This is a genomic window from Nonomuraea sp. ATR24, assembly GCF_041950485.1.
GTDB classification, from domain to species: domain Bacteria; phylum Actinomycetota; class Actinomycetes; order Streptosporangiales; family Streptosporangiaceae; genus Nonomuraea; species Nonomuraea ceibae.
Window position 1 is genome coordinate 1 of the sequence record NZ_JBGNUU010000026.1, and the last position, 57,032, is coordinate 57,032.

At 73.1% G+C, this 57,032-nt stretch carries 47 protein-coding genes and 1 pseudogene (1 of these 48 running past the window's edge); 17 read left to right on the plus strand and 31 right to left on the minus strand.

Annotated elements, in window-relative coordinates; genetic code table 11:
- From ACBI99_RS39565 to ACBI99_RS39575, 3 genes are all read right to left on the minus strand, one after another.
- Positions 1-1,006, minus strand: a 1,006-nt coding sequence (locus ACBI99_RS39565) for a branched-chain amino acid ABC transporter permease (RefSeq protein WP_375074801.1), incomplete at its 3' end; no start/stop codon positions are given.
- Positions 1,003-1,734, minus strand: coding sequence for an ABC transporter ATP-binding protein (locus ACBI99_RS39570; protein ID WP_219511084.1), 732 nt, complete (start codon positions 1,732-1,734; stop codon positions 1,003-1,005). The genes ACBI99_RS39570 and ACBI99_RS39565, both read right to left, overlap by 4 nt.
- Positions 1,734-2,624 (minus strand): alpha/beta hydrolase, encoded by an 891-nt coding sequence (locus ACBI99_RS39575; protein WP_246646272.1) that lies wholly within the window; start codon positions 2,622-2,624, stop codon positions 1,734-1,736. Before ACBI99_RS39575 ends, ACBI99_RS39570 begins: the two co-directional genes overlap by 1 nt.
- Positions 2,625-2,769: 145 nt before the next feature.
- On the opposite strand from ACBI99_RS39575, the gene ACBI99_RS39580 reads away from it, so the two are divergent.
- Positions 2,770-4,155, plus strand: a complete 1,386-nt coding sequence (locus tag ACBI99_RS39580; protein ID WP_375074802.1) for an amidohydrolase — start codon at positions 2,770-2,772, stop codon at positions 4,153-4,155.
- A gap of 52 nt (positions 4,156-4,207) precedes the next feature.
- Here ACBI99_RS39580 and ACBI99_RS39585 read toward each other — a convergent pair whose 3' ends face one another.
- Positions 4,208-5,188, minus strand: a complete 981-nt coding sequence (locus ACBI99_RS39585; protein ID WP_375074803.1) for an aldo/keto reductase — start codon at positions 5,186-5,188, stop codon at positions 4,208-4,210.
- Positions 5,189-5,285: 97 nt separating this feature from the next.
- Between ACBI99_RS39585 and ACBI99_RS39590 the strand changes: the two genes are divergently transcribed.
- Both ACBI99_RS39590 and ACBI99_RS39595 read left to right on the plus strand, forming a co-directional pair.
- Positions 5,286-6,269, plus strand: a complete 984-nt coding sequence (locus ACBI99_RS39590; protein WP_219511077.1) for a methyltransferase dimerization domain-containing protein — start codon at positions 5,286-5,288, stop codon at positions 6,267-6,269.
- A gap of 38 nt (positions 6,270-6,307) precedes the next feature.
- Positions 6,308-7,030: an SDR family NAD(P)-dependent oxidoreductase gene (locus tag ACBI99_RS39595; protein ID WP_308126049.1), complete on the plus strand. Its 723-nt coding sequence runs from the start codon at positions 6,308-6,310 to the stop codon at positions 7,028-7,030.
- A 72-nt stretch (positions 7,031-7,102) separates the two neighbouring features.
- Here the strand turns inward: ACBI99_RS39595 and ACBI99_RS39600 are convergent, their stop codons facing one another.
- The 3 genes from ACBI99_RS39600 to hpaD form a co-directional block, all read right to left on the minus strand.
- Positions 7,103-7,786, minus strand: a complete 684-nt coding sequence (locus ACBI99_RS39600; RefSeq protein WP_219511072.1) for a GntR family transcriptional regulator — start codon at positions 7,784-7,786, stop codon at positions 7,103-7,105.
- A gap of 100 nt (positions 7,787-7,886) precedes the next feature.
- Complete coding sequence (locus ACBI99_RS39605) at positions 7,887-8,657, minus strand: alpha/beta fold hydrolase (protein WP_357593184.1); 771 nt, start codon at positions 8,655-8,657, stop codon at positions 7,887-7,889.
- A 59-nt stretch (positions 8,658-8,716) separates the two neighbouring features.
- Entirely contained in the window at positions 8,717-9,574 is an 858-nt protein-coding gene (gene hpaD, locus ACBI99_RS39610; protein ID WP_219511068.1) for a 3,4-dihydroxyphenylacetate 2,3-dioxygenase, read from the minus strand.
- 175 nt (positions 9,575-9,749) lie between these two features.
- On the opposite strand from hpaD, the gene ACBI99_RS39615 reads away from it, so the two are divergent.
- Genes ACBI99_RS39615 through hpaE form a run of 3 tightly spaced genes read left to right on the plus strand, consistent with a single transcriptional unit; the run spans position 9,750 to position 13,592 of the window.
- A complete protein-coding gene (locus tag ACBI99_RS39615; protein WP_375074804.1) occupies positions 9,750-11,162 on the plus strand; it encodes a fumarylacetoacetate hydrolase family protein in 1,413 nt (470 codons plus the stop codon).
- 43 nt (positions 11,163-11,205) lie between these two features.
- Positions 11,206-12,120, plus strand: coding sequence for a 4-hydroxy-tetrahydrodipicolinate synthase (gene dapA / locus ACBI99_RS39620; RefSeq protein WP_375074805.1), 915 nt, complete (start codon positions 11,206-11,208; stop codon positions 12,118-12,120).
- Positions 12,117-13,592 carry a 5-carboxymethyl-2-hydroxymuconate semialdehyde dehydrogenase gene (hpaE, locus tag ACBI99_RS39625; RefSeq protein WP_375074806.1) on the plus strand — a complete coding sequence of 492 codons (1,476 nt, stop codon included), beginning with the start codon at positions 12,117-12,119 and terminating at the stop codon, positions 13,590-13,592. Before dapA ends, hpaE begins: the two co-directional genes overlap by 4 nt.
- Positions 13,593-13,695: 103 nt before the next feature.
- Here the strand turns inward: hpaE and ACBI99_RS39630 are convergent, their stop codons facing one another.
- Positions 13,696-14,067 carry a RidA family protein gene (locus tag ACBI99_RS39630; protein ID WP_375074807.1) on the minus strand — a complete coding sequence of 124 codons (372 nt, stop codon included), beginning with the start codon at positions 14,065-14,067 and terminating at the stop codon, positions 13,696-13,698.
- Positions 14,068-14,264: 197 nt separating this feature from the next.
- Here ACBI99_RS39630 and ACBI99_RS39635 point away from each other — a divergent pair, with 197 nt between their 5' ends.
- Positions 14,265-15,131 carry a hypothetical protein gene (locus ACBI99_RS39635; protein WP_375074808.1) on the plus strand — a complete coding sequence of 289 codons (867 nt, stop codon included), beginning with the start codon at positions 14,265-14,267 and terminating at the stop codon, positions 15,129-15,131.
- 2 nt (positions 15,132-15,133) lie between these two features.
- Here the strand turns inward: ACBI99_RS39635 and ACBI99_RS39640 are convergent, their stop codons facing one another.
- The 12 genes and pseudogenes from ACBI99_RS39640 to ACBI99_RS39695 all read right to left on the minus strand — a co-directional run bounded on the left by ACBI99_RS39640 (position 15,134) and on the right by ACBI99_RS39695 (position 26,842).
- A complete protein-coding gene (locus tag ACBI99_RS39640; RefSeq protein ID WP_219511056.1) occupies positions 15,134-15,883 on the minus strand; it encodes a crotonase/enoyl-CoA hydratase family protein in 750 nt (249 codons plus the stop codon).
- 117 nt (positions 15,884-16,000) lie between these two features.
- Positions 16,001-16,450: a hypothetical protein gene (locus ACBI99_RS39645; protein WP_375074809.1), complete on the minus strand. Its 450-nt coding sequence runs from the start codon at positions 16,448-16,450 to the stop codon at positions 16,001-16,003.
- Between the two features lie 101 nt (positions 16,451-16,551).
- A complete protein-coding gene (locus ACBI99_RS39650) occupies positions 16,552-18,609 on the minus strand; it encodes a hypothetical protein (protein ID WP_375074810.1) in 2,058 nt (685 codons plus the stop codon).
- 5 nt (positions 18,610-18,614) lie between these two features.
- Positions 18,615-18,863 carry a hypothetical protein gene (locus tag ACBI99_RS39655; RefSeq protein WP_219517961.1) on the minus strand — a complete coding sequence of 83 codons (249 nt, stop codon included), beginning with the start codon at positions 18,861-18,863 and terminating at the stop codon, positions 18,615-18,617.
- 186 nt (positions 18,864-19,049) lie between these two features.
- A pseudogene (locus tag ACBI99_RS39660) lies at positions 19,050-19,813 on the minus strand (transposase family protein).
- Between the two features lie 166 nt (positions 19,814-19,979).
- Positions 19,980-20,282, minus strand: coding sequence for a hypothetical protein (locus ACBI99_RS39665; protein WP_375074811.1), 303 nt, complete (start codon positions 20,280-20,282; stop codon positions 19,980-19,982).
- 3 nt (positions 20,283-20,285) lie between these two features.
- Positions 20,286-20,837, minus strand: coding sequence for a hypothetical protein (locus ACBI99_RS39670; RefSeq protein WP_375074812.1), 552 nt, complete (start codon positions 20,835-20,837; stop codon positions 20,286-20,288).
- Positions 20,838-20,878: 41 nt separating this feature from the next.
- Entirely contained in the window at positions 20,879-22,930 is a 2,052-nt protein-coding gene (locus tag ACBI99_RS39675; protein ID WP_375074813.1) for a hypothetical protein, read from the minus strand.
- Between the two features lie 148 nt (positions 22,931-23,078).
- On the minus strand, positions 23,079-24,635 hold the full coding sequence (locus ACBI99_RS39680) for a hypothetical protein (protein ID WP_375074814.1): 1,557 nt from the start codon (positions 24,633-24,635) through the stop codon (positions 23,079-23,081).
- Positions 24,636-24,716: 81 nt separating this feature from the next.
- Positions 24,717-25,793, minus strand: a complete 1,077-nt coding sequence (locus tag ACBI99_RS39685) for an ADP-ribosylglycohydrolase family protein (protein WP_375074815.1) — start codon at positions 25,791-25,793, stop codon at positions 24,717-24,719.
- Entirely contained in the window at positions 25,790-26,437 is a 648-nt protein-coding gene (locus tag ACBI99_RS39690; protein WP_375074816.1) for a hypothetical protein, read from the minus strand. The genes ACBI99_RS39685 and ACBI99_RS39690 overlap by 4 nt, the downstream gene beginning before the upstream one ends.
- 33 nt (positions 26,438-26,470) lie before the next feature.
- A complete protein-coding gene (locus ACBI99_RS39695; protein WP_219517953.1) occupies positions 26,471-26,842 on the minus strand; it encodes a DUF5997 family protein in 372 nt (123 codons plus the stop codon).
- Positions 26,843-26,897: 55 nt separating this feature from the next.
- On the opposite strand from ACBI99_RS39695, the gene ACBI99_RS39700 reads away from it, so the two are divergent.
- A complete protein-coding gene (locus tag ACBI99_RS39700) occupies positions 26,898-27,614 on the plus strand; it encodes a LysR family substrate-binding domain-containing protein (protein ID WP_375074817.1) in 717 nt (238 codons plus the stop codon).
- Positions 27,615-27,634: 20 nt separating this feature from the next.
- On the opposite strand, the gene ACBI99_RS39705 is transcribed toward ACBI99_RS39700, so the two are convergent.
- Positions 27,635-29,323 (minus strand): acyl-CoA dehydrogenase family protein, encoded by a 1,689-nt coding sequence (locus tag ACBI99_RS39705; RefSeq protein ID WP_375074818.1) that lies wholly within the window; start codon positions 29,321-29,323, stop codon positions 27,635-27,637.
- A gap of 31 nt (positions 29,324-29,354) precedes the next feature.
- Between ACBI99_RS39705 and ACBI99_RS39710 the strand changes: the two genes are divergently transcribed.
- Positions 29,355-30,071, plus strand: coding sequence for a PaaX family transcriptional regulator C-terminal domain-containing protein (locus ACBI99_RS39710; protein WP_357593150.1), 717 nt, complete (start codon positions 29,355-29,357; stop codon positions 30,069-30,071).
- On the opposite strand, the gene ACBI99_RS39715 is transcribed toward ACBI99_RS39710, so the two are convergent.
- A complete protein-coding gene (locus ACBI99_RS39715) occupies positions 30,061-31,062 on the minus strand; it encodes a hypothetical protein (protein ID WP_375074819.1) in 1,002 nt (333 codons plus the stop codon). The two genes, ACBI99_RS39710 and ACBI99_RS39715, sit on opposite strands and share 11 nt — an antisense overlap.
- A gap of 115 nt (positions 31,063-31,177) precedes the next feature.
- Between ACBI99_RS39715 and ACBI99_RS39720 the strand changes: the two genes are divergently transcribed.
- The 3 genes from ACBI99_RS39720 (at position 31,178) to ACBI99_RS39730 (ending at position 34,364) form a co-directional block, all read left to right on the plus strand.
- The gene (locus ACBI99_RS39720; RefSeq protein ID WP_375074820.1) at positions 31,178-32,575 is read left to right on the plus strand and encodes a glutamate--cysteine ligase; all 1,398 of its coding nucleotides are present in this window, start codon (positions 31,178-31,180) and stop codon (positions 32,573-32,575) included.
- A 65-nt stretch (positions 32,576-32,640) separates the two neighbouring features.
- Positions 32,641-33,678, plus strand: a complete 1,038-nt coding sequence (locus ACBI99_RS39725) for a zinc-dependent alcohol dehydrogenase family protein (protein ID WP_219517948.1) — start codon at positions 32,641-32,643, stop codon at positions 33,676-33,678.
- Between the two features lie 80 nt (positions 33,679-33,758).
- Positions 33,759-34,364: a response regulator transcription factor gene (locus ACBI99_RS39730; RefSeq protein WP_364168736.1), complete on the plus strand. Its 606-nt coding sequence runs from the start codon at positions 33,759-33,761 to the stop codon at positions 34,362-34,364.
- On the opposite strand, the gene ACBI99_RS39735 is transcribed toward ACBI99_RS39730, so the two are convergent.
- From ACBI99_RS39735 to ACBI99_RS39775, 9 genes are all read right to left on the minus strand, one after another.
- Entirely contained in the window at positions 34,248-36,317 is a 2,070-nt protein-coding gene (locus ACBI99_RS39735) for a prolyl oligopeptidase family protein (protein WP_375074821.1), read from the minus strand. The two genes, ACBI99_RS39730 and ACBI99_RS39735, sit on opposite strands and share 117 nt — an antisense overlap.
- Entirely contained in the window at positions 36,314-38,056 is a 1,743-nt protein-coding gene (locus ACBI99_RS39740) for an ABC transporter ATP-binding protein (protein ID WP_357593142.1), read from the minus strand. Before ACBI99_RS39740 ends, ACBI99_RS39735 begins: the two co-directional genes overlap by 4 nt.
- Positions 38,053-40,113: an ABC transporter transmembrane domain-containing protein gene (locus ACBI99_RS39745; protein WP_375074822.1), complete on the minus strand. Its 2,061-nt coding sequence runs from the start codon at positions 40,111-40,113 to the stop codon at positions 38,053-38,055. Before ACBI99_RS39745 ends, ACBI99_RS39740 begins: the two co-directional genes overlap by 4 nt.
- Before the next feature lie 79 nt (positions 40,114-40,192).
- On the minus strand, positions 40,193-40,324 hold the full coding sequence (locus tag ACBI99_RS39750) for a SapB/AmfS family lanthipeptide (protein ID WP_156325919.1): 132 nt from the start codon (positions 40,322-40,324) through the stop codon (positions 40,193-40,195).
- On the minus strand, positions 40,296-42,875 hold the full coding sequence (lanKC, locus tag ACBI99_RS39755) for a class III lanthionine synthetase LanKC (RefSeq protein WP_375074823.1): 2,580 nt from the start codon (positions 42,873-42,875) through the stop codon (positions 40,296-40,298). Before lanKC ends, ACBI99_RS39750 begins: the two co-directional genes overlap by 29 nt.
- Before the next feature lie 93 nt (positions 42,876-42,968).
- Positions 42,969-44,093, minus strand: a complete 1,125-nt coding sequence (locus ACBI99_RS39760) for a sensor histidine kinase (RefSeq protein WP_375074824.1) — start codon at positions 44,091-44,093, stop codon at positions 42,969-42,971.
- Positions 44,094-44,209: 116 nt separating this feature from the next.
- Entirely contained in the window at positions 44,210-45,904 is a 1,695-nt protein-coding gene (locus ACBI99_RS39765; protein ID WP_357593134.1) for an AMP-binding protein, read from the minus strand.
- 133 nt (positions 45,905-46,037) lie between these two features.
- On the minus strand, positions 46,038-46,472 hold the full coding sequence (locus tag ACBI99_RS39770; RefSeq protein WP_375074825.1) for a peptidase inhibitor family I36 protein: 435 nt from the start codon (positions 46,470-46,472) through the stop codon (positions 46,038-46,040).
- A gap of 44 nt (positions 46,473-46,516) precedes the next feature.
- Positions 46,517-47,374 carry a hypothetical protein gene (locus ACBI99_RS39775; protein ID WP_375074826.1) on the minus strand — a complete coding sequence of 286 codons (858 nt, stop codon included), beginning with the start codon at positions 47,372-47,374 and terminating at the stop codon, positions 46,517-46,519.
- Between the two features lie 155 nt (positions 47,375-47,529).
- Here ACBI99_RS39775 and ACBI99_RS39780 point away from each other — a divergent pair, with 155 nt between their 5' ends.
- The 5 genes from ACBI99_RS39780 to ACBI99_RS39800 all read left to right on the plus strand — a co-directional run.
- The gene (locus ACBI99_RS39780) at positions 47,530-51,186 is read left to right on the plus strand and encodes a hypothetical protein (protein ID WP_375074827.1); all 3,657 of its coding nucleotides are present in this window, start codon (positions 47,530-47,532) and stop codon (positions 51,184-51,186) included.
- A 10-nt stretch (positions 51,187-51,196) separates the two neighbouring features.
- Positions 51,197-52,165, plus strand: a complete 969-nt coding sequence (locus ACBI99_RS39785; protein ID WP_357590701.1) for an aldo/keto reductase — start codon at positions 51,197-51,199, stop codon at positions 52,163-52,165.
- 143 nt (positions 52,166-52,308) lie between these two features.
- Positions 52,309-54,873, plus strand: a complete 2,565-nt coding sequence (locus ACBI99_RS39790; RefSeq protein ID WP_375074828.1) for a hypothetical protein — start codon at positions 52,309-52,311, stop codon at positions 54,871-54,873.
- A 3-nt stretch (positions 54,874-54,876) separates the two neighbouring features.
- Positions 54,877-56,169 (plus strand): hypothetical protein, encoded by a 1,293-nt coding sequence (locus tag ACBI99_RS39795; protein WP_375074829.1) that lies wholly within the window; start codon positions 54,877-54,879, stop codon positions 56,167-56,169.
- A 61-nt stretch (positions 56,170-56,230) separates the two neighbouring features.
- A protein-coding gene (locus ACBI99_RS39800; RefSeq protein WP_357590707.1) for a hypothetical protein crosses the window boundary here: on the plus strand, positions 56,231-57,032 show its 5' portion. 95 nt of this gene lie beyond the right edge of the window; only the first 802 of its 897 coding nucleotides appear in the window; the start codon lies at positions 56,231-56,233; its stop codon lies off the right edge, out of view.

Genomic DNA, 57,032 nt, shown 5'->3' on the forward strand with positions numbered 1-57,032 from the left:
GGGCGGGGGCGGTGTCCGGGGTGGGGGCGGTGTCCGGGGTGGAGGGTTCCTTGGAGGCGAGGAGTTTGCGGGCGGCGGCTTCGCGTCTGCGGCCGCGGGTCAGGTCGGTCTGGCTGACGCCGCCGCGTAAGGCCAGGATGGCGAAGAGGCCGAAGAGCATCCCGCCGAGGTCCTGGGGCAGCTTGAGCTTCTCCATGACGGTCGCCATGGCCGCGCCGAAGACGCCGCCCATCACGGCCCCTTCGGGGTGGTGCGGCCCGATGAGGATCGCCACGGCGAACAGCGCCAGCGACTGGCCCATGGCGAAGTTGCTGGAGACGACGAGCCCGAGCTGTCCGGCCATCAGCCCGCCCCCGATGCCGGCGATGAAGGAGCTGATCGCGAACGCGGTGAGCTTGCTGCGGGCGACCGAGATGCCGTGGGAGGCGGCGGCGCGTTCGGAGTGGCGCAGTTCGAGCAGCGACATGCCGAGCCGGGTCCGGTTGAACAGGGCCAGCCCGACGGCCAGCAGGGTGAAGACGAGGACGGCGAGGACGAAGTAGGCGCCGTTGGTGGCGAACAGGGAGGGCCTGGTGAGCGTCTTCAGCTCGGTGGTGCCGGGGAACTGGTTGGCGTTGAGCACGATGTCGGCCGAGACGGCGAAGCCGAAGGTGACGATGGCCAGGTTGACGCCGCGGATGCGGAGGGCGGGCAGCCCGATGGCGACGCCGACGGGGACGGCGGCGAGTCCGCCGAGCAGCAGCCAGAGCAGGAAGCCGCCGGGCGCGTCGGCGAGGTTGAGCCGGAGCACGACCCACGCGCCGATGGCGGCGAACGACATCTGGCACAGGGACATGACGCCGGCCCGTCCGACGATCACGCCGTAGCTCTGCATGATCACGGCGCTGACCACGGCGGTGATCGCGAGGTAGATCCAGTAGGGCGGCAGCAGCGCGGGCACCGCGAGGCAGGCCACCAGGGCGGCGCCGAGGCCGAGGCCGAGTGCGCGCCTGTCGACGAGGGTCATCGCGTCTCGCTCTCCGCCGCGGCGGCGACCGGCGCCGGCGGCAGGCCGAAGTAGAACTCGTGCAGCCGTTCGCTCCGGCCGCGCAGCTCGGCGCAGGGCCCGTCGTGCACCACGCGGCCCTTGCGCAGCACGTAGGCGTGGGTGCCGATGTCCAGGGCGAGGTTGGCGAACTGCTCGATGAGGAGGACGGCGATGCCGAGGCCGACCAGGTCGCCGACGGCGTCCATGAGGCGGCGCACGACGACGGGGGCGAGGCCGAGGGACATCTCGTCGATGAGGACGACTTTCGGGCCGGAGACGAGGGTGCGGCCGAGCGCCAGCATCTGCTGCTCGCCGCCGGACAGGTGCCCGGCCTGCAGGCCGCGGCGGTTGCCCAGCTCGGGGAAGAGGTCGTACACCTTGCCGAGGTCGCCCCCGGCGACGAGCAGGTTCTGTTCGACGGTGAGGGTGCGGAAGACGGTGCGGGCCTGCTCGACGTAGCCGAGGCCGGCCTGGGCGCGCCGGTAGGTGGGCAGCTTGCCGATGGGCCGGCCGTCGAGTTGGACCGTTCCGGAGGTCACCGGGGCTAGCCCGGCGATGCCGTCCATGAGCGTGGTCTTGCCGGCGCCGTTGGCGCCGAGGACGACCGTGACGGCGCCGGGGGCGACGTCGAGCGAGACGTCGTGGACGACGGGGACCTCGCGGCGGTTGACGCCGACGCCGCGGAGGCTGAGGACGGGGGCGGTCATCAGAGCGCCCGCAGGGCGGCGATCACCCGGGCGTGCGCGTCGCGCGAGTCGGTCAGCTCGGTGGCGAGCAGGCCGAAGAAGCCGTGGATCAGCCCGTCGTAGCGGACGAGCTCGACGTCGACGCCGGCGTCGGCGAGGCGGCGGGCGTACTCCTCGCCCTCGTCGCGCAGCACGTCGCACTCGGCGCCCAGGACGAGGGCGCGGGGCAGCCGGGACAGGTCGGCGGCGCGCAGCGGCAGCAGGTAGGGGTCGTCGAGGTCCTTGACGTCGCGCGGGTAGGTGGTGAAGAACCACTCCATGCTGGCCCTGGACAGGAAGTAGCCGTCGGCGTAGGCGTCGTAGGAGGCGTAGCCGTCGCCGGGGTGGCCGACCACGGGCGAGACGAGGACCTGCAGGCGGATCGGGGGGCCGCCGAGGTCGCGGGCCTTGAGCGCGACGACGGCGGCCAGGTTGCCGCCGGCGCTCTCCCCGCCGACGGCCAGGCGCGCCGGGTCGGCGGCGAGGCGCTCGCCGTGCTCGTGGACCCAGCGCACGGCGGCGTAGCAGTCGTCGGCGGCGGCCGGATAGGGGTTTTCGGGGGCGAGGCGGTAGTCGACGGAGACGACGACGGCCTCCGCGCCGGCGCAGACGGCCCGGCAGGCGACCTCGTTCTCGTCGAGGCTGCCGATGGTCCAGCCGCCGCCGTGGAACCAGACGAGCGCGGGGAAGGGCCCGTCGCCCTCGGGGGTGTAGACGCGGACGGGGAGGTCGCCGGCCGGGCCCGGGATCACGGTGTCGGCGACGGCGCCCACGGGCTGCAGCCGCTCGGGCATCCGCCAGGCGCTCCGGAACCCCTCGCGCATGGCCTGAGCGTCGAACGCGACGACCGGGCCCTGGTCAGCGACGCTCATGCGGTCGATGATGGACTGCGCCTCGGGATGCAGCGGCATCGTTACCTCCGATCGCCCGGGTGCCTCGCTCAGGCACTCGAAAATCGTATCCGATTCCGTGTACGTTATTCGGAGCCGATCGGCGATGTCTAGAGCGAAGAGGAAGATGTTGCGCAACGAATCCCAGGACGAGGCCGACCTGGTGCTGACCGGAGGTCAGGTCCACACCGTCGACGCCGCCGACCGGGTCGCCGAGGCGATCGCGGTCCGGGGCGGCGCGATCGCCCGTGTCGGCACGGCCGGGGAGGTGGCCCCGCTGATCGGCCGCCGCACCCGCGTCGTCCCGCTGCGCGGCGCGTCGGTGCTGCCCGGCATCAACGACTCCCATCTGCACGGCGTGTGGCTCGGCACGATGTGGCCGTCCCTGCTCATGGACCAGCTCACCGGAGGCGGTCACGGCGACCCTCCGGCAGCGCCCGCGCGCTTGGAGACGAGCGCCGACCGGCGGGCCGCGATCCTGCGCACCGGCGCCCTGCTCGCGACGCTCGGGATCACCAGCTACACCGAGCCCGGCCTGGGCCCCGGCGAGGACGACGGGCCGAGCGGCTGCTTCGGCTCGGCGGCCCTGCGCGATTACGCGGACCTGGCCGCCGAGGGCCTGCTGACGGCGCGCGTCACCACGTTGACGCTGTTCGGCGAGCTCGACGGCGCGAGCTCGCCCGCCGCCCTGCTGGAGGGCCTGCGCGGCTTCGCGCCGCCCGCCGCCGTGCCCGGCTGGTTCCGGGTCGCGGGGGTGAAGGTCTTCGCCGACGGCATTCCGCCGATGCGCACCGCCTGGACGGACGAGCCGTACGAGGACGGCACGTACGGGAGTCTGCTGGTCGACGGCGGCACCGACGACGAACGCGAGGCCGGGCTGGTCGCGATGATCGACGCGGCGCACGCGGCCGGGCACCAGATCGGCGTGCACGCGACGGGCAGCCGGGCGACGCGGGTCGTCACGCGCGCCCTGGCCGCCGCCCTGGCGCGCGACGGCCGGGACGCCCGCCACTATCTGATCCACGGCGACCTGCTGCACCCGGCGACGCTGAAGGCGATGGCGGCCGCCGGGATCGGGCTCAACACCCAGGCGGGCATCCCGGTCGCCACCGAGGACCTGCTGGTGGCCGCGCTGGGCCGCGAGGCGGCGGCGTACGCCTGGCCGGTGGGTGACGCGCTGGCCACCGGGGTGCCGCTCTGCCTCAGCTCGGACGCGCCCGTGCTGACGCCGGACTGGCGGGCGGGCATCGCGGCGGCGGTCACCCGGCAGGGCCCCGACGGGCGGGTGCGCGGGGCGGCGCAGCGGGTGGCGCTCGCGCGGGCGCTGCGCGCGTACACGATCACGCCGGCGTGGCAGGACGGCGCGGAGGCGTGGAAGGGGTCGCTGGAGCCCGGCAAGGTCGCCGACCTGTGCGTGCTGGACGGCGACCTGCTGCGGACCGAGCCCGGGGCGTTGCCGCAGGTCCCGGTCCGCATGACGGTGGTGGACGGCCGCGTCGTCCACGAGGCGTAGGAGCGCCGCCGCGACGCCGCCTGCCACGCCCTCGCGCCCGGCCGCCGCCCGCTCAGCGGGCGTCGGCGCCCCAGGCGGCCTCCGGGTGTACGGCGTCGCGGTCGATCCAGAGCCCGGCCACGGCGGCGCGCAGCTCGTCGCCGTGCCGCTCCAGCAGGGCGAGCGCGCCGAGGTTGTCGTCGAGCTGGGCCCGCCCGCTGACCCCGACCAGCACGCTGGCCGCCGCCGGGTGGGCCAGGCAGAACGCGATGGCGAGCTGCGCGGGCGTGGCCCCGAAGGACTCGGCGATCCGGCGCAGCTCGGGGTAGGCGGCGCGTATCCGGTCACGGATGCCGCCCGGGTCGGCGCCGATCTTGCGTTCGGGATGGAGCTTGCCGGCCAGGATGCCGCCCTCGAAGACGTCGGAGGCCTGCAGCCCGAGCCCGTCGGCGAACAGCCGGCCGTAGGGCTCGCCATCGGGCACCGAGCGCCGGGCCACGCTGTACTTGAGCTGCGCGAACGCGGGCGGCGTCAGCCCTTCGGCCAGTGCGAAGTCGCGGGCGAGTCGCAGGTCGCGGGCCGACCAGTTGTTGACCCCCCAGCAGCCGAACCGCCCGGCCCGCACCAGCTCGGACACGTCGCTCACCACGGCGCGCAGGTCGAGCTCGCCGGCGAAGTCACCGAGGACGACGAGGTCGGCGCGGTCGGTGCCGATGCGGTCGAGCGCGACCTCCGCCTGCCCGGCGAAGGAGAGCGCCGGGTAGTCCCACAGCCAGAGCTTGCCGCACAGCAGGTAGTCCTTCCGGGCGACGCCCGCCTCTCTGACGGCCTGGCCGAAGATCACGTCGGTGACGGCGTTCTCGGCATGCGGGCCGAAGTCGTAATGGGCCACGTCGAACAGGTTGACGCCGCGCCCGACGGCCGTGCCGATCAGCTCGGCCACCTGCTCGCGCGGCATGCGGTCCCAGGTGTTCCACGAGCCGAGGCCGAGGACCGGGACCTCCGGGCCGCCGTCGCCGAGCCTGCGCCGGGGCACCTGACCTGAGAATTCCACGCCTGCCTCCCTTGGGGTGGGTGCGGCCCCTGGCCGCCGTCCGCTGAATCGTATAGCATTCCCCATATCCTTCTGCCGTACAAGGAGTGCACCCCCCATGTCATCTCTCAACGGCCCCGAGCGGATCGTGCAGGTGGCCACCGGCTACATGGCCGCCAAGCAGCTCTTCGCGGCGAGCGAGGCGGGCCTGTTCCGCGCCCTGGCCGCAGGGCCCGCGTCCGTCGCCGAGCTCTCGGCCGCGACCGGCCTGCCCGAGCGCACCGCCCGCGTCCTGGCCGACGCGATGGCGGGCCTCGGCCTGCTGGAGCGCGACCACGGCCGCTACTCCAACGGCCCCGCCGCCGCCCGCTACCTCGCCGGGTCGGGCGACGACGTCGACCTGGGCCCGTGGCTGACCTTCCTCGACACGATCAGCTACGGGCACTGGCTCGGCTTCGGCGAGAGCGCCCGCACCGCCAAGCCCGCCCAGCTCGACCTGGGCGGCGACCGGATGCGCGTGTTCCTGTCGGGCGTGATGACCTACAACGCGCTGCACGCCAGGATGCTCGCCGGGCACTACGACTTCTCCCGGCACGAGCGGGTGATCGACTTCGGCGGGCTGTCCGGGTCGTTCCTGGCCGAGGCGCTGCGCGCGGCCCCGGGGCTGCGGGGCGTGTTCTTCTCCGGCGGCGACCTGGCCGTGCACGCCGGCAACACGCTGGTCGCCGCCGGGGTGGGCGACCGGGCCGAGGTCGTCGACGGCGACCCGCTCGACGGCGACGTGCCCGAGGGCTTCGACCTGGTGCTGCTGGAGCACGTCGCGCATCGCTACGACGCCGCCCAGAACCTGCGCATCGCCGAGCGGGCCCGCCGGGCCGCCACGCCGGGGGCGACGCTCCTGCTGCTCGACTTCTTCCTCGACTCCGACGACCGGCAGCGGCCGCTCGACGCGCTGCACGCCGCCGAATACCTGGTCATCGACGGCACCGTCGTCTACCCGGACGACGAGGTGCGGGGCTGGCTGCGGGCTGCCGGCTGGGAGCCGGTCGAGACGCGGACCCTGCCGGGCAGCCCGCGCGTCATCGTGGCGGAGGCCCGATGAACGGCGCAGGCCCAGGGAGTGGCGCAGGTGGGGGGCGGGTGGTCGTCGTCACCGGGGCGGCCAGTGGCATCGGCCGGGCCGTCGCCGGGGCGTTCGCCGAGGCCGGGGAGCGGGTCGTGATCGCCGACGCCGACGGGGTGGCCGCCAAGGCGGCGGCCGGCGAGCTGGGCGCGCTCGCCGTGACGATGGACGTCACCGACGCCGCGTCGGTCGCCGGTGGCCTGGCCGTGGTGGCCGAGCGGCTCGGCCCGGTCGAGGTGCTCGTGAACAACGCGGGCGTGGTCGCGGGCGGCGGCCCGCTCACGGACCTGCCGCTGGAGGTGTTCGACCGGGTCGTGGCCGTCAACCTGCGCGGCACGTTCACCGTCACGCAGACCGCCGCCCGCCAGATGATCGCGGCCGGCCGGGGCGGCTGCGTCGTCAACATCAGCTCGATCGGCGCCCGCCAGCCCACGGCGGGCCTGGGCCACTACGAGGCCACCAAGGCTGGCGTCGACGCGCTGACCAGGACCGGCGCGCTGGAGCTGGCCGGGCACGGCATCCGGGTCAACGGCGTGGCCCCGGGCCCGGTGCACACGCCGATGACGGCCGGGCTGATGGCCGACCCGCAGGCCCGCGCGGCCTGGGAGGCGCGCATCCCGCTGGGCCGCATCGCCGAGACGGGCGACGTGACGCCGCTCGTGGTGTTCCTCGCCTCGCCCGCCGCCCGGCACATCACGGGCGTGGTGGTGCAGGTCGACGGCGGGCAGCTCCTGGTCTGAGAACACGCGTGCGGCGCACCGGGCCACGCGGGCCGGTGCGCCGTACGGGCGGGTCAGGGCCGCACGGGCGGGTCAGAGGGACTGCGGCGACAGGTGCGCGTTGTGCAGCGCGTCGGCGGTCGCGATCTTGTGCGCGCACGCCACCCGTTCGATCTCGGCCCCGGGGGCGCCCGCGGCGATCAGGTCGAGCAGGTGCTCGTGCTCCTCGACCGAGCGGCGGGCCCGCCCCGGCACGTGGCCGAAGGACGAGCGACGCATGTGGTCGAGCCGCGCCCACTCCGCCTCCAGCAGCGCCCGCAGGTGCTCGTCGGGGCAGTGCTGGTAGATCGAGAAGTGGAACTCGCGGTTGAGCGCGGTGAACGACGGCGGGTCGAACTCCTCCAGCGCCGCCACCATCCGCGCGTTGATCTCGCGTGACTGCTTGAGGTGGGACGCCTTCATGCGCGGCGCGGAGATCGCGGTGGCGTAGCCCTCCAGCCGCGCCAGGACCTGCAGCGAGTGCTCCACCTGGGCGGAGTCGAACATGGCGACCCGCGCGCCGATGTTGCGCACGATCTCGACCAGCCCGTCGGACTGCAGCCGCCGCACGGCCTCGCGCAGCGGGATGGTGCTGACCCCGGTCTCGCGGGCGAGCTGGTCCATGACGAGCCGGTAGCCCGGCCCGTACGTGCCGTCGATGATGCGCGAGCGGAGCAGCTCATAGCTCAGCTCGGCCTTGGAGGCCCTGGCCCGCGCGGACCCCTTCGCGGAACTCACCGATGTCCCCTCACTCTCGGCCGGACGCTGGGCCACCACGGACGACCGGCGGCAGGCGGCCGGACGCCGGCGCCTGCTCCGCCGGTCGTTCTCTGCTTGATCACTGTAGGAGCACCCTCAGGACGGCGTCGCGGAACCCGGCGCCGGCGAGGGCCTGGAAGTGGTCGCCGGGAACCGTGACCGGCTCCGTGGCGCCGGCCAACTCGACGATACGCCCGATCCCGTCGCTCATCACGTCGTCTTTTCCCACCACGAACACCGGCGGGCGCTCGCCGCCCCACGCGCGGGGCTCGAACGGGGTGTCGCGCAGCCCTTCGACGCAGAGCGCCAGCCCGGCGGCGCGTTCGCCGGCGGCGCGCGCCAGGCCGGCGATCGCCGAGGTGAGCGGGTCGGCGGGCTCGCCCTCACCGGCGACGGCCCGGCGCAGGGCGGCCACGTCGACGGCCGCGAACGGCTCCACGGGGCTGAGCCCGCCGAGCACGGCGCGGCGCACGCGGCCCGGGGCCACCTCGGGCAGCTCCCAGGCGAGCCGCGCCCCCAGCGAGTAGCCGACCACGTCAAACGCGTCGAACGCGCCCCCGGCCGGAGCCGGAACTCCGGCCAGGGCCTGGTCGAGGGCGGTCACCAGGGCCGCGGCGACGGCCTTGGCGCCGGCGCCGGCGGGCGAGGCGGGGGCCGGGCTGTCACCGTGGCCGGGCAGGTCGGGCGCCACCACGACGCGCCCGGCGGCGGTCAGCGCGCCGGCGATGCCCGTCTCGGCCCAGTCGCGCCCGCCGTCGGAGCCGAAGCCGTGCACGAGCAGCACGGGCGGCGCGTCCGCGGCCCGATCGGGAGTGAACACCCGCACGGCCAGGCCGGCACGGTCCCCCATCGCTTCACACCTTTCCCCGCCAACTTTCGCATACGATATCGGATCGTAGCTTAACGGTCTCAGTTCACGATTTCGGGCACCGGGAAGTCGACCACGACCTGACCGGTGCCGCTGCTGCCGAAGTACGGGCACAGCTGCTCGCCCTTGCCCGTGTAGCGGTCCCAGCCGAGCAGGCCGAAGAGCATCGCGGTGTCGGCCATCGCGCCCTCCCCCGTGCAGCGCTCGTTGTAGTCGGGCAGCATCCTGAGGAACTCGGCGATCCTGCCCTCGGTCCACATGTCGAGCACCGACAGGTCGACCTTCCGGTTGATCTCGCTGCTCACGTCGTTGAGCAGCGACTCGGCGATCTCGTTGGGCGGGAAGGCGTGCGACAGCGAGCCGCTGGCCAGGAAGGCCACCTTGCGGTCGCTGCGCCGCACGGCACGGGCCAGGGCCTCGCCGATGCGGCGGTTCTCCTCGATCGAGGAGTAGATGTTGCAGCCGATCGGCAGCACGCGGACGGCCGGGTCGCCGTTCATGAAGTACATCGGCACCAGCGTCGCGTACTCCAGGCCGAGGTCCTTGTAGGTGTGGACGCGGGCCTTCTGGCCGCCGGCGACGATCTCCTCGCGGATCAGCTCGGCCAGCTCGGGGTCGCCGGGATAGTCGTACTCCAGGTCGTGGATGAAGTGCGGCAGCTCGTGGCTGACGTAGGAGGCGCGGTGGCGCTCCTTGCCGTTGAGGTGGAAGCCGATGCTGTTCATCCAGTGGGTGTCGGCGACGAGGAAGGTGTCGGCGCCGCGCTCGCGGGCCCGCTCGCCGACCTCGGTCAGCGCCAGCTCGGCGGGCCTGCGGATGCCGAAGTGCTCACCCGGCTGGATGGACAGCCAGATCGACGGCACATGTGTGATCTTCGCCGCCAGGACGATCTCTCCCATCACGCCCCTCCAGGTGGTACGGGTCCCGTCTCCCGGCCCAGGTGGCGGCCTCGTGGCCGATCCGGGGCCCTGCCGGGCATGGCCAATCATGTACGAATTCAAATATCTTTGTCTATAGCTCTCCCTTGATCCCTCGGATATCATTCACGATGTCCTATATGATTTGGGAGCTGATGTGGCACACCCGCTCGGCCTGACACCATCCAAGATCATCGCGGTCCACCTCAACTACCGCAGCCGCGCGGCCGAACGTGGGCGCACCCCGGCCGTCCCCTCCTACTTTCTCAAGCCGCCGTCCTCGCTGTCCTGGTCCGGCCGGCCCGTCGTCCGGCCCGCCGGGTGCGACCTGCTCGCCTTCGAGGGCGAGATCGCGCTCGTCATCGGCGAGCGCGCCCACCGCGTCCCCCGCGAGCGGGCGCTCGGCTGCGTGGCGGGCTACACCGCGGCCAACGACTTCGGCGTCTACGACTTCAGGCACGCCGACCAGGGCTCCAACCTGCGGGCGAAGGGGCAGGACGGCTACACGCCGGTCGGCCCCGCGATCCTCACCGGCGCCGACCCCGCCGCGCTGCGGCTGCGCACGTACGTGAACGGCGAGCTCGTCCAGGACGCCGGCACGGACGAGCTGCTGTTCGGCTTCGACCTGCTGATCGCCGACCTGTCGCGGCTCATGACACTGGAGCCCGGCGACCTCGTCCTGACCGGCACCCCGGCCGGCTCCACGGTCGTGCGGCCCGGCGACGTGGTGGAGGTGGAGCTGGAGGGCGCGGGCCGGCTGCGCAACGAGATCGTCGCCGACCCGGAGCCGCTGCCCGCCTGGGGCGCGCAGCCCCGCGCCACCGGCGAGACCCGCGCCGCCGCCTTCGGATCCGCCGCGGCTCCCCGTACGGAAGCCCTCGACGAGGAGACCGCGGCGGCGCTGCGGTCGGTGTCGACCGCCACGCTGTCGTCGCAGCTGCGCAGGCGCGGCATCGACCACCACTTCGTCGAGGGCGTCCGCCCCACCCGGCCCGACCTGCGCATGGTCGGCGTGGCGCGGACGCTGCGGTACGTGCCGCTGCGCGAGGACGTGTTCGCCGAGATCGGCGGCGGCATGAACGCCCAGAAGCGCACCGTGGAGGAGATCCGCCCCGGCGAGGTCCTGGTGATCGAGGCGCGCGGCGACCACGGCGCGGGCACGCTGGGCGACATCCTCGCCCTGCGGGCGCTGCGCCGGGGCGCGGCCGGGGTGGTGACCGACGGCGGGCTGCGCGACAGCCCGTCGTTCGGGGCGCTGGACCTGCCCGCCTACTACGCCGTGCCGCACGCCGCGGTGCTGGGCCGCCGGCACGTGCCGATGGACTCGCAGGTCCCGGTGGCCTGCGGCGGCGTGCTGGTCATGCCCGGCGACGTGCTCGTGGGCGACGCCGAGGGCGTGGTCGTCATCCCGCCCGGCCTGGCGGCCGAGGTGGCGCGCGACGCCGCCCGGCAGGAGGACGAGGAGCGCTTCATCTACGAACGGGTGGCCGCGGGCGCGTCCGTCGACGGGCTCTACCCGATGAACCAAGCCTCGCGGGAGGCGTACCAGGCGTGGCGTGACGCCCGGTGACGACCGCGCGCGCAGGTCTGATCGTGCAGCAAGGAGTGATCACATGAAGTTCCGTTCGGATCCGGCGACCATCCGCGGGTCCATCGCCCCGGTGGTGACCCCGTTCACCGAGGACGGCGAGCTCGACGTCGACTCGCTGCAGGCGCTGGTGCGCTGGCAGCTCGACCGGGGCTCGCACGGCATCTCCACCGGCGGCTCCACCGGAGAGCCCGGGGCGCAGAGCGCCGAGGAGCGGATCGCCGCGATGACGGCGGTGGCCGAGGAGACCGCCGACCGCGTGCCGTTCCTGCCGGGCACCGGCTCGGCCAAGCTGGACGAGACGCTGCGCCTCACCGCCGAGGCCGAGCGGCTGGGCGCCGACGCGGCGCTCGTCATCACCCCCTACTACGCGCGCCCGACGCAGGAGGCGCTGTTCCGCTGGTACGCGACGGTGGCGGCGGAGTTCCCCGGGCTGCCGATCGTCATCTACAACGTGCCCTCGCGCACGGCGGTGGACATCGCGCCCGAGACCGTCGCCCGGCTGCGGCGCGCCCACGACAACATCGTGGGCATCAAGGAGACCACCAAGGACTTCGAGCACTTCTCCCAGGTGCTGCACCGGTGCGGGCGCGACTTCCTGATGTGGTCGGGCATCGAGCTGCTGTGCCTGCCGCTGCTGGCGATCGGCGGCGCCGGCTTCGTCAGCGCCGCGGCCAACCTCGCCCCGGCGGCCGTGGCCCGCATGTACACCGCCTACACCGAGGGCGACCACCGCACCGCCCTGGACCTGCACTACGCCCTGCATCCGCTGGTGGAGCTGCTGTTCGTGGAGACGAACCCGGCCCCGGCCAAGTGGGTGCTGGAGCGGCGCGGGCTGATCGCCTCCGGGCACGTCCGGCCGCCCCTGATCACGCCGACCGAGGCGGGCGCCGCCCGGATCGAGGAACTGCTGGCACAGAGCGAGGAAGTCGTCCGATGAACCTTGAGCACTACATCGACGGCGCGCACGTGCCGAGCGTGTCCGGCGCGACCTTCACCGCGCTGGAGCCGGCCACGAACCGGCCCTACCTGACGGTCGCCGCCGGCGGTCCCGAGGACGTGAGCGCCGCCGTGTCGGCCGCGCGCAAGGCGTTCACCGACGGGCCGTGGCCCCGGATGATGGGCGAGGAGCGGGCCGCCGTGCTGCGCGCGATCGCCGCCGCGATCGAGACCCGCGACGAGAGCATCGCCGCGCTGGAGTGCCGCGACACCGGCCTGCCGATCGCGCAGGCACGCGGCCAGGCCCGCCGGGCCGCGCAGAACTTCCGCTTCTTCGCCGACGTGATCACCACGCTCGGCGAGGACGTCTACCGGGTCGGCTCGGCCCAGCTCAACTACGTGGTGCGCAAGCCCGTCGGGGTGGCCGGGCTGATCACGCCGTGGAACACCCCGTTCATGCTGGAGACCTGGAAGCTCGCGCCCGCGCTCGCGGCAGGCTGCCCGGTCGTGCTCAAGCCCGCCGAGTGGTCCCCGCTGTCGGCCGGCCTGCTGCCGGAGATCATGGAGGAGGCCGGGCTGCCCACCGGGGTCTTCAACCTGGTGCACGGCATCGGCGAGGAGGCCGGCGCGGCGCTGGTCGCGCACCCCGACGTGCCGGTGATCTCCTTCACCGGCGAGACCGGGACCGGCCGCACCATCATGCGCGCGGCCGCCGACGGGCTGAAGACACTGTCAATGGAGCTCGGCGGCAAGTCGCCGCTGGTGGTGTTCGACGACGCCGACCTGGAGCGGGCGCTCGACGCCGCGGTCTTCGGCGTGTTCTCGCTCAACGGCGAGCGCTGTACGGCCAGCTCGCGCGTCCTGGTGCAGGACACGGTGTACGAGGAGTTCGTGACGCGGCTGGCGGCGCGGGCCACCCGCGTCCGGGTCGGATCGCCGGACGACCCCGCCACGGAGCTGGGCGCGCTCATCCACCCCGAGCACCACGCCCGGGTGATGGAGTACGTGCGGACCGGCGTGGAGGAGGGCGCCCGGCTCGTGGCGGGCGGCTCACGGCCCGAAGCGCTGCCCGACGGCAACTTCCTGGCCGCCACGGTGTTCGCCGACGTGACCCCCGGCATGCGGATCTTCCAGGAGGAGATCTTCGGGCCGGTGGTGTGCGTCACCCCGTTCGCCACCGAGACCGAGGCGCTGGAGCTGGCCAACGCCACCCGCTACGGGCTGGCCGCGTACCTGTGGACCAACGACCTGCGCCGCACGCACCGGCTCGCGCAGGGCATCGAGGCGGGGATGCTCTGGGTCAACTCGCAGAACGTGCGCGACCTGCGTACCCCGTTCGGCGGGGTGAAGGCCAGCGGGCTGGGCCGGGAGGGCGGGCGGCACAGCATCGACGTCTACACCGAGTCGCACATCGTGCACCTGGCGACCGAGGACCTGCCCATCCCCCGCTTCGGGATCGCGGAGCCGGCCTGAGCATCCTTCGGCCGGCGGGGAAGCGGTGCGGGCGGTGACGAGCGCCGTCCGGGTGAGGAGGGGGCGGGCTGGTCGCCCGCCCCCTCCCTGGCTTTCGACCGCGCTACGCCCGCACGTCCAGCCGGACCAGCGCGCCGATCTCGACGAGCTGGTCCGGCAGGGCGAGGTCGGCCACCCCCAGGACCGTGCTCGTCGGACGGTGCTCCCCGACGTACTCGGCGTGCAGCCGCGCGGTCGTGTCGAAGTTCTCCCGCAGGTTCCTGACCAGCACGGTCGTCTCCACGATCTGGCCGCGGGTGGCGCCGAAATGCGCCAGCACCAGGTCGAGGTTGGCCAACGTGGTCTTCATCTGCAGCTCGAAGTCACCGGCGCCGACGAACTCGCCGGCGGCGTCGTGCGAGAGCTGCCCCGAGACGTACAGCGTGTCGCCAGCCTGCAGCGCCTGGCTGTAGCCGTACGCGTCCTCCCACGGCACACCGAAACGGAACGTTCTGGGCGTGACGGTCACAACGTACCCCCTGCCTACCGTGTGATCCGCACCCGGCGCGGGAGCACCGGAGACGCTGCGGTGATCATCACGTGCCGCTGAACGCCGCCACCTCCCGGCGCATTCCTTCCGCTACGCCTTGGACCCTATGAATTGCCGTCACGTTACGTGTTCATCATGTAACAATGAGCTTCATGCCGTCCCCTCCACATGACGCGCTCGTCTCCATGTTCCGCGACCGGCCGCAACTGGCGGTGGAGATCCTGCGCGACCTCATCGGGAAACAGCTCCCCGAGACTCCTCTCGTGCGGGTGGAGCCCAACACGTTCAACACGCGGCCCTCCGACGACTTCGACGCCGACCTCGTCCTCTCCATGGGCCCGCCGCAGTCCCCGGCCCACGCCATCGTCGTCGAGATCCAGCAGGACACCTCCAAGGACCCCAGGAAGCTGGCCCGCTACGCCGCCTCGCTGTGGCTGATGATGCACTGCGACGCCACCGTCCTGGTCGTCTGCCCCAACCGGGCCACCGCCGCCCACTACATGCGTCCCGTCGACTCCGGGCTGACCGGCTACCGCCTGCACCCCTGCGTCCTCGGCCCCGACTCCATCCCCGCCATCACCGACGCCAAAGAAGCCACCGCCCACCTCGACCTCGCCACGATGTCCGTCATGGTCCACGGCCGCAACCGCAAGGTCATCGAAGCCTTCGCCACAGCCCTGACCGACACCGCCGACGATCACGCTCCGCAGTACTATGAATACGCCTACAGCATGTCCGCGCCGGAGATTCGCCAGCTCCTGGAGGAGATCATGACGTCCACCACCTGGCCCGTCTACAGCCCCTTCGCCCGCGAACACTTCGGCCGCGGCAAGGAGGAAGGCAAGGAGGAGGAAGCCGCCAAGCTGGTCATCCTCGTACTCACCGCCCGAGGCTTCACCCTCCCCGACCAAACGCACACCCAGATCACCACCTGCAAAGACCTCAACCAGCTGGAAACCTGGGCCACCAGAGCAGCCACCATCCAAACCCTCGACGACCTGTTCGCCTGAGGTCAGAAGTGGCCGAAGTCCCCGTGCCGCCCAGCCCCGGCCCGGAACCGGGCCGCGCCTCCGGCCGCACCCGGCAGGGAGACGAGCCCGCGGCGTACCTCGTTGCGCATCGCCTCCGCCGGGGGCAGCCCGTGCTGCTCCAGCACTGACATCCGGTCCCCCCGCAGGCATTCCTGCGGGAACCGGGCGATCTCTCCCGCCAGTTCCTCGGCGTGCCGCCGTGCGGTCCCGCCCGGCACCAACCGGTTGACCAGCCCCATCTCGTACGCCTCCCGCGCCGGGACGGGGCGGCCGGTGAGGATCAGGTCCATCGCCCGGCTCTGCCCGATGAGACGCGGCAGCCGTACGGTGCCGCCGTCGATGAGCGGCACGCCCCAGCGGCGGCAGAACACGCCGAACACCGCGTCCTCCTCCGCCACCCGCAGGTCGCACCAGAGGGCCAGCTCCAGCCCGCCGGCGACGGCGTGCCCGGCGACGGCGGCGATCACCGGCTTCGTCAGCCGCAGCCGCGTCGGCCCCATCGGCCCGTCGCCGTCCTCCCCGACGTGGTTGTCCAGCGCCTTGAGATCGGCGCCCGAGCAGAACGTGCCGCCCTCCCCCCACAGCACGGCCACGGCGGCGTCGGACGCGTCGAACTCCCGGAACGCGTCGGCCAGCGCGGCGGCGGTCTTGCCGTCGACGGCGTTGCGTACGCCGGGCCTGCTGAGCACGACGGTGGTGACGGGGCCGTCGCGCTCCACTCGTACGGTCATGGGTGCCTCCCTGGATCCCTCGCCACGCCTCACGCTACGGCGGAAGCCGACGCCATACCAGGCCGATTCGTCCCTATAGAAGGGCACCCAGTTGCCGAATCACGTGGCCGTGGCCGATCAGGCGGGCTTGTCCAGCAGGATTGGCTTGAGCTGGCGGAAGAATTCGGTCGCATCCGCCAGGGAGTCGCGACCCGGCGCACCTTCCATAATGTTGACGACAAGTAGGCGGGCGTAGTCCGGTGTCCACCCGTAGACGGAGGCGATGGTCTGATCCTTGGCATTCTTACGTCGTGCGGTGAAGCCCGGGCCCAATTCAGCAGGCAAATCAGCTCCTCCGCTGGTCGCCTTGGTGTTCTCCAGGTCTGCTGCGTCGTCTGTGGACGGGTCGAAGAGTTCGATCAGGAGCCCTCGATCGCCTCCAGGGGTTAGATCCTCCATCACCGTGCACGACTCGAAACGCCGGCCCATGTCCATCTTCGTACCGCGTGCCGTGTAGTCATTGAGGCCGGTGGCGAGCTTGATGGCGTTCGCCGAGATCAGGTCGCATTCTCTCGGTTCGGCGGTCACGTTACCCAGCGTTCGGGTGTCCTGTGGCGAAGGCGGAGGAGTTGAGCACCCCGCCGCAAGGCCGATGGCGACAAGCAGCGGGATCAACGACGATTTCATCCTCATGAGCCATTTTTGTTGTAGTAGTTTTTGGCCTTCTCGAACCCGAGCGCGATGGACTCGTCCGGGCGGCCGAAGACGCGGCCTGTCTCGTTCAGTCTCAGCCATTCGTCGTAGGCGTCGCGCTGATCGGCATTCATCTCGGCCCAGGGTTTGATTTCGCCGTCCACCATGAAGTGGCCTTTGGACCCCGGGGAGAAGTCCTCGTGACGGTAGGGATGCGTCTTGGCCGGCACGGACCCGTCTCCGAACAGGCCGTGGCGCATCATGACGGACGCCGTGAGGTCGGTGAACATGTGCTCGGCCGCTCCCATGGCGCTGTCCGCGTCCTGGCGGGCCCGGTCCTCGTTGTTGGACTTGATGTTTCCGAAAATCGCACTCTTGGCCTCGTCCACCAGAAATCCGACGAACTTCCCTTGCGGCCCCGGAGCCAGCCCCACGACCTTCTCCGTCATTTCCTTGAAGGCCGCGACGCGGGCATCGCTCTCCTTCGCTGCGCCGATCTTGGAGATGTTGGCCGCATCGGTGATCACCCAGGTGGTCATGCTGAGCCCGCGTGCCGCCCGGGCGAACTCCTCGCCCCCGCTACGGCTCATGCGCTCTTCGAGTATGTCCTGACGCGCTGCGTCGAGTTGTTGCTGTGTGGCTTCCGGGTGCTGCTGCCGCCATTTCGTGAAGTCGGCCTCAACTTCCTTCGCGGTCTTGGCGGCCAGTTCGTCCAGCATTTTGGCGGCGTACAAGCCGTGTGCGGCGGTCACGGCCTGGAAAGCGCCCTCGACGGCGAACGCCCACGTCATCGCCTGTTTGAGCTCCGTCGCGGTGAACTTGGCTCCGTACGGCCCGGTGCCCTGCAGGTTCTTGTCCGCATCCTGGTCCGTCACCACGCCGGGCATCTTGGTGGTGAAGGACTGTGTGTCGCGGTGTACGTCGCCGGTGTATTGGGCCAGGACGTTGCCGAGGTGGGTGCGGGTGTCGGGCAGGTTCGCCTGGACCTTGGGGTCCTTCCAGAAGTGGACCGCCCAGGAGGCGATGAGCGCGGACTTGTAGCCGCGCGAGCTGCCAGGAGGCAGGTCGTGATCGCGGAACTCGGTGCTGGCCGACTGGATGGCCCAGCCGAGGTCCGCGTTCGCGTCGCCGTCCCAGTGGTGTTTCCGCATCAGGTACGCCAGCGGTCTGCGCTGCGGGTCGGTGAAGAAGTCCTGGGCGACGGCGGGATGGTGTGCCAGCGCCACCAGGGCGGTGCCCATGGGGCTGAGGTCGCCGGGCGAGATGTCCTTGGGGCCCGGCATGGTCCAGACATCTCGCGGAAGGCTCGGGTCAGGCGGGTGGGCCACGTCCTTGTCGTACAGTTTCTGGACCACCGAGAGCAGGAATCCGTGGTCGAATTCGCCGTCCTGGAGCAGTCTTTTGACGGCGAACGCGTCCTGCGGGCTTTCGATGCCGTCGACCAGTTGGTCGGCGTAGTCGCCGGGGAGCTTCATCTGGCCGACCCCGCGCGAGGCCGTGCCCAGGATCTTGCTGAGCATGGTGGCGAGCCTGTCCTGGGTCGCGACGTCGCGCTGGGAGGGGCGTCCCGAGGGCGGGAGTCCTGCCCCGTACGCCCTGTTGATCAGGGCTTTGAGCTCGCGCGGCGGGATCTCCTTGGCGAAGGCCACGGCGAAGTACGGATCGCCCTTGTGCCGTTCGAGCTCCGCCACCGTCTTGGCGTCGAGGGAGTGGCTCTTGATCTGGTCGCGGAGCTTGGTGGCCAGGGTCTTGGCCGAGGCCGCGCCCTCAGCGGGCGACTTGGACAGCCAGGCTGATTCGTTGGCCCACAGGATGCCGCCCTTGCCGGACTTCCGGTCCGGCTCGGCGAGGATCAGGTCGAGGCGGCCCTGGAGCGAGGGGATCTGGTCGCTCAGCTGACGGCCGATGGCCTGCAGGGGGCCCGGTCCCCACAAGGGGATGTCCAGGGAGGTCAGGGCGCGTTCTACCTGGCGGCCGACGTCTGGCAGGGTGTCGCCGGCCCGCTTCATGCCGTTGATGAGCTGGGTCATCAACGTGGGGTTGATGCCGACCATGGGACTCATCCGGCAGGCGCTCCCCTGGTCGGATCGGACGGCTGGACGGAGTCGAGCAACGCCAGAGCCTTGGCGAAAAGGTCCTTGAACGCCCGGTCCCAGCCGCGCAGGTCGGTGATGAGCCGGTCCCCGGCTTCGCCTTTGAGCGCGCCACCGTCGACCAGGCGAACCAGCGCGATCAGGTCATTGGCATGCTCATCGCGTAGTCGCTCGATGTGCCGTCGAGCGGCTTCTATCTCTTCCTTCGTCGCCATTGCCGCCCGATCTCGGGAGATAACGGGGTCGAGGACATGGTAGCCGTCGGCATCGTGAGGATGAAGCGAAATGCTGTCAGCCCGACGCTATTGCTATGGCCGCCCCCTATGAGGGGATATCATTCACGCATTTTGCGGGCGCTTCTTTGGGAAGTCATGAAATCAGGTTTATGCACTGAACGCTTTTCATCCTGCTTCACGGAGTTGAAGAACGAGGATGGCTTTGACGAGCTGACCTGCGAGAAGAGGGCAACACCGTAGCTTGCGAAGGACGCGCCAGGTTTTCAGCTGCGCATTCGCGCGCTCTCCTGGTGCCCGAAGCTTGGCATGCGCAGAGTTCGCGCTCTTCTGCGAGGTCGGCTTGTCCTTGCCCCGGTACGGCACCCGCACGGGTTCACCAGCGCCGATGTAGCCCTTATCCGCCAGGGCGATCAGGCTGGCACTTTCCAGCCGACGAACGATGCCCCAGATCCGGGCCGCCTTCAGATCATGCACCGAGCCCGGGAGGGAGCCGGAGGTCCACAACGGCGTACCATCGGGCTGGCCAGGACCTGGATGTTCACGCCGTGCTTCTTATGCTTACCGGAGTAATACGGCCGGTCGGCAGCCACTCGGTCGATCGGGATCAGGGTGCCGTCAAGCACCACAAAGGCGTATCCAGCGCGTTGAGCCGCGCGTAACGCCTGGTCGAGACGAGGCGCACGGCTGGCCAGCAGTCCGATGGCCTCACGAATGTAGCGCCATGCCGTGGTGGCGCCCACGCCGAAGCCTTCCGCCAGTTCGGTGAGCGGCTCACCCTTGCGCAGGTGGACAAGTGCGAGCATGGCCTGCTGGCCGGGGTTGAGCCTGCGCCAGCGGGAGCCGATCTTCCTACGATGACGACGGATGAGGCCGGACAGGAACGTCAACGTCCGGCGTGACAACGGCAGCGCAGCACGATAGAACAGCACACGAAGCTCCTGGGGATGCTGTTGCTCTTGGTCGACAACGCATCTACCAGGGGCTTCTCTGCTTGTAGGTCAAGATCGAGAGCCTGCAACATGCTTGTGACCTGGCGCTTCAGGATGGAAATGGCTCACTGAGCCGAAGCAGCCGGGTCACGTTCCATCACCGGCGTCAGCCGAGGCGGTACTTTCGCTTGATCGAGGCGGCCTCCTCCTCCGTCACCTCGGTGGGCGTCCGGCTCAGGACCTGGCGCAGTTCGTCCATGACGGCCTGCCCTGAGCTGCGGGCCCGGGAGCTGAACTGGGCGAGCTGGGCGTCGAACTGCTTGGCGGCCGGTCCGGTCCACACCTTGCCCGTGCGGAACATCCGGGTGGGACGGTCGACGTCCGCGTCGATCTGTTCGAGCATCGGGCCGATCGTGCGGACGGCCTGCTGGAGCGCCTCGTGCAGCGGGTTGCGCACCATGGCGGCCATCGGTCAGTCCTTGGCCTGCTCGGGAGCGGGGGTCGCGTCGAGGATCAGCTTCGGGGCGATGAGTTTCATCATGGCGACCACGTCGGCGGCGTTGTCCCGGCCTTTGACGCCGTGGATCAGCTCCACGATGACCCGGTCGTAGCCGTGCACCAGCATCGCGGCGGCCCGAGCGTCATCGGCGGGGCCGTTCTGCCCGTAGGAGCCGATCGCGCCAGGGACTATTTCCGGCAGACGCCGGGCCCCTTGGCTGATCTCCCACTCGACCTCGTTCTCCGATCCGGCCGGGGAGAGGGTTATCTGCAGCGCTTTCGGTTTGTTGCCGGTGGGCTGGTAGACGCGGCATGAGCCCGTGCCATAGTCCAGTTTGTCGATCTGTTGCCCCACGGTCATGTCGAAGGCCCCTTCGATGATCGGGTCGCGGAGTCCTGTCATGAGCCGCACTGCTTCGAGCGGAACGAGGTCGCAGACGAACGGGGAGGCGGCTACGGATGGAAGCGGCCTCGTGTCGATCGGCGGGTTTTCTTCCTGCCGGCAGGCGGCGAGCAGCGAGAGCATGCACAGCAGCACGAGCCACTTGGTGCGTGAGATTGTCCTCATCACTTGTGCTCCGGCTTGCCATCCTGGAAGCCCAGGCGCGACTCGTTGCGCGCTCGGGTCCATTCTTCACCGGCGAGTCCGTCGTAAAGCCACTTCCGGTAGGCGTCCAGCCGGGGCTGGATGCCTCCCGGATAGGGCGCCATTTCGTTCTGCGGCATCAAAGAGTTTCCGTCATCCTTGAGGAAGTTATTCGGAGACTTGCGCGGGTCGTCTCCCTTCTCCACACCGTCCAATGACCCCCACGGGTGCGTGGGAGCGGCTGGGTCACCCTTGCCGAACAACCCATTTCTGAGCATGGCATCCGCGATCAGCTGATCATGCAGATCCTGTGCCTCACCCACGGCGCTGTTGGCCTCGTACGTGGCCTTCACCCTGTTCACATCGGTCTTCGCCGCTTCTTCGATCAGGCTGGTCCATGCTCCCAAAGTGTTGCCGGTGATGGCCCAGGCGGCCGCCTGCGGGATGCCCAGCCCTGTGTTGACCGCTGCCATGAAGATCTTCATGTTGCGCTCCTGATTCTCATCCCGTTCCGTCCCCTGCCGGATCTTGGCAAGTCCACTCGCGTCGGCGATCAGTCCTAGCCCCGCGCCGGTTTCCCGCACATTGGCCAGGAGCACCCGTGGGCTCTGCTCTGTCGCGGCCTGTGCGGCGCCGTGGTCGATCAATTTCCGTGACCAAGCGATCTGGGCTGCCATCACCGTGGCCAGCGCCTTCGAATCATGCTTGAAAGCGTCCGCCATGACCGTGTGAAGAGCCAGCTTTTCGAACTGCGCGCCCCAGAGCTGATCGGTCACCGCCACATTGGGGCGGGAGCCGCCGAACACGCTGGATTTTCCCCCGGTTCGGGGCATCTCAGCAATGCGATTGACGTCGTTGACGTACGCGCTGATGATGCGCGCCGTGGTTCCGGTGGTGGCGAAGGAGGGGCCTTCGGTTCCCGCGAGAATGCGCTTGGCCTCCCAGTGGATGAAGTCCGAGGCGAGCTTGGCGGAGATGTAGCCCGGCGAGGGCTGTTGTGGCGTGCCGTCGCGGTCTCGGTAGGTCATGGTGGCCGCTTCCAGGGCCTGCCCGAATGCCTTCCCGTCGTCGTACATCGGCCGTTCGGTGACGTAGCGCTTCATCACCTCCGGATCGCCCACGAAGAAGTCCTGAGCCGCCTTGGGGTGGTTGGCGAGCGCCTTCATGACGCCGATCATCGGATCGTGCGGACTGCCGCTCGCCACGGGGTCGTTCCAGGTTTTCCTGTCCAGTCCCTCCAGCGTTCTGGCCACGGCCACCAGGAAGTCGCGGTCGAATGTGCCGTGCGGAAGGAGTTCGGCGAGTGCGTGCTGGCCCACCGGGACGCGCAGGCCGCCCAGCATTTCCTTGCGCCAGGATTCGCTCATTCTCGGGCCTGCCGTGCCGAGTGCCTTGCCCAGGGCGGACTGGAGGCGCTGTTTGCGCTCGTCCTTGTGATAGACCAGCGCCGCCATGAGGTGACGGAACTTCTCCGTGCCGAGCGCGTACAGCAGTGACGAGGCGAATCCGGCGTCGCCCGCGCGTTTCTCCAGGCCGGCGACGGTCTTCTCGTCCAGTTCGTCGTTACGGCCGAGCTTGCCGAGTTCGAGCGCGGCAGCGTACACGTCGGCCTTTCCGGAGGCGGCGGTGTACAGGCTCTCGTCGAACGGTGTCATCCCGCCGCCGGACGCCGGGCCCCAGTCGGCTTTCACCGCCTGGATGGCCTCGTTGCGCTGACGTAGTTCCGGACGTTTGGCAGCGAGCCAGTGGCCGAGTTCGCGCAGCGCGGTCAGGCGGGAGGTGTCCAGGCCGAGCTCTTCGAGGGTGCGGCGGATGCGGGGTTCGTGGCGGGTGAGGGTGGTTTCGGCTTGGCCGAGGTCGCGTTCGAAGTCGTGCATCAGCGCCGGGTCGATCCCGGAGTAGCCCCAGTCGGGGGGCTGGGTGACGGCCGGTGGGGTGCGGGAGGGCTGTGCCGGGGTCGTGTCGGCGCGGGCCGGGGGGCGGTCCGGCGGGCGCTCGGGTGACGGCTGGGGATTCGGCGACGGGGTCGTCATCTCGGGTCTCCGGCACGGTCGAGAACAGCCGGATTATCCCCTGGCGCAGGGCTCCTCACGGGGGACGCATAACGTAACAGCATGGACTTTCCCGGCTTCGCGACGCGCGGACGCCTGGTTGTACGCATCGGGCTGCCCCCGGGTTCAGTCAGTCGGGCGGTGCTGCCGCGATCAGGCAGCGTTCGACCGTGTGGGCGAGTGCGCAGAGTCTGGGGTTGTCGTGGGCGCTGCGCTGGATCCAGCGCAGCACGGCCAGGTCGTCGCCGGTCATCTCGGCGAGCGGGAGGCGCAGGATCGGCTTGATCCGGGGCGAACGGGTCACCCGGGCGTAGCGCGCCAACGTACGGTCGAGGGTCAGGACGGGGGCGAGCGCGCCCAGCTCAGGGACGGCGTCAGGGGCCGGCGGGGAGGCCAGGTGGGGGGCCAGGGTCAGCACGTCGAGGAGGGGCAGGGCGAGCAGGTAGTCGCGCAGCCGGGGCCAGTCGCGCCACGCGGCCAGGGTCTGGGCGACGAAGAGCCGGTCCTCCTCGCGCTCGTGGCCGATGATCGCCGGCAGGTCGAGGCCGCGCAGCGGGCGTAATGCCCGGCGCAGGGGTTCGCGCAGGGGTTCGTGCCGGTAGCAGGCGGCCAGCTTCTCGACGTCCAGGCGGTTGAGCCGGCCGGACAGCAGGTTGAGGAAGGCGTGGCCGCGCAGGGCGGGCATGCGCTCGATCCGGGTGCGCAGCGGCCTCGGCAGCCGGGGTGAGAGCAGGGCGAACGCCAGCAGTTCGTGCGCGGTGGGCTCGACGATCGCGTCCAGCGTGTGCTCGGTGAGCGGGGTGCCTCGTGCCTGGAGGTGGTCGAGCAGGGCGTCGCCGGGGTCGGTCAGCCACAGCCGCCAGCCGTAGGCGCTCGCCTCGGGATCGAGGTCATGGGGGTTGCCGAGAAGCTCGGGCCAGGTCCGGCCGCTGGACAGCGCCTGCGCCCACAGTGCCGTGAGCTCCTCCCCGCCCGCGTTGCGGCAGCGCCGCTCGGCCAGGGCCACGGTGCCGGGGACCCGGCTGCGCAGGGCCGCCTGGACGACATCGGGCGGCACCGCGGGGAGAACCTCGTGCGGCGTGGTCCAGGAGAGGAAGCTGCACAGGTACGCGTCGTCGCGCTCGGCGAGACGGCGCAGGAACCACTCCTCCAGCTCCAGCGCCCTCAGGTGGCGGGCGACCCGGAGCACCTTTCCGTCGGTGCCGGGGTCCTGGGTGAGGTGGGCGCCGTCGGGGTCGAGGTCCAGGTAGCCGTCGCGGTCCCCCACGGCCAGCAGGACGCGGGCGCGCAGCGCGGGGTCGGCGGGGAGCAGGCCGTGATCGGTCAGCTCGCGCAGCCACGCGGCGGCCTCGTCGTCCGGGCGGCCCCAGCTCTCCCGGTACACCCTGTCGATCTCCGCCGGGCGCCCCCGCGCGACGACGGTCCGCAACGCGATGGCGCGCACCCCGTCGAGGCGGGCGAACACCGCCTGGACCAGCTCGTCCCCGGTGAGGGCGTCGGTGGCGCCCAGCCGGCCGGTGCGTTCGAGCAGTCCCCACAGGACCGGGTCACCGCGCCGGCGCCAGCCCTGCCACAGCGCCCGGATCGCGGTCCGGTTGCCGCGCCGGACCTGCCAGGAGATCCACCGGCGGGCCGCCCGGGCCCGGAGGCCGCTGCCGCAGGCCCGCGTGACGATGTCGTCGATCATTCAGCGGGGCGTCCCCTCGCTCGGCCGGTCGATCCCGCCTTGATGATGATCCGAAATGCCGGGCCGGGCAACGGGCGGGCGTCACCACCCGGGGTAGCGGGTCAGCCAGGTGGGATCCTTCGGCCGCCCGTACGCGCCTCCGGACGGGCTCTCGGTCAGCTGGGCCACCAGGTCCCGGGCGAGCGTGTCCATGATGGCCCCCAGCTCCAGCCTGCCGAGCAGCCCGTCCGGCCACACGCCGGCGCCGTGCAGGGCCCCGAGCAGCGCTCCGGTGACGGCGGCGACGGACTGCCCGTCGGGCGCCGTGGCCGCGAACGCCAGCGCGGCCACCGCGTCCGCCGGGTCCACCGCCTCGCCAGGACCGGGCCATGACGCCGCGACGTACAGGCCGCCGGACAGCGCCGACCGCGCGGTGGCGTCGGGCGCGATCGCCGCCAGCCGCGCCCGGTCCCGGGGCGCCTGCCGGGCCGCCGCGCACACCGTACGGGCCTCGTCCAGGATCTCCGACACCTCCGGCAGCCGGGGCAGTCGGAGCCCAGACGCCACCGCGTCGGCGAGGGAGCCCGCGGTCAGGCAGCGGCCTGTCAGGATCGCCGCCGCCGCCGTCGCCCGGTACGCCAGCGGGTCGCCGTGGGTCAGCGCGGCCACGTCCTGGGCGAGCTCGGCCAGCGCGTCGGGGGCGACATTTCCGGACAGTACGGCCAGCGGGAGGGAACGGGTGAGAGCATGGCAGCCCCGGCTCTGAGTGGACGGCCGCTCGATGCCGCCCTGCTCGGGCCGGTTCAGCGCCCGTACGATGGCGGGCGCCGAGCCGCGCCGCTCCCGCAGCTCCGGCACGCCGGCGAGCCGGCCGTCCGGCCAGCGCGCCGTGCCCGCCGCCCAGCGCCGGTGCCGCTCGTGCGTCTCGATGCCCTGCAGGGCGGCCCATCGGCAGTACGCGTGCCAGATCACCGACGGCGGATGGCAGATGCCCCTGTGCTCGCCCCGGACCCAGGCGCGGATGACGCCCTCGATCGTGAAGGCCGCGAGCTGCGTGCTGACCCCGGCCAGGAGCGGCCCGGCAGGCGGAACGGCTCCGCGGCCGACGCTGTCACCCAGCGCCAGCCCCAGCACCAGCCCGCGCACCCGCCCCACCCAGGCGTCATCGCCCCCGCTCATGCCGACCGGTGCACCCACGCGCCGAAGAGCGTCAGCACCAGCCCGCTCCGGAAATCCGGCGCGGGCACCCGAACCGACCGGACCAGCGGCCCGTCGCCGGGGACGGGCTCGCAGCAGCCCTTCCCCGGCGCGTACCGCCTGACGGTCTCCTCCCAGCAGTCGAAGAACGCCCACTCCCCCGCCGTGGAGACGTAGCAGAGGACGCGCAGGCCGACGACGAGACCGGGCGGGCCGAAAGCCGCTTCGACCTCGTCACGGCGTACGTCCCGCTGCCCGGACCAGGTCCGCGCCTCGTCGATCAGCGCGGCCCACTCGCTCTCACCGAGCGTCCCGCCGACCTCCAGGTAGCCCAGGCGGTGGAACTGCTCGGCGTACACCGACGCGACCTCTTCCACGCACCTGCTGCCGGAGCCGAACACCTGGGCGAACGCCCCGGGCACGCCGCACGCGCCGTAGCGGTCGCCGAGCGTCTGGCGGATGGCGGCGAAGTCCTCGTCGCGCTCATCGAGGAAGCAGAGGTTCTCCAGGAACATCCTGGCGACGGTCTCCATCTGGGGACCGTCCGAGGCGTACATGCCGGCCCGCTTCATCATCGACGGGACGGTCTCCAGCCAGCGCTGCCGCAGCTCGGTTGCCGGACGCATCCCGTCAACCTACCGCGCCGGGCGGCGGGCGGGTCAGGCCTGCTTGAGGCGCTGGGCTTCCTTGCGGACCTCGGCCTGGACGGAGCGCTCGTGCTCCAGCCACGCCGGGTTCTCCGCCTTCAGGGCGTCGATCTCGGCCGTGGTGAGCGGGTCGGTGATGCCGCCCCTGATCAGGCCGGAGACGGACACGCCGAGCTTGGCGGCGACGACCTGCTTGGGGTGGGGGCCGTTGCGGCGCAGGTCGGCGAGCCACGCGGGCGGGGAGGACTGCATCGCGTTGAGCTCGCTCCGGGAGACGACGCCCTCCTGGAACTCGGCGGGGGTGGCCGAGAGGAGGATGCCCAGCTTCTTGGCCGCGGTCGCGGGCTTCATCGTCTGGGGCGTCTTGGGCTTGGGCGAGGTCATGGGGTCAAGGGTAGTCAGTACGGGGCGGTTCCTTTGACATCGGTACCCTGTGGGGGTGACTCAAGAGGAGACGTTCCGGCTGGCGTACTCGCCCGGGGTGACGCCCGCGAAATGGGCCGGCGTCTGGGCCGAGCGGGTGCCCGGCGTGCCGCTCACGCTGGTCGCGACGCCCGCGGCCGAGGTGGTGCCGCTGCTGCGTGACGGCGGCGCCGACGCGGGGTTCGTGCGGCTGCCGGTCGAGCGTGACGGGCTCAGCGTGATTCCGCTGTACGTGGAGACCACGGTGGTCGTGGTGCCGAAGGACCACGCGGTGACGGCGGCCGACGAGGTGACCGTCGCCGATCTGGCCGACGAGGACGTGTTCCATCCGCTGGACGACGCGCTGGAGTGGGCGGTGCGGCCGGGGGTGCCCGCGTTCGAGCGTCCGGCCACGACGGCGGACGCGGTCCAGCTCGTGGCGTCGGGGGCGGGGCTGCTGCTGGTGCCGCAGTCGCTGGCGCGGCTGCACCATCGGCGCGACCTCACCTACCGGCCCGTGACCGACGCGCCGCAGTCGCAGGTGGGGCTGGCCTGGCTCACGGAGGCGACGACGGACCTGGTGGAGGACTTCATCGGGATCGTCCGGGGGCGGACGGCCAACAGCTCGCGGGGCCGCGCCCCGGCCGAGCCGGCGCGCAAGCCGAAGAAGAAGCCGGAAGCCCGGCAGCCGGCCCGGGGCAAGGCCGCCCACAAGAAGACGACGCAGCAGAAGAAGGGCCGCCGCCCCCGGTGATCCCCGGCTCTGGCGCGGGGTCAGGCGGTGAACGTGCCGGCGACCAGATCGTCGAAGTGCTCCAGGTCGTCCGCCGCCGTCCGGTCGAGCCCGCGCAGCGGCCCGTGGTCGGCCAGGTGGGCGTCCGCGTAGAGCCGGGCCACCAGCGCCTTGCGCGTCCCGTGCCCCGCGCGTTCCTCCCATCCGGCCTGCTCGACCAGCAGCGCGGCGGCGTACACGTCGGCCATGAACTGGGCCAGCGGATACAGCCGGGCCTCCGCCACCGCGGGGTCGAGCGCGGACCAGGCGATGATCGCCTTGCGCAGGTCCTCGACGCGCCCCCGTACCAGCGACCAGTCGCCTGAGGGCGGCGACTGCAGGGCGGCCTCCAGGCGGTCGAGGAACGGCTCGTGGGCGTTCTCGCGCAGCATCGCGCGGCGCACGTCGAGGCAGAGGATGTTGTCGCCGCCCTCCCAGATGGGGTTGACCTGGGCGTCGCGCAGCAGCCTGGCGACGGGCCACTGCTCGATGTAGCCGTTGCCGCCGTGCGCCTCGACGGCGTCGCTCGCGGCGGTGAGGCCGAGGCGGGCGGCGCGGAGCTTGATGAGCGCGGGGGCGAGGCGCAGGCGGGGGCCGACGTGGCCGTCGAAGACGAGCGCCTGGGCGGCCTCGGTCTCGACGATGAGCTCGGCGAGCTTGCGGCGCATGAGCGGCTGGTCGATGAGCGGGCGGCCGAAGGCCTCACGGGCGCTGGTGTAGCAGAGCGCCTCGACGAGGGCGCGCCTGGCGAGTCCGGCGCCCATCATGGCGACGCCGAGCCGGGAGGCGTTGGTGAGCTTCATCATGGTGCCGAGCCCGGAGCCGGAGCCGGGCCCGGCCAGCAGGAACGCCTCCGCGCCGGTGAACTCGACCTCGGCGGAGGCGACGGAGCGGGTGCCGAGCTTGTCCTTGAGGCGGCGGATGCGCACGCCGTTGCGGCTGCCGTCGCGGCGCTCCCACAGGACGAGGAAGGGCGCGACGGTGTCCTCGTGGCGGGCCAGCACGACGAACGCCGAGCCGTTGGCGTTGGAGGCGAACCATTTGAGGCCGGTGAGCAGCCAGGCGTCGCCGTCGGGGACGGCGGTGGCCTCCAGGGCGGCCAGGTCGGAGCCGCCGGTCCGCTCGGTGAACATCTGGGCGGCCTCGCCCGAGTAGTGGCCGTCGGCGAAGATCCGCCGGACGCGTTCCTTGACGTCGTCGGGGGCGTGGCGTTCGGCGAGGGAGACGACCATGTCACCGCCGGTGCCGAGCGCGCAGCCCATGCCGATGTCGGCCTGGTCGAGCAGGTAGGTCCAGGCGGCGGCGAGCGCGGCGGGGTCGGCGCCGTGGGCGCGGGCCTGCTCGGCGAAGGCCGGGGAGGTGAAGTTGTCGGCCAGGAGGGCGCGCCGGGCCGTGTGGAAGGAGGGCGGCATGACGACCTCGCTGATGTCGCGCCCCCATGCGTCGTACTTCTCCAGGCGCGGCGGGTTGCGGTCGGTCTCCTCGGCGCACTCGGCGATCAGGCCGCCCATGAGCGCGCCGAGCCGGTCGAGGTGCGGCTCGGCCCAGGCGTAGCCGTCGCCCAGGTGGCGCCGCATGAGCAGGCGCAGCGCCGGGTCGCAGCGCCACCAGTTGCGCCCGGCCGCGCCCTGGTAGCGCTCGGTGGCGTAACGGTCGCTGCCGTCGAACGGTTCGGTGAGATAGCGGCGCATACTCCGGAGTGTTACATATACTCGACACGCGATGGAAGAGCGTAATGGACTGAGTGCCCGGTCGGCGGTGTTGAGCGCGTTGCTCGGCAGCCATCCGCCGAGCCTGCCCGCGCGCCGGCTGGTGCGCATCGGCGCGCTGTTCGGCATCGCCGAGGGCACGGTGCGGGTGGCGCTGTCACGCATGGTCGGCGCGGGCGACCTGACCCAGGAGGGCGGCCTCTACACGCTGTCGGAGCGGCTGGTGGAGCGCCAGGCCCGGCAGGACGAGAGCCGCGCCCCGCACACCCGGCCGTGGGACGGCACGTGGGAGATCGCCGTGGTGACCGCCGAGCGGCGGGCGCCGGCCGACCGGGCGGCCTTCCGCCACACGATGACCGCGCTGCGGCTGGCCGAGCTGCGCGAGGGCACCTGGATGCGGCCAGCCAACCTGCTGCGCGACTGGCCCGGCAGCGTGACCGCGCAGTGCACGCTGATCGACGGCCGCCCGCACGGCGACCCGACCCCGCTGCTGTGGGACCTGGAGGGGTGGGCGGCCGAGGCCCGCAGGCTGGAGGGGGCGCTCGGCCGCGCCGAGGGGCTGGCCGAGGGGTTCCTGGTGTCGGCGGCGGTGCTGCGCCATCTGCTCGCCGACCCGCTGCTGCCGCCGGAGCTGCTGCCGCCCGGGTGGCCGGGCGGCGAGCTGCGCGAGCGTTACGACGCCTTCGACCGCCGCTACCGGCGGCTGCTCGAACGGCACCTCACAGACTGACCCCGAAGATCACCCGCTTGCCGCGGAACTCGGTGAGGCTCCACAGCTTACCGTCGTGCACGGTCAGGTCCTCCGGGCCGACCGGGTACGGCCTGGCGGTCACCTCACCGCCGCGGTCCACGAGCAGCCTGCCGTTGCCGGAGCTGCCGCGCGACTGGCTGAGATACCAGGTGTCGCCCTGCGAGAGCGCGCCCTGGATCTTCTCGTGGCCCAGCAGGTGGGCGTCCTTGGGCGTGCCGTCCAGCGGCAGGTCCCAGCGGGCGACCCGGCCGCCCGGGCCGTTGTCGTACTCGCCGGAGATGAGCGTGCCCGAGGTCCGGTCGACGGCGGCGAAGGAGAAGACCGCGCCCTTGTCCGCCACCCGCCAGAAGTCGCTCTGCGGGATCACGTAGCGGTAGCCGAAGGCGTGCAGCCGGCCGCCGTGGCGGCCCACCCGGTTGCCGTCGCCCAGGTCGTCCTGGACGGTGCGCAGGTCGAGCACGTGGTTGAGGTCGAAGACGCGCAGCCCTCTGGTGGTGTCGGCCACGTACAGCAGGTCGCCGTGGCAGGCGACGCCGCCCGCGTGGATGTCGATCGGCGCGTAGGCGCCGTCGGGCTTGGCCTCCACGAGCAGCGCGTGCCGGTATTTCAGCGTGCGCGGGCTGAAGAACGTGGCCCTGATGCCCCGCTCCCCCCGCTCCGGCTTGTAGTACCAGGTCGCCACGAACACCGGCACGCCGATCGAGCCCGAGTCGTCGCCGCTGGTCAGGCCCTGCGGGTACCAGTCGAGGGTGTCCTGGTCGCCGGCGTCGAAGGCGTACCACTCGGCGGGGCGCGGGCTCATCGCGCCGAGCGCCGCGCGGGCGCCCCGGCGGACCGCGTCGCGGTTGGCGGCCTCCAGCACCGCCTCCACCGAGGCGGCGCCGATCTCGCCGGCCAGCCTGGCCGCCCCCTCGGCCAGCGAGCCGGTCGCCCGGCGCAACGTGAAGGGCGTCTCGTCCGTGGGAAGCATGTTCCCAGTCTGGCTGATGTGGCGGGGCTTTCAGGGGGGTATCGGCGATCCGGTCCCCCGCGGGGTCCGCCGCCGTGGGAGGTGTCAACCCGCTCCCCCAGGACAGAGGGGGGTGATGGGACGGGATCTGCACAAGGCGCGTTTTTCCGAGGAAGAGTTCCGGCTGTTCGGCGAACGGCTGGAGGAGCAGCTGGGCGTGCTGCGCGGGCTGCTGGAGCGGCCGGGGTTCGGCGAGGGCCCGGTCACGATCGGCGCCGAGCTGGAGTTGTTCCTCGTCGACGAGGCGGGCCGGCCGCTGCCGCGCAACAGCGAGGTCCGGGCGACGCTCGACGACCCGCGCGTGGTGCTGGAGCTGGGCCGGTTCAACCTGGAGGTGAACCTGACGCCGCTGCCGCTGGCCGGGCAGCCGTTCGAGCGGCTCGGCGCGGAGATCCAGGAGACGTTGCGCAAGGTGGACGCGGCCGTCGACGGGGGCGGGGCGCTGCCGATCGGCATCCTGCCCACGCTCGACGCCGACGACTTCACGCCGGACGCGATCAGTGACGAGAACCGGTACGAGGCGTTGAGCCGGGGCATCCGGCGGCTGCGGCTGGAACCGTTCCTGGTCAAGATCGACGACCTGGAGCTGTCGGTGGAGAACGTGATCCTGGAGAGCGCCAACACCTCCTGGCAGGTGCACCTGCGCACGCCGCCCGGCCGGTTCGCCCGGCTGTTCAACGCCGCGCAGCTCGCCATCGGCCCGGTGCTGGCGGTGTGCGGCAACTCGCCGCTGTTCCTGGGCCGGACGCTGTGGGAGGAGACGCGGATCGCGCTGTTCGAGGAGGCGGCCGACGACCGCGACGTGGAGCGGCTGTACCGCAAGGACGGGCGGGTCACGTTCGGCTCCGACTGGGTGAAGGAGGGCGCCTACGAGGTGTTCGAGCGGTACGTGCGCGACTACGACCCGGTGGTGCCCGATCTGACGGCGGCGGGCGATCCGGCCGAGGTGCCGCAGCTCCGGCTGCACCAGGGCACGATCTGGCAGTGGAACCGGCCCATCTACGACCCGGCCGACGGCGGCCACCTGCGCATCGAGATGCGGGCGCTGCCGGCCGGGCCGTCGTGCGCGGACATGGCGGCCAACACGGCGTTCCTGCTCGGGCTGACGCTGGCGCAGGCCGAGCGCGACCTGACCGGTTACCGGTTCGCGCAGGCGTACCAGAACTTCTACCGGGCGGCCATGCACGGGCTGGACGCCAAGCTGTCGTGGCCCGGCAGGGACGGCGAGTTCGAGGCCGCCGACCTGGTGCTCAGCCTGCTGCCGGAGGCGCGGGCGGCGCTGCTGGGCGCCGGGGTCGCGGCCAGGGACGTGGAGGACGCGTTCGAGATCATCGAGCAGCGGACGCGGCTGCGCCGCACCGGCGCGGCCTGGCAGCGGGAGACGCTGAAGGCGTTCGGCGGCGACCGGGAGCGGCTGGTGCGCCGCTACCGCGAGCTGGCACTGTCGGGCCTGCCCGTCCACCTGTGGCCGTAAGGGGGCCGGGCACCGCTCCCACCTGCCCTTGCGCGAGCCGCGGCAGTTGACCCTAAGCTCATGAGATGCGAGCGGTTGCCTTTGACGTCTTCGGTGGAGAGCTCGACGTGCGCGAGCTGCCCGACCCCGCCCCCGCCCCGCACGGGGCGGTGATCAGGGTCGAGGCGACCGGTCTGTGCCGCAGCGACTGGCACGGCTGGCAGGGACACGACCCGGACATCCGGGTCCTGCCCCACGTCCCCGGCCACGAGCTGGCGGGTGTGGTGGAGGCCGTCGGCGCCGAGGTGCGCGGCTGGCGTCCCGGCGCCCGGGTGACGGTCCCGTTCGTGTGCGCCTGCGGATCCTGTACGGCCTGCGCCACCGGCGACCAGCAGGTGTGCGAACGGCAGACGCAGCCGGGCTTCACCCACTGGGGCTCCTACGCCGAGCTCGTGGCCGTCGACCATGCCGACGTCAACCTGATCGCGATCCCGGAGGAGATGGCCGCGGTCACCGCCGCCGGGCTCGGCTGCCGGTTCGCCACGTCGTTCCGGGCCGTGGCCCAGGTGGGGCGGGTGCGGCCGGGCGAGTGGGTGGCGGTGCACGGCTGCGGCGGCGTGGGGCTGTCCGCCATCATGATCGCCACGGCGGCGGGAGCGCGGGTGGTGGCCGTCGACATCAGCACCGACGCGCTCCACCTGGCCGAGCAGGCGGGCGCCACCCACTTCGTCGACGGCTCGGCGGGCGACGCCGCCGCCCAGGTCAGGGAGCTGACCAGGGGCGGCGCGCACGTGTCGCTGGACGCGCTCGGCAGCCCGCAGACGTGCGCCGCCTCGGTCGAGAGCCTGCGCCGGCGCGGCCGTCACGTACAGGTCGGGCTGCTGCCCGGCGGGCCCACGCCGGTGCCGATGGACCGGGTCATCTCCCAGGAGCTGAGCCTGCTGGGCAGCCACGGGATGGCCGCGCACGCCTACCCGCCGATGCTGGAGATGATCAGGGCCGGGCTGCTGCAGCCCGACCAGCTCGTCACCCGGACGATCGGCCTGGCCGACGCCGGCAAGGCGCTGGCCTCGATCGGCTCCGTCCCCGGCGTCACCATGATCACACCCGGATTCCCTATCTGACATGGCCGCTTTTCAGCGGGGCGCGTTTGGGTAAGGATGAGACGCCCTGTGTGACTGCCCGCCTGACCACGAGGAACGCGATGATCCGAACCTTGCTGGCCGAGGACATGCATCTCGTCAGGGGGGCGCTCGTCGCCCTGCTCGCCTACGAGGAGGACATCGAGATCGTCGCGGAGGTGGACCGGGGTGACCGGATCCTCTCCACGGCGCTCTCCTGCAAGCCCCACGTCGCGGTGCTCGACATCGCGCTGCCCGGCCAGGACGGGCTCTCGGCCGCAGCCGAGCTGCACCGCGAGTTACCGGAGGTCGGGGTGCTGATCCTGACCGGGGTGGGCACGCCCGGCCTGCTGAAGCGCGGGCTGGACGTGCACGTGCGCGGCTTCATGGCCAAGGACGCGCCGCCCGGCCGGCTCGGCGACGCGATCCGGCGGGTGGCCGCCGGCGAGCGGGTGATCGACTCCGAGCTGGCGATCGCCGCGATGAGCCCGTCCGACGCGCCGCTCACCCAGCGGGAGCTGGACGTGATCGGCGCGGCGGCCGAGGGCGCCTCGGTGCCGGAGATCGCCGCGTCACTGTTCCTGGCCGAGGGCACCGTCCGCAACTACCTGCACCGGAGCACGTCCAAGCTGGGCGCGCGCAGCCGCATCGACGCCATCCGCATCGCCCGCGAAGCCGGGTGGATCTGAGCGGGTGTGCTCCGCCAGGAAGGCCAGCGCGTCGGCCGCGAGCGCGATGGACCTGCTGACGGCCCGCGCGCCGTGGCCCACGTCCGGCTCGTGGCGCAGCAGGATCGGCCGGTCGCCGCCGGTGGCGCGCTGCATCGCCGCGCACATCTTGCGCGCGTGCATCGGGTCCACCCGTGTGTCGGCCGCCGAGACCGTGAAGAGCGTCGCCGGGTAGTCCACCCCGTCGCGGACCCGGTGGTAGGGCGAGTAGGCCAGCAGCCACGCGAGCTGCTCGGGGTCGTCGGGGTCGCCGTACTCGCCGACCCACGACGGGCCGAGGCCGCTGCGGTGATAGCGGACCATGTCGAGCAGCCCGGCCGAGCACACCGCCGCCGCGAACAGGTCCGGCCGCTGGGTGACGGCCGCGCCGACGAGCAGGCCGCCGTTCGACTCGCCCCAGACGGCCAGCCGGTCGGGGGTGGTCCAGCCGTCGGCGACGAGCTTCTCGGCCGCCGCCGTGAAGTCGTCGAACACGTTCTGCTTGCGCTCCAGCATGCCGTCACGGTGCCACGCCTCGCCCTCCTCGCCGCCGCCGCGCAGCCCGGCGACGGCCAGCACGCCGCCGGCCTCCACCCAGGCGAGCGAGTCGCTGGCGTAGCCGGGCAGCAGGGGGATGCCGAAGCCGCCGTAGCCGGTCAGGATCGCCGGCCGGGGGCCGCCGCCGGACGGGCGGGCCACGACGAGCATCCGCACCCGGGTGCCGTCGGCCGAGGTGTACTCCAGGCGCCGGCTCTCCACGTCCGGCGCCGGCACGTGCCCCGGCGGGGTGGCCCACAGCGTGGCCTCGTCCCGGCGCGCGTCGTAGCGCCACACCTGCGGCGGCGTGACCGCGTCGGTGTAGCTGAACCACGCCTCGTGCCCCCCGCCGGGCCGTGACGTCAGCGGGCCGATCGAGCCGAGCCCCGGTAGCGGCACCTCGCCCAGCCGCTCCCCCGTCTCCGCGTCGTGCACGCCGATCTCGCCCACGGCGTGCCGGGTCGCCGACAGCAGCAGCCTGCCGCCCTGAAGGACGGTGAACGAGCCCAGCACCGCCTCGGGATCCTCCGCGACCAGCTCGCGCCACCGCTCAGGAGCCTCCGGATCGGCCACGCACAGCCTGCGGCGCGGCGCGTCCCGGTCCGTCAGCAGGTACAGCCGCCCGTCGGGGCCCACCCCCGCGGCCGTGCGCGCCCGCACGCCCTCCTGCACCGCGCGCGGCTCCCCGCCGCGCGCCAGGTCGGCCAGCCAGACGTCGTGGTACGAGGCGCCCGCCGAGATCAGCAGCCAGCGGCCGTCCGGGCTGATCGTCAGCCCGTAGGAGACCGGGCCGCGCTCGAACACCGGCACGTCCTCGGCCTCGCCGATCCGGTGCAGGTAGACGCCCTGGTGGAAGCGTACGTAGTAGAAGGCGTCGCCGCCGGGCAGCCAGGCCACCGGCGAGTAGCGGCAGCCGCCGATCGGGCCGTCGACCCGCTCGCCCGTGGCGACGTCGCCCACGTACAGGTCCGCGCGCTCGTCCCCGCTGCGCGAGAGCTGGTACGCCAGCAGGCGCCCCGCCGGGTCCGGCTGCCAGTCGTCGAGCGTCGTCAGGCCGCTCGGGTCGAGCTCCATCGGGTCGAGCACCGGCCGGTCGTCGCAGTACAGCACCGGGTGCTCCTGCCCGGCGTCCTGCCGCAGGTGGAAGCGCCGCTCGCCGCGCCACACCGGGGCGGTGACCAGGCCGACGCGGCTCAGCTCGGTCAGCCGGGCCAGGAAGCGCTCGCGCAGCGGCGGCCGGGCCTCACGCCACAGCGCGTCCTGCCCGGCCAGCCAGGCGCGGGTGTCGGGGCTGGCGGGGTCCTCCAGCCAGCGGTACGGGTCGCGCACCTCGTGGCCGTGCAGGTTCTCGACGAGGGGCAAGTAGGACGCTTCTGGATATTTCACGATTTTTGTCATGACACGGTCTCCGGTTCCCAATGTCCGGCCAGATCGGCATACAACGGTGAGGCGGCCACCAGCTCGTCGTGCCCGCCCACGATCGCCCGCCCGCCGTCCAGCAGCAGGATCCGCCGGGCCCGCAACGCCGACGTGAGCCGGTGCGCGACCACCACCAGCGTCCCGCCCCGCCGCACGAACGCCCGCTCCACCCGCGCCTCGGCCGCCGGGTCCAGATGGCACGTCGCCTCGTCCAGGATCACCAGCCGCGCCGGCGCCACGTACGCCCGGACCAGCGCCACGAGCTGCCGCTGCCCCGCCGGCAGCGCCCCCGGATCCACCACCGCCCCGTAGCCGCCCACCGCCTCCACCAGCTCCCTGGCCCCCAGCTCCGCCACCGCCCGGTCCAGCACCGCGTCCACCTCGTGGCCCCCGCCGGAACCGGCCCCCCGCACTTCCCCAGCAGCGCCCACCGGGGTCTCCGCCTCTTCGGTGGGGTGTTCGCGGAGGTAGGTGAGGTTGTCGCGGAGGGTGCCGCGGAAGACGTACGCCTCCTGCGGGATGAGGACGCGGGCCGCCGGGTGGACGTCCGGGGCGGGGATGCCGCCGACGAGGACCTCGCCGGCGCCGGGCCGTAGGGTTCCGGCGACGAGCGCCGCCAGCGTGGACTTGCCCGCGCCGCTCGGCCCGACGACGGCCAGGTGGTCGCCCTCCGGGATGCGCAGGTCCAGACGGTCGACGACGGGCTCGGAGTGGGGCCCGTACGCGAACGAGACCCCGCGCAGCCGCACCTCGGCGCCCGGCGGCGTGAGGCGGGCCGAGACGGGCGGGCGGGCCGGGGCCGCGGCGGTGATGCGCGCCAGCGTCGCCGCGAGCCGTACGCCGCTGACGCCCAGCCCCTGGATGAGGCCGTTCAGGGCCGGGGCGAGGGACTGGGTGACGTACGCGAGCGTGCCGACGATGACGCCCGCGCCCGCGCCGCCCGCCAGCAGCCGGGGCGTCCCGGCGAGCACGAGCACCACCGGCAGCCAGCCGCCGACGGCGAGCGCGGCGGTGCGCACCGCCGTCATCCTGGCCAGCGACCGGGCCGCGGCGGCCTGCCGGGCGACGCGCGCGGACAGACGGGCGTCGGCGCGGTCCTCGTCCCCGCAGGCCACGATGTCGCGCAGGCCGCCCGCCAGGCCGGTCATCGCGTCGGACAGCTCCTCGTCGGCCACCAGGAACGCGCGCTGCCGCCGGGCGAGCGCCGGCAGCGACGCCAGGAACAGCACCAGCCCCGCCACGAACGCGGGCAGCACGAGCACGAGCGCGCCCGGCACCAGCGTCGACAGGCCGATCACCACCCCCGCCACCGTGAACGCGAATCCGCGCACGGTGGTGACGACGGCGGCGAACGCGTCCCTGGCCAGCTCCACCTGCAGCCCGGCCCGCGCGACGGCCGCGCTGTCGCGGGGCTCGCGGGCGTGCACGGCGTCCTCGACGACCCGGGTGAGCAGGTCGTCGCGGAACGGCTCGGCGATCCCGGCGACGGCGAGCACCACCTGGCGCGCGGCCACGGCCGCCAGCGCCCACGCGGCGCCCAGCGCGGCCAGCCACACCAGGCCCGTCCCGGGGCTTCCGGCGGCGAACCCGTCCTCGATGGCGCGCGCGACGGCATGCCCGATGAGCACCGCCGGGGCCGCCTCCAGCAGCGACCACACGCCGATCCTCACCAGCAGCCGCGGCTCCCGCCGCAGCGCCCCCCACACCACCCCCCTCACCGCCCACCACCGAACCCCCCGCTTTGCCGAGGCGCCAGCCCACCCTGCCCCTGATGGGGAACAGCCGCCCCCCGGCCCTCCCCCGAGGTGAGGGCATCGCCCGCAAGGCGGCCGTCCCGGCGGGGAGCGGGGGCCGAAGGGCCGCCCGCCAAGCCCTCACCCTGGCCGGGAGCGGGCGCCGCCCGGTCCTCCCCCTCGACGGGCGCGCCACCCGGAAGGTGACCGTCCCGGCAGGGAGCGGGGGCCGGAGGGCCGTCCGCGAAGCCCTCGCGCGCTCGGGGCGGGGGTGGGGGGTGGTGCTTGCCCGAGGCGGCGGGGGCGTCCGTGGGGTGGGGGGTGGACTGGAAGATGGCCCGGTAGGCGGGGTCCTGCCAGAGGTCGTGGTGGGGGCCGGTGGCGCGGACGGCGCCGTTGTCGAGCCAGATGACCTGGTCGGCGCGGGCGGCCGTGGCGAGGCGGTGGGCGACGATGAGGCGGGTGCGGCCGCGCGGGTCCTCGGTGAGGGCGCGGGCGACCTGGCGTTCGGTGACGGTGTCGAGGCTGGAGGTGGCGTCGTCCAGCACGAGGAGCCGCTCGCCGCGGGCGAACGCGCGGGCGAGGCCGAGGCGCTGGCGTTCGCCGCCGGACATGGGGGCGTCGGCGAGCGGGGTGTCGTAGCCGTCCGGCAGCCGCCGTACGAAGGAGTCCGCGCAGGCCGCGCGTGCCGCCTCGGTGACGTGCTCGGGCAGGTCGTCGCCGGAGGGGCCCGGGTACGGGGTGAGGGCGTCGGCGATGGTGTCGCCGGTCAGGACCGGGCGTTCGACGGCGTACCCGATGGCCCGGCGCAGGGTGCGGCGGGGCAGTTCGGTGAGGGGGACGCCGTCGAGGAGAACGGCGCCGCCGGACGGGTCGGCGAGGCGGGCGGCGAGGGCGGCTAGCAGGGACTTGCCTGATCCGGAGCGGCCGACGACGGCGGTGACGGTGCCGCCGGGGATGACCAGCTCGGGGACGGCGAGCCCGGCGGCGGTGACGGACCGGAACTCGAGGGTGCCGGGGGTGCGGCCGGAGGCGGCCCCGCCGGCCGTCCCGGAAGGCTTGGGAGGGTGCGGCGGTAAGGGGTGGGTGCCGTAGTGGGGGGTGGGGAGGGTGAAGAGCTCGGCGACGCGGGCGGCGGCGGAGCGGGCGCGGGCGAGGCCGCCGAGGTAGCCGAGGGCGCCGCTGAGGGCGGCGCCGAGGACGGCGTAGCGGGCGGCGGCGTAGAGTTCGCCGATCGTGAGGTCGCCGGCGGCGAGCAGGAGCCCGCCGGCGGCGAGGACGGCGATCTCGACGACGGGCACGACGAGGCCCGCCTGGACGCCGGCGGTGGCGTTGGCGCGCCACAGTCCGAGGCCGCGGGCGCGCAGGCGGGGCAGGGGGCCGAGGACGCGGCGGGCCTCGCGGTCGGCGGTGCCGGCGGCGGTGATGGTGCGGGCGCCGCCGAGCGCGTCGACGAGGCGGGCGGCGATCTCGCCCTGGACCTCCTGGTAGCCGCCGGCGACGGCGGTGGTGGTGCGCAGGAAGGCGCGCAGGACGAGCAGGATGGCGACCACGCCGGCGGCGAGGGCGGCGGCGAGCCGCGGGTCGATGAGGACGAGGGCGACGAGTGCGCCCACGGTGGGGACGAGCGGGGCGAGGGCGCCGGTGACGGCTTCGGGGGCGCGGCCGACTTCCTCGGTGTTGAGCCCGGTGCGGGTGACGAGCTCGCCGCCGGGGTAGCGGCGGGTCACGGGCAGGCCGGCGGCGAGGACGTGGCGCAGGAGGCGCAGGCGGAGTCCGGCGGCGGCGTGGGCGGCGCTGGCGCCGCGGGCCCAGACGCCGAGGCTCTCGCAGAGCATGACGGCGGCGACGACGGCGGCGCTGAGCGCGAGCCAGAACGTCTGCTGGGGGGCGGCGGCGGTGAAGGCGTCGACGGTGCGGCCCACGAGGTAGGGCAGGGCGAGTTCGGCGGCGGCGCCGGTGATCGCGGTGACGGCGAGGATCGCGGGCCAGGGCCCGCCGCGCCGTACCGTGTCGAGCACGAGCCGGTCTGCGGCCTGCATCCGTCGTCTCCTCGGGGGGCATGAAGGTGAGCGGGTCCCCGCGCCGGCACCTGCGGTGCGGGGACCCGTGCCACAGGATCTAGTGGCAGATGGCGACACTCAGGTTGCTGGGCTTGCCGGAGTGACACGTGAGAACCGTGAGCGTGCTGCCGCCGCTGGCCACGTCGCTGGCCGCGGGAGCCTCAAGACCCTGCAGGTCGAGAAGAACCATGTGAAGACACCTCCTTCCGAGGCTCGTCGGGGACAGGCCGCTCGGGTGCGGCCTCAAGGAACGGCAGTCGGACGGTCCGCTCCGCGTGCCCCGTGCCGTGCACGGTGCCGAGGGCGAACAGGACGCCGGCCGTTCCGGTCGCGAAATCCATGGACAGGCGCAGGAGCTGGTCTCCGGGGAAGGCGAGCCCGCCCGCGTGGGGCAGGGCGTGCCAGCTCAGTGCCTTGACGTGCGCGTCGGCCAGGGGGTCTCCGGCGAGCGCGGCGACGATGCCGGCGCGGCCGGTGAACAGCCCGGACTGGACGAAGAAGCCGGAGCCTGCGACGAGGCGCAGCGCGTCCAGCTCGCCGGCGAGCTCGTCGCCGGGGCGGTGGGTGAGGTAGCGGGCGAGGACGAGGGCGATGCCGACGGATCCCTCGTCGAGGTAGGGCAGCAGCCGCCAGCCCTGGTTCACCTGGAGGGAGCCGTCCTCGGCGCGGCGGCAGCGGCGCAGGTCCTGGCGGAGCGCGGTGGCGGCCAGGTCGAGCAGCGCGGTGTCGCCGGTGCGCTCGTAGGCGTGGAGGAAGAGCAGGGCGGGCCCGGACGAGCCGTACATGAGGCCGGCGCGTGGGTTGTCGCCGCCGCTGAGCTCGGGCACGTCGTCGGGGCCGCCGAGCCGGTCGGCGCACAGTTCGACGGCGCGGCGGGCCTCGTCGGGGAAGCCGAGGTGGAAGAAGGTGAGGCCGAGGCCGGACAGTCCGGAGTGCAGCGCCGGTTCGAGGCCTTCCCAGTGCTCGCGCAGGCTGATGCCGATGGTGTCGAGCGCGGTCTGGCGGTGGCCGAGCCGGTCCAGGACGTACGCGATGCCGTGCAGGCCGTCGTAGAGGCCGAGGCCGGAGCCTGGGGCGGGCCGCAGGGCGCGGGCGAGCAGCCACTCCTCGTACTCGGGGAAGCGGCCGGCGCCGGTGGCCTCCAGCGCGTACAGGACTCCGGCGGCGCCGGTGGCGAGGTTGAGGCCGCCGCCGGGCTTGAACTGGGCCACGTCGCCGGGGAAGAGCCGGTCGTCGCGTCCGGGGGTGGCGCTGGCGCGGATGGCCTTGACCATGGCGTCGCGCAGGTGCGGCCAGGGGGTGACGCCGGGCAGCGGCGGGGGCGGGGTCTCGGTTTCGCCGCCGAGGATCGTGGCGACGGCGCGGGTCACGCTCTCGCGGGGCACGGGGAAGGTCTCGGTGACGAGCTCGCCGAGGTGGGCGACCTTGGGCCGGTGCAGCGGCAGCATGATCGTGCACTGCGGGGCGAACAGGCCGAGCCGCAGGCAGGCGAGCGCATACCTGTCGACGTCGGCGCCCTGCCGGTCGGGGGGCGCGGCGAAGGCGGGGTGGGCGAGCGCGGCGCGGGCGCCGTCGCCGGTGAGGGTGGCCACCTCGTAGTCGATGAGCACGACCCGGCCGTCGTCGGTGAGCAGGATGTTGTCCGGGTGCAGGTCGCCGAAGACCACGCCGCGCCCGTGCAGCTCGTCCACGGCCGCCTCGACCTGGTCGAGGGTGTCGAGCGCCCAGCGCGTGTAGTCGGCGAGGTCGGCGTCGGTGCAGGTGGCGCGGGTGAGCGGGTAGCGGTGGACGAGCCGGCGTTGCAGCGGCGTCCCGTCGACGAACTCCTGCACGAGGAAGTGGTGCTCGCCGAGCGTGAAGTAGCCGCGCAGGCCGGGCGCGGCGCTGAGCCCGTCGAGGCGTTCCAGGATGTCGCGTTCGTGCTCCAGGCGGGCGACGGCGTCGCGGCCGGCGGCGTCCAGCCCGGCGTGCGGCCTGGCCTCCTTGAGGACGACCCGCTCCCCGGTGCCCGTGTCGCGGGCCAGGTAGACGCCGCCGCCGTTGGAGAAGTGCAGGACGCTCTCGATCGTGTACGGGAGCCCGCTCGTGGTGACGGCGTTGCGCGCGGCCAGGTGGGGTTCGAGGAAGCCGGGCAGCGTCGTCCAGGGGGGCACCGTGAAGGTGGCGCCGCGCACGTCGGGCACGAGCTTGCCGCCGCCGTCCTCGACGGCGAGCACGCGCTCGCCGGAGCCGGACAGGCAGTGCCGCTCGGCGAACCCGCCGTAGCGCACGTACAGCGGGCCGTCGCCGTAGCGCAGGTCGCTGAGGATGTACGGGCCCCGCACCCCGCGCAGCAGCTCGTCGAGCTCTTTCAGGACGAGTTCGAGCTGGCCCTCGTCGCGCGGGTAGATCGTGACGAGTTTGCCGCTGGAGGCGCGGGAGGCGGCCTTGGAGTTCAGCATGATCAGGACGGGCGCACCGCGCAGGAACTTGAACGCGATGCCGCGCGGGACGCAGTAGTCCCAGACGGCGGCTATGGCGCGCTCGGCGTCGTCGGCGCGGGCGGACACGTGGATCTTCCAGCCCTGGGCGGGCAGGGGCGGCTCACCGGTGGGGGCGTAATAGCACCAGGTGTCGGTCGTGTCATGAAACCAGCCCTCCGGCACGGGCCGGCGGGGGAATTCCGCGCCATCGGCTGCGCTGTGGTCGAGATTGTCGTAGAACAATCTGTCGGCCAGGCAGTACAGCTCATACTGATCCATGCGTTAGAGATTGCCCGCCAAGCCCGGATTGCGTCTAGTAACACATAACATGACTGATGTGTGGCAATTTAATTCGCATTTGTGAATTTTTCACTATAAGGCGCGTGGGAGAAATACGGTGAATGTGAATTCGCCGCTGCGCAGGGCCGTGGCCTCCAGCCAGCCGCCGAGCACCGACACGCGTTCGGCCAGGTTGAGCAGCCCCTGGCCGGCGTCTCCCGGCTTGCGCGGCGGGCCGACGCCGTCGTTGCGGATCGACAGGCGCACCAGGCCGTCACGTTCCAGCAGGTGCACGACGCACTCGCGGGCGGTGGCGTGGCGCAGCACGTTCGTCACGCCCTCGCGCAGCGCGTGGGTGAGCGCCTCGGCGACCTCCCACGGCAGCTCACGGCACGACACCTTGACCTGGCAGCGCACCCCGACCGACTCCAGCAGCGCGCGGGCCGAGCTCAGCTCCCGCTCCAGCGACGAGCGCCGCACGCCGTGGGCGACCGCGCGGACGTCGGCGGCCAGCCCGCGCGCCAGCGCGAGCGTCTCGTGCACCTCGTTCTCGCACTTGTCCAGGTCGTCGCGCAGCAGCCGCTGGATGAGCTGCACCTTCAGCACCAGGACGGTGAGCCGGTGGCCGACCAGGTCGTGCAGGTCGCGGGTGAAGCGGCGGCGCTCGAACGACACGGCCTTGCCGATCATCTCGGTGCGCGCCTCCGACAGGCGGTGCGCCCGCACGGCCAGGCTCACGACCGCGAACTCGGCCAGCCCGACCACCGGCGCGGAGACCGCCCACCCGAGGTCCACCGACGCCTGGTCGGGCGCGGCCAGCAGCAGCGGGCCGGTGACCAGCGCGAGCGCGACCAGCACGAACGAGCGGATCCGGTCGGCGGCCAGCAGCAGCGCCCCGGCGAGCAGCCCGCACACGGGCGTCCACGCCGCCCCGAACAGCGGCAGCGGCAGGTAGGTCAGCCACGACTGCAGCCCGGCCGCCCACCACCCCGGGCTGCCGCCGGTCAGCAGCCCGAGCACGAACCTGGCGTGCACGGCCAACAGCACCAGCAAGGTCACCGACCCGGCCAGTTCCCGCCCGCTCCCCGCCAGGCTCGACTGCACCGCCACGGAGACGCCGAGCAGCCCGGCCGTCAGCCCGATGCCGCCCGTCCACAACGGCGACGAGGGACCGGCCGTCCAGGAGCGCGACCGGCGAACGCTACGTGTCTCTTCCACCCGTCCCCCGCCATGCGGCTGACCCGACAGGACCGTACCGTCGCGAGAGCGCCCACCACCCCCGCCTCTTACCCATCGGACCCGATCGGGCCGGTGTTGCACACCTCAGGTCGTGCTCAGCCCTTCAGTTCGGGGAACTGGTCGTCACGCCACTCCGTGGCGGCGCCGCCGGGCAGCTCGGCCTCGCGGGTCCGCAGCTCGACGCGGCGGATCTTCCCGGAGACCGTCTTGGGCAGCTCGGCGAACTCCAGGCGCCGGACGCGCTGGAACGGGTTCAGGTGGTCGCGGGCGTGCTTGAGGATCGAGTACGCGGTCTCCCTGGTCGGCTCGTAGCCCGGGGCGAGCGTGACGTACGCCTTGGGCACGGCCGTGCGGACCGGGTCGGGGGCCGGGACGACGGCGCTCTCGGCCACCGCGGGATGCTCGATGAGCACCGACTCCAGCTCGAATGGGCTGATCTTGTAGTCGCTGGCCTTGAACACGTCGTCGGTGCGGCCCACGTAGAAGATGTAGCCGTCCTCGTCCACGGTCGCCACGTCACCGGTGTGGTAGTGACCGCCGGCCATCGCCTCGGCGGTGCGGCCGGGGTCGCCCTGGTAGCCGCGCATGAGCGGGACGGGCCCGCGCGCCAGGTCGAGGCAGATCTCGCCCTCGCCCGGCCCGTTCAGCGGCCGGCCGGTGACGGGGTCGACCAGCACCACGGGGACGCCGGGCAGCGGGCGGCCCATCGAGCCGGGCTTCACCGGCGAGCCGGGGGTGTTGCCGACCTGGGCGGTGGTCTCGGTCTGGCCGAAGCCGTCGCGGATGGTCAGCCCCCAGGCCCGGCGCACCTGCTCGATGACCTCCGGGTTGAGCGGCTCGCCCGCGCCGATGACCTCGCGCAGGCCGGGGGGCCGCTCCCCCAGGTCGGCGTTGATGAGCATGCGCCACACGGTCGGCGGGGCGCAGAAGGTGTTGACGCCGCGCTCGCGCAGCTGGGCGAGAAGCGCCGCCGCGTCGAAGCGGCCGTAGTTGTAGACGAAGATCGTCGCCTCGGCGATCCACGGCGCGAAGAAGCACGACCAGGCGTGTTTCGCCCATCCCGGGGCCGAGATGTTGAGGTGCACGTCGCCGGGCCGCACGCCGATGAAGTACAGGGTGGACAGGTGCCCGACCGGGTACGACACCTGCGTGTGCTCGACCAGCTTCGGCCGCGACGTCGTGCCGGAGGTGAAGTAGAGCAGCACCGGGTCGCCGGTCGCGGTGCCGGGGTGCGGGATCGGCTCCCACGTGAGCGCGGCGGCCTGCCTGAGGTCGGCCCAGCCGTCGGCCGGTCCGACGCTGATGCGCGTGTAGCCGCCGGGCACGCCGGCGAAGCGGCCGGTGTCGGCGGCGTTGCAGACGACGTGCCGGGCGCCGCTGCGCTCGATCCGGTCGGCCAGGTCGGCGGTGGTGAGCGCGGTGGTGGCGGGCAGGATGACCGCGCCCAGCTTCATCACCGCCAGCATCGACTCCCACAGCTCGACCTGGTTGCCCAGCATGAGCATGACCGGGTCGCCCTTGGACACCCCGCGGGCCGCCAGCCACGACGCCAGCCGGTCGGAGGCGCGGGACATCTCCTCGTAGCCGCGCTCGGTGACGGTGCCGTCCTCCTCCACGATGACCAGGGCCGGCCGGTCGTTGCCCCGGGCGACGGCGTCGAACCAGTCGACCGCCCAGTTGAAGCGGTCGCCCAGCTCCGGCCAGCGGAACTCGGCCACCGCCCGCTCGTGCTCACCGCGCAGCGACAGCAACAGGTCCCGGCTCGCCCTGTAAGCCTCGGTCACGTCCATGTCGGGCACTCCTTCGTCGATCAGCGCTGCGTCTCATCTCATACCGCCGATCGCGATCTGTCACCCGTGGCCCGCCCGTACGCCGGACGGGCGGCCCGGGACGCCCCGGACCGCCCGCGTCGCACCGGCCGCGTCAGGTGAGGATCGTCGTGCACTCGCCCGGAGTCACCCACTTGTGCGAGGTGATCCTGTCGTTCACGATGACGCCGTTGCTGAACCGGTTGTCGGTCAGGTTGTCGGCGTACAGCTCGCCCGCCAGCAGGCAGGTGTGGCCGCCGCCGTGGTTGATGTCCTGGTAGAACTTGACCGCGTCACGCCCGCCGGTGAAGCCCCGGTTCATCACGGACGAGGCCTTGTCGGTGGCCCCGGCGCCCCAGTACGAGCTGTTGCCCGCGGTGGCGATCAGCCGGGTGCCCTCGCAGTTGAGGTCCTGCCAGGCGTACATGTAGCCGTTGCGCGGCCCCCAGTCGTCGTCGCAGCCGCCCGCCGCCTGCGCGGCGGTGGAGGGCACGGTGACGCCGAGGCAGGCGAGGCCGAGGAGCATCGCCGAGATGGTGATCTTGCGCATGGTGCTTTCCTCTCGTTGGGTGGGTGGTGCGTGGACGGTGAAGGTCAGCGGCGTTCCGGGACGATGCGCACCGCCCGCTCGTAGGCCCGCAGGCCGAGCCTGCGGTAGGCGTCGAGGTCGGCGCCGAACCGGTCGCGCAGGCGGTCGCGGTAGTGCTCCTCCCGGGCCGTGGCCACGGCGCGCAGGGAGGTCGCGCGGGCGCAGGTCGCGTCCGCGACGGCGGTCTCGCGCTCGGCCGCGAAGCCGCTGGAAGCACGGCCCAGGACGGCGTCCCGGGCCTGCTGGGGGTCGGCGTACGGGTGTCCCGCGGCCTTCATGCACCGGGACCAGGCCCGTATCGCCGCGGTGAGCCGGGCGTCCCGCATGAGGTCGTCGCCGTAGAGCGCGCCCAGGCTCATGGCGACCTTGCTGACGCGGAACCACTCGGCGGGGTCGCCGTACAGCTCGCGGCCGGCCTCCTCCCCGCAGCCGCCGAGGCGTTTGCGGATCTCGCCGCCGCCCGGCAGCCGCGCGGTGAGCAGGCGGGCGCCGCGGCCCCCGTCGAGCGCGGCGTCGAACGCGGCGCGCCGGGCCTCCGGCAGGCCGCGCCGGTAGGCGGCGTTGGGGTCGTCCCCGTCCTTGCCGCCGATCCGGCTGCCGTACCCGTAGGCACGCGCCCAGGCCACGTCGTCCTGGACGTAGCGCACCGGGCGGCTCTCCTGGAGCGTCAGCTCCCGGTCCTCCCAGTAGCCGAAGCCGTGCCGGTTCATGCACTGCCGGATCAGCCGCTGCTGGGCGTCGGCGATCCGCAGCTCCTGCCGCCAGGTCAGCGCCGGCGCGGGCGGTTGCGCCGCCGCCCCGCCCGAGCATCCGGTCGCGGCGGCCGCCATGACCGCGCAACAGGCGATGAGCACGCCTCTCATGGCCCCGAACCCCCGTTTCCCCGTGTCGCCGTGGCCGTTCGCTCCGGTCCTATCGCGGCGGGGCCTGTTCGGTGTCGGTGGCGGGCGCCGAACAAACACATGACGAACAAAGGGCCCTGATGCAGAATGGTTTGACCGGCTCTACGGGGGTGGGCGTGCCACGAGGTGAGCTCCCGCTGCCGCCCGGCGACGACGCGCTGGTGAGGTTCGCGGCGGACCTGCGTGAGCTGCGCCGGCGCGCGGGCGGGCCGACCTACCGGGAGCTGGCCAAGCGGGCCCATTACTCGCTGGCGACGCTGTCGGGGGCGGCGAGCGGGCAGCGGCTGCCGAGCCTGGCGGTGACCCTGGCCTACGTGACGGCGTGCGGCGGCGACGCCGCAGAGTGGGAGAAGCGCTGGCACGCCACGGCGGCCGAGCTGGCCTCCGCCGAGGATCCCGAGCCGGACCTGCGGGCGCCCTATGCGGGGCTGTCGGCGTTCCGGGAGGAGGACGCCGATCTGTTCTTCGGCCGGGAGCGGTTCGCCGACGAGCTGACCAGGCGGCTGGAGGCCGATCGGCTCGTCGCGGTGTTCGGCGCCTCGGGCGCGGGCAAGTCGTCGCTGCTGCGCGCCGGGCTGCTCGCGCGCTGGCCGCACCGGTCGATGATCATCACGCCCGGCGCGCACCCGCTGGAGGAGTGCGCCGTCCAGCTCGCCCGCCTGACGGGCGCGTCCCCGGCGCGCATCCGCGCCGACCTGGCCGCCGGGCCGCGCGCCCTGCACCTGTTCGCGTGCCAGGCGGCCGGGGACCCGCCGGGCGACCTGCTGGTCGTCGTCGACCAGTTCGAGGAGGTCTTCACCCTGTGCCGCGACGAGACCGAGCGGGCCCGGTTCGCCGAGGCGCTGGTCACGGCGGCGCGGGCGGGCAACTCGCGGTGCCGGGTGGTGCTGGGCGTCCGCTCGGACTTCCACGCCCACTGTGCCGGGCATCCGGCCCTGCGCGGCGAGCTGGACCGCCCGCTCGTGCTCGGCCCGATGACGCCCGGCGAGCTGCGGCGGGCCATCACCACGCCCGCCACGCGCGCCGGCTGCGTGGTCGAGCAGGCGCTGCTGGTCGAGCTCGTGGCGCACGCCGGGGGCCGGGTCGGCGTGCTGCCGCTGCTGTCGCACGCGCTGCTGGAGACGTGGCGGCGACGGCGCGGCAACACGCTCACGCTGACCGGCTTCCAGGCGGCGGGCGGGATCGACGGCGCGCTCGCCCACACCGCCGAACGCGTCTACGGCCGGCTCGGACCGGCCGGGCAGGAGCTGGCCAGGGACCTGTTCCTGCGGCTCACCGCGCTCGGCGAGGGCACCGAGGACACCCGGCGGCGCGTCACCCTGGCCGAGCTCGACGCGGGCGACCCCGGCACCGAGGTGGTGCTCGGCCGCCTGGCGGCGCAGCGGCTGATCACCGTCGACGACGGCGCCGTCGAGCTCACCCACGAGGCGCTGATCCGCTCCTGGCCGCGCCTGCACGGCTGGCTGGCCGAGGACCGCGACGCGCTGCGCGCCCACCGGCGGCTCACCGAGGCCGCGCAGACCTGGCGGGAGCTGGACCGCGACCCGAGCGCCCTCTACCGGGGCGTCCGGCTGGAGGCGGCGGCCGAGGCCGGCGGCAGGCTGAGCGCGCTCGAACGCGAGTTCCTGGCCGCGAGCCGGGCGGCCGAGGCGGCGCAGGAGGAGGCGGCCCGGCGCGGCGTCCGGCGGCTGCGCCGGCTGGTGGTGCTGCTCAGCGCGCTGCTGGTGCTGGCCGTGGCCGCGAGCGCCGTCGCCGTCGCGGCCCAGCGGCAGGCGGCCCGCGAGCGCAACACCGCCACCTCCCAGCGGGTCGCCGAGCGGGCGGCGGCGCTGCGCGCCACCGATCCGGCGCTGGCCGCGCAGCTCAGCCTGGCCGCCTACCGGCTGTCGGCGAACGAGGTGACCCGCGGCAGCCTGCTCAGCGCGTTCGGCACCCCGTACGCGACCCGGCTGACCGGGCACGGCGACGCGGTGACGGCGGTGACGCTCAGCGGCGACGGGCGGCTGGCCGCCACGGCGGGCGCCGACGGCACGATCAGGCTCACCGACACCCGCGACCCGCGCCACCCGCGCCCGCTGGCCGCCCTCACCGCCGACGCGGTCTCGGCGGCGCTGAGCCCCGACGGACGCACGCTGGCGGCGGGCGCCGGCGACGCGGTGCTGCTGTGGGACACGACCGATCCCGCCAGGCCCGCGCCGCTGCCGGGTCTGGCGGGCGAGGCCGGGGCCGGGGCGGTCGCCTTCGGCCCGGACGGCCGGACGCTGGCGAGCGCGGGCGCCGACGGGGCCGTCCGGCTGCACGACCTGGACGGCGGCGAGCCGGTCACGCTCGACGGCCACTCCGGCGGCGTGACGGCGCTGGCCTTCGGCCCGGACGGGCGCACGCTCGCCTCCGCCGGGGCCGACGGCACCGCCCGGTTGTGGGACCTCGGGACCCGTACGCCGGTCGTGCTGGCGGGGCACACCGGCGCCGTCCACGCGGTGGCGTTCACCGGTCCGGCGCTGGCCACGGCGGGCGAGGACCGCACCGTGCGCCTGTGGGACCTCGACGGCCGCCCGCTGGCCACGGCCGAGGGCCACACCGACGCGGTGCGCTCGCTGGCGTTCACCGGCGACGCGCTCGTGTCGGGCGGGGCCGACGCCTCCGTGCGGGTGTGGGACGTGGGCGACCCGCGCGAGGTGCGCGAGCTGGCCGTGCTCGCCGGGCACACCGGCGCGGTCACCTCCGCCGCCTCCGCCGGGCGCACGCTGGCCACGGCCGGCGCGGACCAGACGACGCGGCTGTGGGACCTGCCGGGCGACACGCTCACCGGCCACCGCAGCTCCGTCTACGGGGCGGCGTTCAGCCCCGACGGCCGCACCCTGGCGACCGGCGGCTACGACCGGACGATCCGGCTGTGGAGCGTGCGCGAGCGCACCTCGCGGGTGCTGCGCGGGCACGACGGCCCGGTCAACGCGGTGGACTTCAGCCCCGACGGCCGGACGCTGGCCAGCGCGAGCGCCGACGGGACGGCCCGGCTGTGGAACCTGCGCGAACGCACCTCGGCCGTGCTGGCCGAGCACCCGGACGCGGTGGAGTCGGTGGCGTTCGGCCCTGGCGGCCGGCTGCTGGCCGTGGCGAGCTCCGACGGCACCGCCGCGCTCTGGGACGTCCCGGCGCGCGCCCGCCTGGTCACGCTGCGCGGGCACGCCGGGCCGGTCAACGACGTGGCGACGACCGGCAGCCTCGTCGCCACCGCGAGCGCCGACCACAGCGTGCGCCTGTGGGACGTCTCGGGGCGGCTGCTCTCGTTCACCCACGGCCACGAGGACGCGGTCAAGTCCGTGGCGTTCAGTCCCGACGGCCGGACTCTGGCCACCGCGGGCTCCGACCGCCGCGTCATGCTCTGGGACGTCGCCGACCCCGCCGCGCCCAGGCGCGTCGCGGTGCTCGACGGCTACACGGACGCGGTCAAGTCGGTCGCGTTCAGCCCGGACGGCCGCGTCCTGGCGACGGCGAGCTCGGACCGGACCGCCGTGCTGTGGGACGTGGCCGGCCGCGCCAGGCTGGCGACGCTGCGCGGCCACGCCAAGCCGGTCGACGCCGTCGCGTACGCCCCCGACGGGCGGACCCTCGTCACGGCGGGCGAGGACTGGACGGCCAAGCTGTGGGCCACCGACCCGGAGCGGACGGCGGCGCGGATCTGCGCGACCGCCAGCCCGCCGATCACCGCCGACGAGTGGTCCCAGCACTTCCCGGGTCTGCCCGCCCAGCCGCTCTGCCCCGAGCCCTAGTGTGGGCCGCATGGAATACATGCGCTTGGGTGACAGCGGCTTGAAGGTCTCGCGGGTCTGTCTCGGCATGATGAGCTACGGCGACCCGGCCAAGCAGGAGTGGGCGCTGACGGAGGAGCAGGCCGAGCCGATCGTGCGACGCGCGGCCGACGCCGGGGTCATGTTCTTCGACACCGCCGACTACTACAGCGCCGGGGCCAGCGAGGTCGTGACCGGCAACCTGCTGCGCCGCGTCTTCGCGCGGCGTGAGGACTACGTGCTCGCCACCAAGGTCTATTTCCCGATGGGACGCGGCGTCAACGACCGGGGGCTGTCGCGCAAGCACATCCACGCCGCCGTCGACGCCTCGCTGACCCGCCTCGGCACCGACCACGTCGACCTCTACCAGATCCACCGCTGGGACGACGAGACGCCGATCGAGGAGACGATGGAGGCCCTGCACGAGGTGGTCAAGGCCGGCAAGGCCCGCTACCTGGGCGCCTCCTCCATGTGGGCGTGGCAGTTCGCCAAGGCGCAGCACGTCGCCGAGCGCAACGGGTGGACGAAGTTCGTCTCGATGCAGAACCACTACAACCTGCTCTACCGGGAGGAGGAGCGGGAGATGCTGCCGCTCTGCGCCGACCAGGGGGTGGGCGTGATCCCGTGGAGCCCGCTGGCGCGCGGCGTGCTGGCGCGCGCCGGGTCGGCCTCGGCGACCTCGCGGGCCGGCTCCGACGAGCGCATCGGCTACCTGTACGAGCCGGACGCCGACCAGGCGATCGTGGACCGGGTCGCCGAGGTGGCGCGCGAGCGCGGGCTGCCGCCGGCGCAGGTCGCGCTCGCCTGGCTGCTGCACCGGCCCGGCGTGACGGCGCCGATCGTGGGCGCCACCAAGGACCGCCACGTCGACGACGCGGTGGCCGCGGTGGACGTCCGGCTGTCGGACAAGGAGCTCACCTTCCTGTCCGAGCCGTATCGCCCCCGCGAGGTGCGTTTCTAGCCGGGAGAGGGCTGGGCACGGGGCCCCGGCTCGTCTATCGTTGGGGCCTCGCGTCACGAACCCCCTCGTAACCGCAAGGGGGTTTCGTCATGCCGTCATCACCCGACAGTTCCGCTCCGATCCTCGAGAACTCCGCGCGTGAGGTGCTCAAAGGCACTCTCGTTCCCGTCCGGGTCGACGTCCCTCAGGACGAGCCGGGCGGCGGGCTGGTCAAGCTGGGCGCGGTCCGGCAGCTCGCGCTGGCGCCCGGCGAGGCGGAGGAGGTCCGCCGCAGGCTCGGCGCCCACGACGCCGTGAACGTGTCGGCGGGCGCGTTCGACCTGCTCGGCGCGTTCGCCCGGCCGCTGGTGCCCTCGCTCAGGCCCGACCCGGAGGCGCTGGCGCGGATTCCCGCCCGGCAGCTGGCGGCGTTCGCCGAGACGCTGGTGGAGCTGCGCGCCGAACGCCTGCGCGAGGCCGAGGAGCGGCGCTCCCCGGACGAGGCCGGGCCGGCCGCGCAGGCGCTCAACACGGCGGTCGTCGCGCTGCGCGGGCTGCGCGCCGCCACCGCCACGCCGCCGATCGGCCTGCTCAACCTCGAACGGATCGAGATGGTGCCGATCGGCATCCAGCGCGGCGAGCTCGTGGCGACCGTGCCGCTGGCGCCCGGCGAGGAGACCGCCGTCACGCAGACGGAGTGGTCGGTGACCTCGCGGGAGTTCACCACGATCGTCACCGACGCGCTGGAGGAGGTCAGCGAGACCGGCGTCACGGACAACACGGACCTGTCGCAGTCGACGTCGTCGCAGAGCCAGCACTCCAACCAGTTCAACATCACCGGCACGGTCCAGGGCGGCATCCCGATCATCTCCGGGTCGAGCACCACCGGGTTCACCTCGCAGGGGTCGCAGTCGGAGTCGGCGACCGAGAGCATCAAGCACGCCCGGTCCACGACGCAGAAGGCGTCGTCGCGGTCGCGGCGCGAGCACAAGGTGACGATCTCGACCACGACCGTCACCGGCACGTCGTCGACCTCGACGCGCGTCCTGAAGAACCCGGGCCGCGAGCCCATCCGGATCGACTACTTCAGCATGATGCGCAAGTGGCGGGTGCGGCTCTACCGCTACGGGCTGCGGCTCACGTACGACATCGCGGTGCCGGAGCCGGGGGCGGCGATGCGGCGGGCGTACGCGGAGCTGGAGACGCTGCGCGCCCAGCAGGGGCCGTTCACGTTCGGCGTGAAGCTCTCCGACGTGACCACCGAGCTCGTGGACGAGCACGGCAACCCGTCGCCCACGGGCAAGCCGAAGTACCAGTGGCTCGCCGACCGGCACGGCGTGACCGTCCGGCCGCATCCGGAGCCGCCCACGCCGCTGACGGCGAGCTCGACGGCCGACACCGGCGGCGGCTGGTTCTTCCTCGGCCTGGAGTTCGACGTGCCCGGCGGCACCCGCGTGCGGGAGATCATCCTGGACGCGCAGATCGGCAAGGACGACTCCGACGACCGGATGAACTTCGACGTGCTCGGCGCCCGGCACGAGCCCGGCTGGAACGGGCAGACCGGCGCGCTGATCATCCGCAACCACCGGATCATGTCGGTCGGCGCGGACCGGCCGTTCATGGCGGGCTTCACCGGACGACACAAGATCACGTTCTTCTTCCACCACGCCGAGCAGGTGTTCGTCGGGCTGACCGTGCACCGGGAGCTCATGCCGGAGACGATCGAGCAGTGGCGGGCCGACGTGTGGAACGCCCTGCACGGCGCCGCCCAGGCCCGCTACTTCGCCCAGCAGCAGGAGGTCGCCGCGCGCATCGCCGCCATCGAGGAGCGGCTGTCCAGCGTCGACACGCTGACGCTGCGCCGCGAGGAGAGCGACGAGATCATGAAGAGCGTGTTGCGGTTCGTCCTCGGCACCGACTTCGACTTCATGCCCGCCGACGTGCTGGCCGCCTTCGTCGCCGCCGGCGTCGACCTCCAGCACGGCATCGGCTTCGACGGGCCCGGCCTCGGGCTGAGCCAGGACCAGTGGACGCTGCTGCGCCAGCACGAGGACCTGATCCGCTTCATCAACCAGGCGATCGAGTGGGAGAACGTGGTGACGTTCCTCTACTCGTACTTCTGGGACGTGCCGCCGAGCTGGGCGTTCATCCGGCAGTTGCGCCATCCCGACCCCAACCGGCAGGCGTTCCTGCGCGCGGGCAGCGCGCGGATCGTGCTCACCGTCCGCAAGGGCTGGGAGGAGCGGTGGATGCGCTTCGCCGAGGGCGGCGGGGTCGGCGCGCCCGTCCCCGGCCCCTACCTGACGATCGCCAGGGAGATCGCCGCGTACGACGACCGCAACTATCCGGGCATCCCGCCGGCGAACCCCGGCAAGGAGGCCGTGCACCTTCAGGACGCCGTCTTCACCACCACGACGGCGGACCTGGCGCCCAGCGCGGCCCCGGTGACGATCAGGGTGGCGAGCAGCGCCGGGTTCGTGGTCGGGCTGCCGGTCGTCATCGACTCCGAGGACGAGCGGCGCGTTCAGGAGGCCCAGGTCGTCACCGCGATCCCCGACAACACGCGCATCACCGTCGCCCGGCTCGACTTCGCGCACCGGGGCTCGCAGGCGCCGGTGCCGATCCTGCAACCGGGTGAGAAGGGCGCGCTCATCGCCGAATGGCACGAGTACACGCCGTCGTCCGGCACCGACATCGCCGTGACGTCCAACCTCTCCACGATCGCCTGACCGATGGCGATGCGGGACGTCAGCCGCCGGGTCCTGGAGCTCCACCCCGGCGAGCCGTTCCGGGCCGGGCCGGGCGGCGCCGCCGAGACGGAGCCGCGCGCCCTGCTCGGCGGGGGCGAGCTGCGCAAGTTCGGCTGGAAGGTGCTCGACGCGAGCATGGCCGACGGCATCACGTACGCGCCGGTCCCGTTCGGCTCGGCCTCGATCAGCGAGGCCAACCGGGCCGTGGTGGCCGGGCGGGCGTTCGCGCTGGAGCGCGACACGGGCACCACCAGGCTGTTCTTCGTGTGGCTGCCGAGCGCGCTGGCCGACCGGCTGGCCAAGGGCACGATGACGGGCCCGCTGAACTTCCACGTCATCTTCCACACGCCGACCTACCTGGACAGCTACGTGAAGAGCCGCCCGTACTGGACCGGCAAGAACCCCTCGGACAGGGTGGCGTACTACGTGCGGCTGGGCGCGCGCTACCTGTCGACGGACTTCCGGGCGGTCGCCCACCACGTCATGGCCGTCACCGCCCGCGACCCGAACCTGGCCTACGTCGTCCCGATCGCCGACCTGAGCGGCAACCTGTCCGACCTGACCACGCCCGGCGGGCTGCTCGGCGCGCTGACCGAGGTGAACGCGGCGCTGGCCGCCCTGCTGTCCGGGCCGGCGCCGTCCGGCAAGGTGGGCGGCGTGATGCTGTCGGCCTACAGCCACAGCGGCGACCGGATCGTGGCGCTGATGCGCCACATCAGCGGGGCGCCGTTCTTCACCGAGCACCTGATGCAGATCAACGCCTTCGACGTCAACCTCGGCGACAACGACCAGCAGCGGCTGCCCGAGCTGGCCCGGATGTGGGAGGGCGTGCGGCAGTGGGCCACGCTCAACCGCCGCGCCCGCGCGTACGTCTACACCGCCTACCGCAGCCACTACGCCCAGTGCCTGGCCTCGCCCGTGCCGCGAGGGGCCGCGTGGACGGACCGGGCGGACGTCAAGCTCGACGACGTGACCTGGTCCGACAGCGCCGCCAAGGCCGCGCCCGGCCAGTCACGGGGGGTCGCGTCGGAGGCGTACGGGCCGGACGGGCGGTTCGGGGTGGTCTGCCTGCCGGTGTCGTTCTTCCGCTTCTACCTGGAGAACCATCACCACGGCAAGACGGAGATCATCGGCAACACGGCGCGCGGCTGGCACGACGGCGAGTACGACATCGGCCGCGCCCACGGTCACGGCCTGTTCCTGCGCGGGCTCATGTCGCACGCCGTCGCCCGCGCCGACCCCGTCTTCTTCGCCCCCGTCCGGCGCGTGCCGTGACCCGCTCCCGGTTGGCCGGAACCTACAAGACCGCAGGTCGCCGGCGTAGCAGGATGGCCGTATGACCTTCGACCGTTCCGTGGCCGCCGCGTTCATGGCCGGCCACGCGAGAGTTCTCGACCGGCGCCGCTTCGACCTGCTGTGGGGCGGCGGGGACCGGGCGGGCGTGCTGGCCGCGCTGGACGCCTACCGCAATCCCGACGGCGGCTACGGGTGGGGCCTGGAGCCGGACCTGCGCTCGCCCGAGAGCCAGCCGGGGGCCGCGCTGCACGCGTTCGAGGTGTTCGCGGAGATCGCGCCCGCGACCTCGCCGCACGCGGCGGCGCTGTGCGACTGGCTGGCCTCGGTGACGCTGCCCGACGGCGGGCTGCCGTTCGCGCTGCCGCTGGCCGTCCCGGCGGCGACCGCGCCGTGGTGGGCGGGCGCTCCCCACGACGTCTCGTCGCTGCAGATCACCGCCGTGTCGGCGGCCGCCGCGTACCGCGTCGCCGCGCACGACCCGGCCGTGGCCGCCCATCCGTGGCTCGCGCGGGCGACCGGCTACTGCCTGGAGGCGATCGAGGAGCTCACCGATCCGCACGCGTACGTGCTGTCGTTCGCGGTGCAGTTCCTGGACGCCGTGCACGAGTCCGTGGCGGAGCTGCGCGGCGAGGCGGCGCGGCTGCTGGAGCGGCTGAGCGGGCACTTCCCCGCCGAGGGCGTGCTGCCGGTGGCGGGCGGCGCCGAAGGGGAGGTGCTCAGGCCGCTCGACGTCGCGCCGTACCCGGACCGGCCGGCCCGCACGCTGTTCGCGCCCGAGGTGATCGCGGCCGACCTGGACCGGCTGGCGGCCGGGCAGCAGGACGACGGCGGGTGGAGCGTCG

Coding starts and splice junctions, on each gene's coding strand:
- ACBI99_RS39570 (WP_219511084.1), bottom strand. CDS start 1,734: ATGACCGCCCCCGTCCTCAGCCTCCGCGGCGTCGGCGTCAACCGCCGC.
- ACBI99_RS39575 (WP_246646272.1), bottom strand. CDS start 2,624: ATGAGCGTCGCTGACCAGGGCCCGGTCGTCGCGTTCGACGCTCAGGCC.
- ACBI99_RS39580 (WP_375074802.1), top strand. CDS start 2,770: ATGTTGCGCAACGAATCCCAGGACGAGGCCGACCTGGTGCTGACCGGA.
- ACBI99_RS39590 (WP_219511077.1), top strand. CDS start 5,286: ATGTCATCTCTCAACGGCCCCGAGCGGATCGTGCAGGTGGCCACCGGC.
- ACBI99_RS39605 (WP_357593184.1), bottom strand. CDS start 8,657: ATGGGGGACCGTGCCGGCCTGGCCGTGCGGGTGTTCACTCCCGATCGG.
- hpaD (WP_219511068.1), bottom strand. CDS start 9,574: ATGGGAGAGATCGTCCTGGCGGCGAAGATCACACATGTGCCGTCGATC.
- dapA (WP_375074805.1), top strand. CDS start 11,206: ATGAAGTTCCGTTCGGATCCGGCGACCATCCGCGGGTCCATCGCCCCG.
- hpaE (WP_375074806.1), top strand. CDS start 12,117: ATGAACCTTGAGCACTACATCGACGGCGCGCACGTGCCGAGCGTGTCC.
- ACBI99_RS39635 (WP_375074808.1), top strand. CDS start 14,265: ATGAGCTTCATGCCGTCCCCTCCACATGACGCGCTCGTCTCCATGTTC.
- ACBI99_RS39640 (WP_219511056.1), bottom strand. CDS start 15,883: ATGACCGTACGAGTGGAGCGCGACGGCCCCGTCACCACCGTCGTGCTC.
- ACBI99_RS39650 (WP_375074810.1), bottom strand. CDS start 18,609: ATGGTCGGCATCAACCCCACGTTGATGACCCAGCTCATCAACGGCATG.
- ACBI99_RS39655 (WP_219517961.1), bottom strand. CDS start 18,863: ATGGCGACGAAGGAAGAGATAGAAGCCGCTCGACGGCACATCGAGCGA.
- ACBI99_RS39665 (WP_375074811.1), bottom strand. CDS start 20,282: ATGGCCGCCATGGTGCGCAACCCGCTGCACGAGGCGCTCCAGCAGGCC.
- ACBI99_RS39670 (WP_375074812.1), bottom strand. CDS start 20,837: ATGCTCTCGCTGCTCGCCGCCTGCCGGCAGGAAGAAAACCCGCCGATC.
- ACBI99_RS39675 (WP_375074813.1), bottom strand. CDS start 22,930: ATGACGACCCCGTCGCCGAATCCCCAGCCGTCACCCGAGCGCCCGCCG.
- ACBI99_RS39680 (WP_375074814.1), bottom strand. CDS start 24,635: ATGATCGACGACATCGTCACGCGGGCCTGCGGCAGCGGCCTCCGGGCC.
- ACBI99_RS39685 (WP_375074815.1), bottom strand. CDS start 25,793: ATGAGCGGGGGCGATGACGCCTGGGTGGGGCGGGTGCGCGGGCTGGTG.
- ACBI99_RS39690 (WP_375074816.1), bottom strand. CDS start 26,437: ATGCGTCCGGCAACCGAGCTGCGGCAGCGCTGGCTGGAGACCGTCCCG.
- ACBI99_RS39695 (WP_219517953.1), bottom strand. CDS start 26,842: ATGACCTCGCCCAAGCCCAAGACGCCCCAGACGATGAAGCCCGCGACC.
- ACBI99_RS39705 (WP_375074818.1), bottom strand. CDS start 29,323: ATGCGCCGCTATCTCACCGAACCGTTCGACGGCAGCGACCGTTACGCC.
- ACBI99_RS39710 (WP_357593150.1), top strand. CDS start 29,355: ATGGAAGAGCGTAATGGACTGAGTGCCCGGTCGGCGGTGTTGAGCGCG.
- ACBI99_RS39715 (WP_375074819.1), bottom strand. CDS start 31,062: ATGCTTCCCACGGACGAGACGCCCTTCACGTTGCGCCGGGCGACCGGC.
- ACBI99_RS39720 (WP_375074820.1), top strand. CDS start 31,178: ATGGGACGGGATCTGCACAAGGCGCGTTTTTCCGAGGAAGAGTTCCGG.
- ACBI99_RS39725 (WP_219517948.1), top strand. CDS start 32,641: ATGCGAGCGGTTGCCTTTGACGTCTTCGGTGGAGAGCTCGACGTGCGC.
- ACBI99_RS39730 (WP_364168736.1), top strand. CDS start 33,759: ATGATCCGAACCTTGCTGGCCGAGGACATGCATCTCGTCAGGGGGGCG.
- ACBI99_RS39735 (WP_375074821.1), bottom strand. CDS start 36,317: ATGACAAAAATCGTGAAATATCCAGAAGCGTCCTACTTGCCCCTCGTC.
- ACBI99_RS39745 (WP_375074822.1), bottom strand. CDS start 40,113: ATGCAGGCCGCAGACCGGCTCGTGCTCGACACGGTACGGCGCGGCGGG.
- ACBI99_RS39750 (WP_156325919.1), bottom strand. CDS start 40,324: ATGGTTCTTCTCGACCTGCAGGGTCTTGAGGCTCCCGCGGCCAGCGAC.
- lanKC (WP_375074823.1), bottom strand. CDS start 42,875: ATGGATCAGTATGAGCTGTACTGCCTGGCCGACAGATTGTTCTACGAC.
- ACBI99_RS39765 (WP_357593134.1), bottom strand. CDS start 45,904: ATGGACGTGACCGAGGCTTACAGGGCGAGCCGGGACCTGTTGCTGTCG.
- ACBI99_RS39770 (WP_375074825.1), bottom strand. CDS start 46,472: ATGCGCAAGATCACCATCTCGGCGATGCTCCTCGGCCTCGCCTGCCTC.
- ACBI99_RS39775 (WP_375074826.1), bottom strand. CDS start 47,374: ATGAGAGGCGTGCTCATCGCCTGTTGCGCGGTCATGGCGGCCGCCGCG.
- ACBI99_RS39785 (WP_357590701.1), top strand. CDS start 51,197: ATGGAATACATGCGCTTGGGTGACAGCGGCTTGAAGGTCTCGCGGGTC.
- ACBI99_RS39795 (WP_375074829.1), top strand. CDS start 54,877: ATGGCGATGCGGGACGTCAGCCGCCGGGTCCTGGAGCTCCACCCCGGC.